Annotated in this window: 53 protein-coding genes, 1 tRNA gene and 2 pseudogenes (1 of these 56 running past the window's edge); 28 read left to right on the plus strand and 28 right to left on the minus strand. The window is 60.5% G+C overall.

The genetic code is table 11. The annotated features are described in order from the left end of the window. On the minus strand, positions 1-138 hold a 138-nt coding region (locus tag Q0X85_RS00885; protein ID WP_297767950.1), incomplete at its 3' end, for a DUF2924 domain-containing protein. Further along, positions 135-338, minus strand: coding sequence for a hypothetical protein (locus tag Q0X85_RS00890; protein WP_297767733.1), 204 nt, complete (start codon positions 336-338; stop codon positions 135-137). The genes Q0X85_RS00890 and Q0X85_RS00885, both read right to left, overlap by 4 nt. 386 nt (positions 339-724) lie before the next feature. On the opposite strand from Q0X85_RS00890, the gene Q0X85_RS00895 reads away from it, so the two are divergent. The 5 genes from Q0X85_RS00895 (at position 725) to Q0X85_RS00915 (ending at position 6,590) form a co-directional block, all read left to right on the plus strand. After that, complete coding sequence (locus tag Q0X85_RS00895) at positions 725-2,659, plus strand: hypothetical protein (RefSeq protein WP_297767735.1); 1,935 nt, start codon at positions 725-727, stop codon at positions 2,657-2,659. Between the two features lie 432 nt (positions 2,660-3,091). After that, positions 3,092-3,793 (plus strand): hypothetical protein, encoded by a 702-nt coding sequence (locus tag Q0X85_RS00900; RefSeq protein WP_297767738.1) that lies wholly within the window; start codon positions 3,092-3,094, stop codon positions 3,791-3,793. Between the two features lie 79 nt (positions 3,794-3,872). Beyond that, positions 3,873-4,064: a hypothetical protein gene (locus Q0X85_RS00905; protein ID WP_297767739.1), complete on the plus strand. Its 192-nt coding sequence runs from the start codon at positions 3,873-3,875 to the stop codon at positions 4,062-4,064. Next, positions 4,057-4,284 carry a helix-turn-helix domain-containing protein gene (locus Q0X85_RS00910; RefSeq protein WP_297767741.1) on the plus strand — a complete coding sequence of 76 codons (228 nt, stop codon included), beginning with the start codon at positions 4,057-4,059 and terminating at the stop codon, positions 4,282-4,284. Before Q0X85_RS00905 ends, Q0X85_RS00910 begins: the two co-directional genes overlap by 8 nt. Further along, positions 4,281-6,590 (plus strand): phage/plasmid primase, P4 family, encoded by a 2,310-nt coding sequence (locus Q0X85_RS00915; RefSeq protein WP_297767744.1) that lies wholly within the window; start codon positions 4,281-4,283, stop codon positions 6,588-6,590. Before Q0X85_RS00910 ends, Q0X85_RS00915 begins: the two co-directional genes overlap by 4 nt. A 413-nt stretch (positions 6,591-7,003) precedes the next feature. On the opposite strand, the gene Q0X85_RS00920 is transcribed toward Q0X85_RS00915, so the two are convergent. From Q0X85_RS00920 to Q0X85_RS00930, 3 genes are read right to left on the minus strand one after another with little or no spacing between them, the layout of a single operon-like run. Further along, positions 7,004-8,281: an aminotransferase class III-fold pyridoxal phosphate-dependent enzyme gene (locus Q0X85_RS00920; RefSeq protein WP_297767747.1), complete on the minus strand. Its 1,278-nt coding sequence runs from the start codon at positions 8,279-8,281 to the stop codon at positions 7,004-7,006. A gap of 4 nt (positions 8,282-8,285) precedes the next feature. After that, entirely contained in the window at positions 8,286-9,434 is a 1,149-nt protein-coding gene (locus Q0X85_RS00925; protein ID WP_297767749.1) for an enolase C-terminal domain-like protein, read from the minus strand. Continuing rightward, on the minus strand, positions 9,431-11,887 hold the full coding sequence (locus Q0X85_RS00930) for an FAD-dependent oxidoreductase (RefSeq protein WP_297767752.1): 2,457 nt from the start codon (positions 11,885-11,887) through the stop codon (positions 9,431-9,433). Before Q0X85_RS00930 ends, Q0X85_RS00925 begins: the two co-directional genes overlap by 4 nt. A 71-nt stretch (positions 11,888-11,958) precedes the next feature. Between Q0X85_RS00930 and Q0X85_RS00935 the strand changes: the two genes are divergently transcribed. The 4 genes from Q0X85_RS00935 to Q0X85_RS00950 are packed head-to-tail and all read left to right on the plus strand — an operon-like array spanning position 11,959 to position 15,763. Beyond that, positions 11,959-12,846 carry a MurR/RpiR family transcriptional regulator gene (locus Q0X85_RS00935; protein WP_297767754.1) on the plus strand — a complete coding sequence of 296 codons (888 nt, stop codon included), beginning with the start codon at positions 11,959-11,961 and terminating at the stop codon, positions 12,844-12,846. After that, on the plus strand, positions 12,843-13,931 hold the full coding sequence (locus Q0X85_RS00940) for an aromatic ring-hydroxylating dioxygenase subunit alpha (RefSeq protein WP_297767756.1): 1,089 nt from the start codon (positions 12,843-12,845) through the stop codon (positions 13,929-13,931). The genes Q0X85_RS00935 and Q0X85_RS00940 overlap by 4 nt, the downstream gene beginning before the upstream one ends. Further along, on the plus strand, positions 13,924-15,378 hold the full coding sequence (locus Q0X85_RS00945) for an aldehyde dehydrogenase family protein (RefSeq protein WP_297767758.1): 1,455 nt from the start codon (positions 13,924-13,926) through the stop codon (positions 15,376-15,378). The genes Q0X85_RS00940 and Q0X85_RS00945 overlap by 8 nt, the downstream gene beginning before the upstream one ends. Positions 15,379-15,382: 4 nt before the next feature. Further along, on the plus strand, positions 15,383-15,763 hold the full coding sequence (locus tag Q0X85_RS00950; protein ID WP_297767761.1) for a carboxymuconolactone decarboxylase family protein: 381 nt from the start codon (positions 15,383-15,385) through the stop codon (positions 15,761-15,763). Positions 15,764-16,267: 504 nt separating this feature from the next. Here the strand turns inward: Q0X85_RS00950 and Q0X85_RS00955 are convergent. Then, complete coding sequence (locus Q0X85_RS00955; RefSeq protein ID WP_297767764.1) at positions 16,268-17,479, minus strand: DUF3095 domain-containing protein; 1,212 nt, start codon at positions 17,477-17,479, stop codon at positions 16,268-16,270. Between the two features lie 235 nt (positions 17,480-17,714). On the opposite strand from Q0X85_RS00955, the gene Q0X85_RS00960 reads away from it, so the two are divergent. The 5 genes from Q0X85_RS00960 (at position 17,715) to Q0X85_RS00980 (ending at position 21,134) form a co-directional block, all read left to right on the plus strand. Next, positions 17,715-18,989 (plus strand): site-specific DNA-methyltransferase, encoded by a 1,275-nt coding sequence (locus tag Q0X85_RS00960; RefSeq protein WP_297767767.1) that lies wholly within the window; start codon positions 17,715-17,717, stop codon positions 18,987-18,989. Beyond that, entirely contained in the window at positions 18,986-19,360 is a 375-nt protein-coding gene (locus Q0X85_RS00965; protein ID WP_297767770.1) for a hypothetical protein, read from the plus strand. The genes Q0X85_RS00960 and Q0X85_RS00965 overlap by 4 nt, the downstream gene beginning before the upstream one ends. Beyond that, positions 19,327-19,809, plus strand: a complete 483-nt coding sequence (locus tag Q0X85_RS00970; protein ID WP_297767773.1) for a phage terminase small subunit P27 family — start codon at positions 19,327-19,329, stop codon at positions 19,807-19,809. The genes Q0X85_RS00965 and Q0X85_RS00970 overlap by 34 nt, the downstream gene beginning before the upstream one ends. Positions 19,810-19,818: 9 nt before the next feature. Further along, on the plus strand, positions 19,819-20,355 hold the full coding sequence (locus Q0X85_RS00975) for a phage terminase small subunit P27 family (RefSeq protein WP_297767776.1): 537 nt from the start codon (positions 19,819-19,821) through the stop codon (positions 20,353-20,355). A gap of 74 nt (positions 20,356-20,429) precedes the next feature. After that, entirely contained in the window at positions 20,430-21,134 is a 705-nt protein-coding gene (locus Q0X85_RS00980; RefSeq protein WP_297767779.1) for a recombinase family protein, read from the plus strand. 258 nt (positions 21,135-21,392) lie between these two features. Here the strand turns inward: Q0X85_RS00980 and Q0X85_RS00985 are convergent, their stop codons facing one another. The 5 genes and pseudogenes from Q0X85_RS00985 to Q0X85_RS01005 all read right to left on the minus strand — a co-directional run bounded on the left by Q0X85_RS00985 (position 21,393) and on the right by Q0X85_RS01005 (position 26,813). Next, positions 21,393-21,935 carry a GAF domain-containing protein gene (locus Q0X85_RS00985; RefSeq protein WP_297767784.1) on the minus strand — a complete coding sequence of 181 codons (543 nt, stop codon included), beginning with the start codon at positions 21,933-21,935 and terminating at the stop codon, positions 21,393-21,395. A 435-nt stretch (positions 21,936-22,370) separates the two neighbouring features. Further along, the gene (gene istB, locus Q0X85_RS00990) at positions 22,371-23,162 is read right to left on the minus strand and encodes an IS21-like element helper ATPase IstB (protein WP_297767787.1); all 792 of its coding nucleotides are present in this window, start codon (positions 23,160-23,162) and stop codon (positions 22,371-22,373) included. Next, positions 23,152-24,381, minus strand: a pseudogene (istA, locus tag Q0X85_RS00995) (IS21 family transposase); the annotation flags it as partial. The gene istB and the pseudogene istA, both read right to left, overlap by 11 nt. A gap of 30 nt (positions 24,382-24,411) precedes the next feature. Continuing rightward, entirely contained in the window at positions 24,412-25,662 is a 1,251-nt protein-coding gene (locus Q0X85_RS01000; protein ID WP_297767791.1) for an IS256 family transposase, read from the minus strand. Continuing rightward, positions 25,569-26,813 (minus strand): hypothetical protein, encoded by a 1,245-nt coding sequence (locus tag Q0X85_RS01005; protein ID WP_297767794.1) that lies wholly within the window; start codon positions 26,811-26,813, stop codon positions 25,569-25,571. Before Q0X85_RS01005 ends, Q0X85_RS01000 begins: the two co-directional genes overlap by 94 nt. A gap of 708 nt (positions 26,814-27,521) precedes the next feature. Between Q0X85_RS01005 and Q0X85_RS01010 the strand changes: the two genes are divergently transcribed. The 3 genes from Q0X85_RS01010 (at position 27,522) to Q0X85_RS01020 (ending at position 29,525) form a co-directional block, all read left to right on the plus strand. Next, positions 27,522-27,890 (plus strand): hypothetical protein, encoded by a 369-nt coding sequence (locus tag Q0X85_RS01010; protein WP_297767796.1) that lies wholly within the window; start codon positions 27,522-27,524, stop codon positions 27,888-27,890. Positions 27,891-28,096: 206 nt separating this feature from the next. Further along, a complete protein-coding gene (locus Q0X85_RS01015) occupies positions 28,097-28,414 on the plus strand; it encodes a hypothetical protein (RefSeq protein ID WP_297767798.1) in 318 nt (105 codons plus the stop codon). Further along, positions 28,407-29,525 (plus strand): tyrosine-type recombinase/integrase, encoded by a 1,119-nt coding sequence (locus Q0X85_RS01020; protein ID WP_297767801.1) that lies wholly within the window; start codon positions 28,407-28,409, stop codon positions 29,523-29,525. Before Q0X85_RS01015 ends, Q0X85_RS01020 begins: the two co-directional genes overlap by 8 nt. A gap of 192 nt (positions 29,526-29,717) precedes the next feature. Here Q0X85_RS01020 and Q0X85_RS01025 read toward each other — a convergent pair whose 3' ends face one another. The 5 genes from Q0X85_RS01025 to Q0X85_RS01045 form a co-directional block, all read right to left on the minus strand. After that, entirely contained in the window at positions 29,718-31,103 is a 1,386-nt protein-coding gene (locus tag Q0X85_RS01025) for an IS1182 family transposase (protein ID WP_297767804.1), read from the minus strand. Between the two features lie 179 nt (positions 31,104-31,282). Then, a complete protein-coding gene (locus Q0X85_RS01030; protein WP_297767807.1) occupies positions 31,283-32,050 on the minus strand; it encodes a hypothetical protein in 768 nt (255 codons plus the stop codon). Next, on the minus strand, positions 32,047-33,027 hold the full coding sequence (locus Q0X85_RS01035) for a hypothetical protein (RefSeq protein ID WP_297767810.1): 981 nt from the start codon (positions 33,025-33,027) through the stop codon (positions 32,047-32,049). The genes Q0X85_RS01030 and Q0X85_RS01035 overlap by 4 nt, the downstream gene beginning before the upstream one ends. Further along, positions 33,002-33,370, minus strand: a complete 369-nt coding sequence (locus Q0X85_RS01040) for a hypothetical protein (protein ID WP_297767812.1) — start codon at positions 33,368-33,370, stop codon at positions 33,002-33,004. The genes Q0X85_RS01035 and Q0X85_RS01040 overlap by 26 nt, the downstream gene beginning before the upstream one ends. Positions 33,371-33,749: 379 nt before the next feature. After that, a tRNA-Cys gene (locus Q0X85_RS01045) sits at positions 33,750-33,823 on the minus strand. Between the two features lie 159 nt (positions 33,824-33,982). Between Q0X85_RS01045 and Q0X85_RS01050 the strand changes: the two genes are divergently transcribed. The 3 genes from Q0X85_RS01050 (at position 33,983) to Q0X85_RS01060 (ending at position 37,023) form a co-directional block, all read left to right on the plus strand. Next, on the plus strand, positions 33,983-34,636 hold the full coding sequence (locus Q0X85_RS01050) for a protein-L-isoaspartate O-methyltransferase (protein ID WP_297767815.1): 654 nt from the start codon (positions 33,983-33,985) through the stop codon (positions 34,634-34,636). Positions 34,637-34,671: 35 nt separating this feature from the next. Then, the gene (locus tag Q0X85_RS01055) at positions 34,672-36,078 is read left to right on the plus strand and encodes a TolC family outer membrane protein (RefSeq protein ID WP_297767817.1); all 1,407 of its coding nucleotides are present in this window, start codon (positions 34,672-34,674) and stop codon (positions 36,076-36,078) included. A gap of 72 nt (positions 36,079-36,150) precedes the next feature. Continuing rightward, entirely contained in the window at positions 36,151-37,023 is an 873-nt protein-coding gene (locus Q0X85_RS01060) for a hypothetical protein (RefSeq protein ID WP_297767820.1), read from the plus strand. Here Q0X85_RS01060 and Q0X85_RS01065 read toward each other — a convergent pair. Together Q0X85_RS01065 and Q0X85_RS01070 are read right to left on the minus strand one after the other, a co-directional pair. Then, the gene (locus Q0X85_RS01065) at positions 37,008-38,474 is read right to left on the minus strand and encodes a cobyric acid synthase (protein WP_297767824.1); all 1,467 of its coding nucleotides are present in this window, start codon (positions 38,472-38,474) and stop codon (positions 37,008-37,010) included. The genes Q0X85_RS01060 and Q0X85_RS01065 overlap by 16 nt on opposite strands. Positions 38,475-38,624: 150 nt before the next feature. Then, positions 38,625-38,945 carry a DUF6280 family protein gene (locus Q0X85_RS01070; protein ID WP_037248548.1) on the minus strand — a complete coding sequence of 107 codons (321 nt, stop codon included), beginning with the start codon at positions 38,943-38,945 and terminating at the stop codon, positions 38,625-38,627. 217 nt (positions 38,946-39,162) lie between these two features. Between Q0X85_RS01070 and efp the strand changes: the two genes are divergently transcribed. After that, a complete protein-coding gene (gene efp, locus Q0X85_RS01075) occupies positions 39,163-39,726 on the plus strand; it encodes an elongation factor P (RefSeq protein WP_297767832.1) in 564 nt (187 codons plus the stop codon). 86 nt (positions 39,727-39,812) lie between these two features. Here the strand turns inward: efp and Q0X85_RS01080 are convergent, their stop codons facing one another. Together Q0X85_RS01080 and Q0X85_RS01085 are read right to left on the minus strand one after the other, a co-directional pair. Then, entirely contained in the window at positions 39,813-41,420 is a 1,608-nt protein-coding gene (locus Q0X85_RS01080) for a peptide chain release factor 3 (protein ID WP_297767834.1), read from the minus strand. Between the two features lie 133 nt (positions 41,421-41,553). Further along, positions 41,554-42,567, minus strand: coding sequence for a Hint domain-containing protein (locus Q0X85_RS01085; protein WP_297767953.1), 1,014 nt, complete (start codon positions 42,565-42,567; stop codon positions 41,554-41,556). A 200-nt stretch (positions 42,568-42,767) separates the two neighbouring features. Here Q0X85_RS01085 and Q0X85_RS01090 point away from each other — a divergent pair, with 200 nt between their 5' ends. The 5 genes and pseudogenes from Q0X85_RS01090 to tig all read left to right on the plus strand — a co-directional run bounded on the left by Q0X85_RS01090 (position 42,768) and on the right by tig (position 48,386). After that, positions 42,768-43,547, plus strand: a complete 780-nt coding sequence (locus Q0X85_RS01090; protein WP_297767837.1) for an SDR family oxidoreductase — start codon at positions 42,768-42,770, stop codon at positions 43,545-43,547. Positions 43,548-43,661: 114 nt separating this feature from the next. Continuing rightward, complete coding sequence (locus tag Q0X85_RS01095; protein WP_297767840.1) at positions 43,662-45,029, plus strand: sodium:proline symporter; 1,368 nt, start codon at positions 43,662-43,664, stop codon at positions 45,027-45,029. 66 nt (positions 45,030-45,095) lie between these two features. Beyond that, a pseudogene (locus tag Q0X85_RS01100) lies at positions 45,096-45,239 on the plus strand (DUF3833 family protein); the annotation flags it as partial. A 156-nt stretch (positions 45,240-45,395) separates the two neighbouring features. Further along, a complete protein-coding gene (guaB, locus tag Q0X85_RS01105) occupies positions 45,396-46,844 on the plus strand; it encodes an IMP dehydrogenase (RefSeq protein ID WP_297767842.1) in 1,449 nt (482 codons plus the stop codon). A gap of 210 nt (positions 46,845-47,054) precedes the next feature. Then, positions 47,055-48,386 carry a trigger factor gene (tig, locus tag Q0X85_RS01110; protein WP_297767845.1) on the plus strand — a complete coding sequence of 444 codons (1,332 nt, stop codon included), beginning with the start codon at positions 47,055-47,057 and terminating at the stop codon, positions 48,384-48,386. 125 nt (positions 48,387-48,511) lie between these two features. Here the strand turns inward: tig and Q0X85_RS01115 are convergent, their stop codons facing one another. From Q0X85_RS01115 to rpsF, 5 genes are all read right to left on the minus strand, one after another. Next, complete coding sequence (locus Q0X85_RS01115; RefSeq protein ID WP_297767848.1) at positions 48,512-49,306, minus strand: acyl-homoserine-lactone synthase; 795 nt, start codon at positions 49,304-49,306, stop codon at positions 48,512-48,514. A gap of 179 nt (positions 49,307-49,485) precedes the next feature. Then, positions 49,486-50,217 (minus strand): autoinducer binding domain-containing protein, encoded by a 732-nt coding sequence (locus Q0X85_RS01120; RefSeq protein WP_297767850.1) that lies wholly within the window; start codon positions 50,215-50,217, stop codon positions 49,486-49,488. Positions 50,218-50,443: 226 nt separating this feature from the next. Continuing rightward, positions 50,444-51,064 (minus strand): 50S ribosomal protein L9, encoded by a 621-nt coding sequence (gene rplI, locus Q0X85_RS01125; RefSeq protein WP_297767852.1) that lies wholly within the window; start codon positions 51,062-51,064, stop codon positions 50,444-50,446. Between the two features lie 11 nt (positions 51,065-51,075). Further along, positions 51,076-51,303: a 30S ribosomal protein S18 gene (gene rpsR, locus Q0X85_RS01130; RefSeq protein WP_085525039.1), complete on the minus strand. Its 228-nt coding sequence runs from the start codon at positions 51,301-51,303 to the stop codon at positions 51,076-51,078. 29 nt (positions 51,304-51,332) lie between these two features. Next, positions 51,333-51,686 (minus strand): 30S ribosomal protein S6, encoded by a 354-nt coding sequence (rpsF, locus tag Q0X85_RS01135; protein WP_297767956.1) that lies wholly within the window; start codon positions 51,684-51,686, stop codon positions 51,333-51,335. A gap of 223 nt (positions 51,687-51,909) precedes the next feature. On the opposite strand from rpsF, the gene Q0X85_RS01140 reads away from it, so the two are divergent. Next, entirely contained in the window at positions 51,910-52,428 is a 519-nt protein-coding gene (locus tag Q0X85_RS01140) for a hypothetical protein (protein ID WP_297767858.1), read from the plus strand. Positions 52,429-52,549: 121 nt separating this feature from the next. Continuing rightward, positions 52,550-53,125, plus strand: a complete 576-nt coding sequence (locus Q0X85_RS01145; RefSeq protein ID WP_297767861.1) for a YceI family protein — start codon at positions 52,550-52,552, stop codon at positions 53,123-53,125. Positions 53,126-53,207: 82 nt separating this feature from the next. Here the strand turns inward: Q0X85_RS01145 and Q0X85_RS01150 are convergent, their stop codons facing one another. The 3 genes from Q0X85_RS01150 to Q0X85_RS01160 all read right to left on the minus strand — a co-directional run. Continuing rightward, positions 53,208-54,416: an aminotransferase class I/II-fold pyridoxal phosphate-dependent enzyme gene (locus Q0X85_RS01150; protein ID WP_297767864.1), complete on the minus strand. Its 1,209-nt coding sequence runs from the start codon at positions 54,414-54,416 to the stop codon at positions 53,208-53,210. Between the two features lie 126 nt (positions 54,417-54,542). Next, positions 54,543-55,847, minus strand: coding sequence for an FAD-binding oxidoreductase (locus Q0X85_RS01155; protein ID WP_297767867.1), 1,305 nt, complete (start codon positions 55,845-55,847; stop codon positions 54,543-54,545). Positions 55,848-55,892: 45 nt separating this feature from the next. Continuing rightward, a protein-coding gene (locus tag Q0X85_RS01160; RefSeq protein ID WP_297767958.1) for a glutamine synthetase family protein crosses the window boundary here: on the minus strand, positions 55,893-56,648 show its 3' portion. The gene runs 603 nt beyond the window's last position; only the last 756 of its 1,359 coding nucleotides appear in the window; its start codon lies beyond the right edge, outside the window; the stop codon is at positions 55,893-55,895.

Consider the following 56,648-nt stretch of genomic DNA (forward strand, 5'->3'; position numbering starts at 1 on the left):
GATGCGGCTTTCGAGATAGCGGCGGTTGAACGGCGGCGGCTCGCTGTCGAACAGGTCCCGCCACTGTTGCTTCAGGTCGGGCGTCGTCGCGGTCTTGAGCGCGGCCAGGCGCGCGGGGATGGGATCGTGGGTCGTCATGCGGTCTCCTTCCGTGTTGAAGTTGCATGACCGCTCTGGTCGGCCGGATTGTGTAGGGGAAAGTCTCCGTCTTCTTCAGAAACCTGACCGGCGTTGCGCATGTGAAGGCGCACCAGGCCGAAGGCGAGCAGGCCGCACAGTTCGGCGCGGCGTTCAGACGGGGTCATCATTTGTGGATTCAGGGCGTTCGGACGTTTCATTCGGCTCTCCTTTTGGGAGAAAAGCCGCCTTTTGGAGCCAATCGGGACAATGGCTTCCAGATTCAAGGAATGACAGATCGCCATACACGCAATACGGTAGCCTGGTAATCTTGGAGACAGTTATGGTTCGTGCTCCGAACAAGACATGTCCAAACCTGTGCCGGCTGTTTGATGAGGCGCCGCCGGAGCTGATCCACGCATTTCTCGAAAGCAAGCCATTCGAAAGGATGAGTTGGCTCACAGCGTACCGGTTCGACCAGAACGACCCGGAGGGCCCGTCAACTGCCAGCAGCATGCTCCGTTAGGAAAAGAAGGACCAGCTTGGTCCGCTGGAGACCCAGGCGGCCCGGATCGTCAACATCGCGAGTGATCGTGGGCAGTATGTCGTGGAAGATCTCGTACGAACCAAGCTTGAGCCTGACCGCGCTAGAGAACTCCTGAATCAGCGCGACCAGCTTGCGCGCAGCCTGTGGACTTTTGCAAATGAGCACGGCCTTTTTGAAGCGGCGGAGAACAGCCTGCACATGCGTCTGTACCGTCGCTACGACAGGCACTATCAAACCTTCATGGCCGAGCCTTCGGTCGTCGGCGGTTCGGAAGCCGGCAGCACAATGCTCGACGAGCTTCTCTCTGACCTTAACGAGCGGCTCGATCGCGGCGACGGTTACAGCATCGACAGATTCGACATCCCCGAACAAGGCGACGAGCCTGCCGCAGAGATGTACCTTCTGTTCCATCCTGATCCACCGACAAGCGTCCGGGAGATTGACGACGAAGGCAATCGGTCGAGCATCTATTTCCGCCCTCCCGGAGAAGCGATGATTGTCTACACACCATCCACCGGCCGGGTCCACGTTCGAGCGAGAAACCGAAAGCTGCGGCACACCATCGCGGAACGCTTCATCGAGACGTCTCTTGATCAAACTTACTCCAACCAACCCGTCGACTTTCAGGCATACGACATCTCGCAGTTTCTGAAAGGGTTCGATCTGGATCTGCCGGACTTCGATGACGTTGTGATCGACCGAGCAAGAGTGATCCGCGCCGACATCAGCATCGGGAAACTTTCCAATCGCCTCTCACTTTCCACCACCATTGATCACGACATTTCCGAGATCGTTGACAGCCAGCCAGGCCTTCCGAGGATCTTCCAGCGAGCGGTCGCAATCCGCTTCGTCGAGATCGCGGTTCGGTATCGACGCGCCGGACGAGACGAGGCGCAAACCCTCGACTTCACGCTTACTGACCGCAACACAAGCAGCCTTTTAAGCCTCGACGATCCTCTCGAACGCGTTCTGGGCCATCGGCTGCTGAGACACTGGAATATACTCAGTGAGGGGCGGGAGCCCGACGACGCAGAGAGTATGGCGGTCATGCCCGCCTTGCTGGCGATCTGGGATATAGGGGCAGACAAGGTCTCCGGCGCATGGCTACAATCTCGTGGTGTCGATCCGGCCCTTCTGACCGAACTGGGTTTTCTCGTGCCTGCCGGGTGGGAAGACGACGATCTGATCGATGATGAAGACGAGGTCGGGCCGATCGCGGCCGAGGTGGTTGTCCGGGTCGAAGAAGGCGATACGGAGAAAGGAAACCAAAAGGTGGCCGACCTCGAGGTCACAGACGGAAATGCCACGCCCGGCAACCCGGATCGTTACAAGAGCTATCGAGTAAGGGACGGCTGGGTCGCGGAACACCTAAAAGCACGACTGGAACAGGCGCTCAATGTGCCCGCTGTGGATAAGCTGACCGACCAGCTTCTCTACCTTGGCACGCTCTCGGTCGATGGCGGAGATGTCCCAGTCTATCTCGCCCGCGGTCTTGATCGCGAGAAGGTCAGGTCGGCCGTTGATACGGAGCTTCGGGCCCGCCACAACTTGGGCATCGGACTGGTCCTGCAGGCCGGCACCACGCCGGGGCCATGTCTGGCGGCCAACGTGCTGACGTCGCTTGCCGAACAGATCGACGGCGACCAGTCTGAAATCGCGTTGGTCGCAGACAAGCTCCGGTCCGTGTTCCGGCGGCACCGGATACTGGCGCGTGGTGGCCAGGCGGTTGAATTTGCCCGTAGCGGGAAAAACATGGCGACTCTGTTCATTCCTGGGAAAGGCAGCATCGACATTCAGGGTGAGAATCGGATCGCGATCATCCAGCAGCTGGTCGATGCTCACAACACGGGGCCCATGCCGGTGAGAACAAAAGACCTTCTCAAGGGTATCGAAGGCCAGTCCTTGGCAAATATCTTTGGTCAGCCTCTCTGGGACAAGCTCAAGGCTGATTTCTTGCAATCGCCCAGAAAGAGCCTTTGGGAAATCTCGATCTGACTTTCAACTCCGCTTCAGCTCCGATTGGGGGGTCTGACTAACTCCGATTCCATGCGCGATGTGAAGGGCTCCAATACGACAGGAGCCCTCAAATGACGAAACCCACTACAAACCACCTACCACACGCTTCGGCAGCGAACGTCCGTAATACACCACCTCGCGACTGGCGCTGTACGCGGTGCTTCAAACTGTTGGGGCACCGGAACGAAGGCGGCGTCCATGTCCGGTTTGCGAGGGGGCATCAATACACGATGAGCACCCCTGTTACTGCGGTTTGCCGTAGCTGCGGAACGCTGAACGAGCTTCGCAGATAACCGCTCGGGCGATCGGTTCACGCCGGCCGCCCATTCAATCTGACAACCTGAGAGGCGCGCGACGCCCTGACCTGGCCACGATGAGGCGCCTGACGCCCGGCCGAAAGGCAGGCGTCTCGTGTCTTCATCCTGGTCCGCGCTTCACGCGCAGCTCTCCCGGTCGGTGCACCGGCATTCCGCATTAGCGACCTTTTCCACCCTCCTTCCGCAGAACGACCGGATCGGCCGTTTCCGCGAGCCGACAAAGCTTCTTGGCTGGCTGCACAGCCGGGGTTCGGACCCCGACAGCAAGAACAAGATGCTGTCGCGCTTGTTGCAGAAGGCCTGCGGTGATCCGTCTGGCAGCGATCTTGCCGTCGAACTCCTCCTCCTGGCACTCTGGCCAGGTCTTTGTACGCTGCGACACCGGTTGCGTGATCTTGCCCCGGTCAGCGCGCTTGATGCCGATCTCGTCAGCCAGCTGACCATCGGTATCCGATCCGCGCGTCCTGAGAGGATCCGGCGCGTGGCGGCCACGTTACTGCGCAACCTGGAGCGCGATCTGCGGCGTGCGTATCTCCATGATGCCAACACGCGTTACAGCACATGCGATTGCGAAGGGCTCGATGCCGTGGATGCAAATGAGCAGATGGACCGCCCCGAGGTGATCGCGGCAGCTGCGGCATCGGCGTTCGGCAAGGACGGTGTTCTGCTGACCACCGTACATATCGCGGGGTTTTCCCAGAAGGAGGCCGCGACGCTTCTGGGCATCAGTCACGACGCGGCCCGCAAGCGCTGTCAGCGCGCAATGCGGCGGCTGACGGAGTTCGATGGTGCGTGATCTGTCCCGATCACGGCTACCGGCCGGCTTTTCCATTGTGAGCGCGCAATCAGGCGCGCCTGACATGGAGAGCAGTTCAATGACCATAAGTATCACGACGCAGGACGACTACGAGCGACTGCCCGGTCTCTATCATGCCTGGGACTTCGCCATGCTTCTGGAAGAGGGATGTAGCTATCTGATCGAGGAAGGCGGCCGTGCCGAGGACGGGCAAGCCCTCTTCCTGGTTTTTCAGCGTCCTCGGAAGCGCGGGGAGGCCGGGAATGACTGAAGACCGGGTCTATCTTACGCAGCGCGAACTGGCCGAACGCTGGCGCCTCAGCGGTCGCACGCTGGAGCGGTGGAGAGCGGAGCCCTTCGGCCCCGCGTGGGTGAATATCGGCGGGTCGATCCGTTATCCGGTGAGGGACATCGAAGAGTTCGAACAGCGCAATCGCAACACGGCGGGTCGGGCGAGCGGTGCCGCTACTTATCGAGGAGGTTCGGAATGAACAGAGTACTGCATATCCCGATGCGCCTCGACGCAGCGATCTCCTACGCCGAACGGGGGTGGTGCGTATTTCCTGTCAAACAAGGCACCAAGGGTCGTGACGCGGACGGCACCTCCACACATCTGCTGAAGAACGGTCATGTCGGGGCATCGAAAGACCCGGGTGTCGTTCGCGATTGGTGGACCCGGTGGCCCGATGCCAACATCGGCGTTCACCTCGCAGCCTCCGGCCTCGTGGCAGTCGATGTAGACTCGTACAAGGCGGATTGCGGCTGGAGCGCATTTCTTCGTGGCCGTGAGGTTCCGCAAACGCTTGTCCAGCGCAGCCCCCGCGGGGGCCGCCACTACATCTTCACAGCGGAAACTGACGATCGGTTCTCAGGCCAGCTTTGCCCGGGCGTGGAAATCAAGCATCGAGGCTACATCCTGCTCGAGCCCTCCGAGTTCGCGGGCGGGCGCTACTGCTTTGAGACGGATTATGAGCCTGCCCCGGTGCCGGCATGGGTTCCCAGGAAAATGCCAGCAGGGATTTCTGCTTTGCAGCGACCCGAGTTGCTTCGGAGTGGTGATTCTGATCGCTTTGAGAAACCCGATTGCAAGGCGCCGGTGGAAGAGGTCGAAGACCTCCTGTCCTGGATCGACCCGGACGCAGGAGGCTACGATGCGTGGCTCGAGGTTCTGCAGGCCCTGCATGATCACTTCGCCGGCAGTACCGCAGGCTTGCGCCTGGCGGAGGACTGGTCATCCCAGGGGGACAAGTTCAAACCGGGAGAGGTCGCGTCCAAATGGCAAGGCTTTCAGGTTGGCGGTGGCGTGACCCTGAGCTCCATCGCTAGGCGCGCGCGCTCGGCCGGTGCGGATCTCTCCGAGATTGCCCGGCGGTATCGAGGGCGCAGCGAACAAAGTTCCTTATCAAAGCAAGGTCCCGAGGACAGCTGCGACCTGTCCCATGACGCCCTTGCGCTGGAACTCGGCCGACGAAGCTGGGATAGCGATGCACGGTACGTCGCCCTCTGGGGAAAATGGCTGTTCTGGACCGGAGCGCACTGGCAGCGCGACGAGACCCTGGTGCACATGTCACGCACACGCAGTTTCCTGCGCGAGCGGGCAGCCGAAGTCCGCGTCTGGGCGGAGAACAAAGCTGCCGATCTGAACGCTGTTGGTGACATGGCCGAAGCACGTAAAATCCATAAGTGGGCCCGCGATCAAGCGCGGTCGCTCGGCAGCAGTGCCACCGTAGCCGCTGTTTCAGGTCTCGCACGGGCCAACCCCGCTTCGGCCGCGACGCATGAAGCGTTCGATGCTGACAGGTTCCTGGTCGGCACACCGGAAGGAACGGTCGATCTGCGAACCGGAAACCTGCGACCGGCGCAGCGAGAAGACATGATCAGCCACCGCCTCGCATGCGCGCCGGCCGATCGCGGGGTTCGCCCCGAACTCTGGCTTCGTTTTCTGGGAGACATCTTCGAGCAGGACGAGGAAACCATCGACTTCCTGCAGCGCGCGGCGGGGTATGCCCTCACGGGTTCTGTGCAGGAACACAAGCTGCTGTTCCTGCATGGGTCCGGTCGCAACGGTAAATCCGTGTTCATGAACACATTGCTGGATATATGGGGCGACTACGGGCGCCGGGTCGCCGCTACGACCTTCCTGAACTCGCAGACCGAACGTCACCCGACAGATATTGCCGGTCTGCACGGCGCGCGGCTGGCCATCGCCTCTGAATTGCCACGCGGCAAGACCTGGGATGAGGCTGTAATCAAGGACCTGACGGGCGGGGACCGGATGACGGCGCGTTTCATGCGCCAGGACTTCTTCGACTTCGATCCGCAGATGACCCTGATGATCGCAGGAAACACGCAGCCGTCCTTCAAGGGCGTTGACGAGGCGATCCGCAGCCGTGTCGTGCTCGTGCCTTTCGCGGTCACCATCCCGCCCGAGCGGCGCGATGGGAGTTTGCCCGACCGGCTCAAATCGGAACACCCGGCAATCCTTCGCTGGTGCATCGACGGCGCGCTGGCCTGGCAGGAACGGGGGCTCGATGTGCCGGCTTCCATCGCCGCGGCTTCCGCTGCCTATTTCGACGAGGAAGATACCGTGGGGCAGTTCCTGCAGGACGAGACCCGGGAGGATCCGTGCGGCTTTGTCGCTTCCGACGACCTGATCGCGCGCTTCAACTTCTGGTGTGACCAGCAAGGACTCGGAGGCTGGACAAAGCGCTCGCTCATCAAGGAAGTGCGGCAACGTGGTTTTGAGGATCAACGCAGCAACCGCCATCGAGGGTTGCGCGGCCTCCGGCTGAAGTGAGCGTGACAAAAGTGACAAAACACAGACTATCGGACGTATGGGAAATTCGACGTCCCTATACGTGGGATAATGGGGAAACTGTCACTTTTGTCACGGCGGCGGCTGCCGCTGGCTGCGACGCGACAGCAACGGGCTGCTTCCTCGCGCATCTGCGTATTGCGGCCGCCTTAAGCGGATCGGCTGAAACGAAGGTCTTGATAGAAACTATCAGATGACGGCAGCCAGCCCGGAGCGGCCCCACAGCCCTTGGCTCGAATTTGCGGTAGCTGTCCTTCACCGCGCGGTTGATGAACCGGTAGTATGCGGACGAAGCCGTCGTTTGAGCGGCGCATGCGAAGTCCGGTCTGATGTGCACCGCGGTCGTTCACTAAAGTCCGAGCAATTCGCGCGAGCTTAGATCACATCGTTCTCGTTCAAAATTCTGACACAGCATTTGCTGCTTGCTTAAACGCTGACCTGGTCGCTTCCAAGTCGTCGGTTCTCAATGCGAGCGATGGATAGAGTTTGCCCGGTGATTTGAAGACGCCATTGGCCCGCAATGCACCATTCCAGGTCTCGTTGAGCCTCGGATCGCCGTGCTTCGCGCTTCGATAGTCGACCGGATCGGCATCGGTGAAGTAGATGTCGAACAGGGTTGGATCTCCGCAGATGCGGTGGGCGATTCCCTGCTCCGTCAGAGCGGAAGCCTGCATCTCCATCAAGGCCTGGCCCAGCTCACGCAGCCGCTCGTACTGCCCCGGACGCCTCAAGACCTCCATCGTCTTGAGCCCCGCAGCAGAGGCCACCGGATTGCCCGAGAGCGTGCCGAGCTGCATCAGCCAATTCTCAGCCCCTACAACGGACTTGTCAAAATGCGCCATGATTTCGGAGCTGGCCCCGAGAGCGGCCAAAGGAAAGCCGCCACCGATGATCTTGCCCAGGGTGCAGATGTCGGGTGTGACACCATAGCGTTCCTGCGCGCCGCCATAGGCAAGACGGAAGCCGGTGACGATCTCATCAAAGATTAGGAGCACACCGTGTTTGTCACACAAATCGCGCAAACCTTGCAGAAAGCCGGGTTGTGCTGGGATGATGCGCTGCAACGGTTCCACGATGATCGCTGCAATGCCTTTATGTTCGCTGAGAAGGGAGGCGACAGCCTCAAGATCGTTGAAGGGCGAGATTAACATCTCATCGGCCACCCCCCGCGGGATGCCCGCGCTGTCGGGCACAGCCGTGGGGAAATTGACGTGGGTCGAAGGCGCAAGGCTCATTTGCGCCTCGGCGGACATGCCGTGATAGCCGCCTTCAAATTTCAGTATCTTTGACTTGCCGGTATAGGCACGGGCAAGGCGAATGGCGTACATGTCGGCCTCGCCGCCCGAGGTGACAAAGCGGACCTGTTCACAACAGGGCACGGCCTCGACGATCGCTTCGGCCAATTCGATACCCTTGGCATTATTGGCGAAAAACGTCATGCCATTTGGCAGTTGTTCCAGCACCGCCTCCATCACCTCTGGGTGGCCATGCCCCAGAAGCATCGGGCCGGAGCCGATCAGGTAGTCCACATATTCGTTGCCGTCCTCGTCCCAAACGCGGCTGCCTTCGCCCCGCGCGATCACGATGGAGGCGTCGAAATTGCCAAACCCGGCGGCGGGAAGAACCTCGCGGGCGCGGGCGATCCAGTCTGCTTGGGCGTGAATGCGGTTCATTTTCTCAATCCAGTATCAGGTCAGGTATACCGAGGCGGCCTTCGTCTATGGTGATGCCAAGACCCAGGCCATTAGGTGGCGCGATACGGCCAGCGCTTCTGCTTGGCGCATCAGATGCAAGGCGCGGGCTGACGTAGCCAGACAGATCGCACACGTTCAGAACGCGGCCCGGCGGGGTCGCCGCGCCGAGATGCAGCGCGGCGGCTGTCACGATATCGCTGCCCCAGGTGCATTCGATGCACATCTTCGCCCCAAGGTGCAGGCACAGGTCGCGCGCCCGGCGCGTGGCCGAAAGCCCGCCAAACTTCGACAGCTTGAGGGCGACCGCGTCCATGATGCCGAGTTGGTGCGCGGCAAGCAACGAGGCCGTATCATGGGCCAATTCGTCCAGCTTCATCGGCAGGCCGGTGGCCGCTTGCACGCGCGCGCAGTCTTCCAGCGTCGCGCAGGGCTGTTCCAGCATCACATCCAGATGCGCGGCTCCGCGCCCGACGCGGATTGCGTCCAGCGTGGTCGCACCGCAGTTCCAGTCGCCATAGACCAGCGGGCGGGGGCCGACAGCCTCGCGTACCTTTGCCAGCCGCTCAACATCGGTTTGCCAGTCGCCGGAGGCACCCAGCTTGGCCTGAAACTGGGTGACCCCCTGCGCCTGTGCATCGCGGGCAATACGAGCCATCTGTTCCGGTTCGACGCAGGTTATGGAGTGGTAAAGCGGCAAGGTGTCTTGCCTCCGTCCCCCCATCAGAGCGTGAACCGGCAGCCCGGCAGCTTGCCCGGTAATGTCCCATAGCGCGATGTCCAGCGCGGATTTCGCGTAGACATGTCCAGGCAAAAATGCATCCGCCTTGGCCATCAGCGCTTCCGCACCGACAGGATCGCCGCCAAGGATGACGGGCGCGAGTTCCTGCAAGGCCGGTGCCACGCCACGCGCATAGGCGGGCAGATAATGCGGGATCGGGCAAACCTCGCCCCACCCTGTCAGCCCGGCATCGGTGTCGAGCGCAATGACAACCGTTTCCACGGTGTCACACGTCTTGCCATCCGCCATGTAATAAGCGGTATGGCTGGTCAACGGCAGGTACCAGAGCCGCAGCCGCGTGATGCGCTGTCCGATCGCGACCGGGGACAGAGAAGGAGCGGCGATCCGGTTCATTCGGCAGGCTCCTGAACGGCATCGGCGCGGGGCAAAAGGCTTTGCGGATCGTAGGCTGGTTCGCCCAGTACGCGTGCGGCGCGGGGTTTGCCGTGGATGATCACCTCCAGCGCGGTGCCGGGGACAGCGGCATTGGGTTTGATGTAAGCGAAGGCGAGGATCTTGCCGACCGTGTGGCCATAGACCACCGACGCGGTCGAGCCGACGACTTTGCCATCCTGCATCACCGCCTCACCGCCATGACCGTCGATTTCTCCATCTGGCTCGATCTCCAGATAGGCGCAGACCCAGGGCAGATCGGTGTTTAGGGTCTTGTTGCGGCCCAGATAGGCCTTGTCCGTCCGGGCAAAGCGCAACACATCGGCCTCCGCCAGGGTGACTTCATTGGTCAATTCGCCCGCACCTTTGAAGCCCTTCTCCATGCGCATCAAGTTCATGGCGAAGCTGCCGTAGTCTGCAATCCCATGGGCCGCGCCCGCCTGCCAAAGTGCTGCATAGACATCCGCCATGGCATCGAATGGTATGTGCAGCTCCCACCCCAGCTCGCCCGCGTAGGACATGCGGAAGGCCCAGACACTGTGCCCCGCGACGGTGATCTCCTGCGCCGAGAGCCAGCGGAAAGACGCATTGTCCAGCCGCGCATCGCTGCAAGCGGCCAACACGTCGCGAGACCTTGGCCCATTCAGGGACAAAGCACCCCATGTGCCGGACAACGCAGTGATTGTCACGTTCTCCTCTGCCTGTTGCGTTGAGAGATGATCCAGCAGGCGCTGTTCGAAGAAGGCCGCGCAGACCAAATAGAACCGGTCCTCGGCCATGCGAACGAGGGTGGTCTCCAGCTCGATCCGACCCCGCCGGTTGAGCATATGCGTCAAGGTGATGGATCCCACCTTTTGCGGCATCCTGTTGGCGGTGAGTCGATCCAGCAACGCATAGGCGTCCGGGCCTTCGACCAGCACCTTGGTAAAGGCCGTTACATCCATGATCCCGACACGTTCGCGCACGGCTTTGACCTCGGCTGCAACCATGTCGTCCACCGGTGTGCGGCGGAAGGAATAGTGATCCTCCTGCGCTACACCATTCTTCGCAAACCAACGCGGGCGCTCGAACCCGTAGACTTCCTCGAAAACCGCGCCCTTGGATTTCAGCGTGTCATAGAGCGGCGAGGGCTTGATCGGACGCCCTGCCAGGCGGTTGAAATGCGGGAACGGGATTTCGTGGCGCAGGCAGTAATCTTCCTTGGCCTTCACCACCTGCCACTCCTTGGTGGCATAGGACCCAAACCGGCGCGGGTCATAGTCGCGCATCGAGATATCCGCCGCGCCATGCACCATCCAGCGTGCCAGTTCGCGCGTGAGCCCCGGCCCCCAGCCGATGCCGATCTGTGTGCCGCAGCAGCACCAGTAATTGCGCACGCCCGGCGCGGGACCGATCAGCGGATTTCCATCAGGGGGATGGGAAATCGCGCCGTGCACGTCGCGTGAAATACCAAGCTCTGCAAAGATCGGCATCCGGTTCAGAGATTCCTCAAGCCACGGCATGACGCGGTCATAATCCGCCGCAAACAGCTCGTTTTCGGCCTCCCAGGGGCAGTGATCCTCCCAAACCGTGTTGGGGTTGGCTTTCTCGTAGATACCGATCAGGCCTTTTTTCTGCTCCATCCGGATGTAGCCCGAGACCTTGCGGTCATCGCGGATGACCGGCAGTTCGCACTCCAGATCGCGGAATTCCGGCACCTCGTCGGTGACGAAATAATGATGCGTCATCGAGGTCATCGGTAGTTGCAGACCCGACCATTCGCCCATCTGTCGCGCATAGGTGCCGCCCGCGTTGACCACATGTTCACAGGTGATCGTGCCCTGCCCGGTCTCAACCAGCCATTCGCCCGTTGCCGCCTGCGTGATATTCGTGGCCCGGCAGCGGCGGATGATCCGCGCGCCCATGGCCCGTGCCCCTGCCGCCATCGCCATGGTCACATTCGTCGGGTCCACATGCCCGTCGTCAGGCGTGTGCAGCGCCCCCAGCACGCCGTCGAGATTATAGAACGGATGCAACTTCGCGACCCGGTCCGGCCCGACCAACTCGATATTGAACCCGAGCGACCGCCCAACCGACAGCGTGTGGCGCAGCCAGTCCATCTCGTCCTCGGTATAGGCCAGCCGGAACGACCCACAGCCATGCCATGTCACCGCCTGCCCCGTCTCGGCCTCCAGCCCGCCGGAATAAAGCCCGATGTTGTAATCCACACATTTGCCCAAACCGAAGCTGCTGGTGGAATGCGTGATCTGCCCCGCCGCGTGCCATGTGCTGCCCGAGGTCAGTTCTGCTTTTTCCAGCAGGACCACCTCCGGCCCCCAGCCCTCATGCGCGAGGTGATAGGCAAGTCCGACCCCCATCACACCACCGCCAACGATGACCACACGGGCGTGGCTGGGAAACTGCTTGTCCGACATGGTCGCTTCCTTTGTTCGGGAGTCGCAAAACTTGTGGACAGGCTAAGTGGACGTGTGTACCAATGTCAATCATGAATGGCACAAATGTATCACATCGCGTTTTAGAGCGCCTTTCCGAAGAGTGGGACGCACTGACGCCCGAAGCGCAGAAAGCCGCGCGCTACGTGTTGGAAAACCCCAATGAAGTGGGGGTTTCCACCGTGCGCGAGATTGCCGAAGCAGCCAACGTCAAACCCAACACCTTCGTGCGCATGGCCCGCCAAGTTGGGTTCGGGGGCTACGAGGATTTCCGCGCGCCGTTCCGCGAGGCGATCCGCAAGGGGGCGGTCAGCTTTCCCGACAGAGCGCGCTGGTTACAGGACATCCGCAAATCGGACGATCTGGGCGGGCTTTATGCCGATATGGTCGAAGGGGCGATCCGCAACCTTGAAGAGACCTTCGCCGGCATCGACGCCGAGGCGCTGAAGAGCGCCGCAGAGGCGATCTGGAACAGCCGGCAGGTCTTCACCTTGGGCGTCGGGGTGAACAACGCGAATGCGCGCAACTTCACCTACCTCGCCTCCACCGGCATGGTGCAATTTCACGCCATTCCCCGCCCCGGATCGACACCCACGGATGATCTGGCCTGGGCAGACAAACGCGATGTGCTGATCGCCATGTCAATGCGACCCTATCGAACCGAGGTTGTCGCCGCCGTCGAGGTGGCCCGAGAGCAGGGCCTGACCATCATCGGCCTGAGCGACAGCCCGGCCAGTCCGATCATCCGCGCGGCGGACCATGGCTTTGTTGTCGCCGTGGACACGCCGCAATTCTTTCCTTCGTCCGTGTCGACCATCGCGCTTCTGGAAACGCTGCTGAGCTTTGTGATCGCGGTTGCCAGCGACGAGATCGTGGAGCGGGTCGAAAAATTCCATGACCGCCGCCATCAGCTTGGCATCTATGTGGAGGAGCCGGAATGAAGGACGAAACACCCCCGATCCGCTCGCTGGACGCGCGCTACTACACCGACCCAGCGGTCTTCGAGGTCGAAAAATCCGGTCTGCTCGCGCGCACCTGGCAATTCGCCTGCCACGCCAGTCAGCTTGAAAATCCCGGCGACTACGTGGCCTTTGATCTGGGCGGTGAAAGCCTGTTCTCGATCAGGGGGCGGGATGGCGAAATCCGCACCTTCTACAACGTCTGCCAACACCGCGCGCATCAACTCGTCAGCGGCGAAGGCTCAACCCGCGTCGTCGTCTGCCCCTATCACGCCTGGACCTATGAGCTGACCGGCAAACTGCGCGCTGCCCCCAATGCCAAATCGGTGCCCGGCTTCGAGGCCTCGAAAATCTGCCTGACCGAAGTGCGCACCGAGATTTTCCTTGGCTTTGTCTTCGTCAACCTCGACCCGGATGCAGCGCCTATGGACGACTGGTTCCCCAACGCGCGCGCTGAGTTGGAAGACTTCGTGCCCAACTGGGCCGATCTGAAGCCGCTGGAATGGGTGGCGATCCCCGAGAATTGCAACTGGAAGGTCTCGGTCGAGAATTACTCGGAGTGCTACCATTGCACCCTGAACCACCCGACCTTTGCCACCGGTGTGATCCGGCCGGAAACCTATGACATCCAGCCGCAGGGGTATTGCCTGCGCCATACCACCGAATGCAACGACCTGAGCCAGATGACCTATGACATCGACAGCGGTTTTGCGAACAATGACAAATATTCGTCATGGTTCCTCTGGCCGATGTTTTCCTTCCAAGTCTATCCCGGCAACCTGCTGAACACCTATCACTGGCGCGCGGTCGACGCCGATCACGTGGTGGTCTGGCGCGGCTGGTATTCGGTCGGGGGCTACGACGACGAAACTGTACGCCGCATGGCTCAACAGGACCGCGCCACTACGGTCGAGGAAGACATTCACCTTGTCGAAAGCGTACAGCGCGGGTTGAAATCGCGCGGTTACGTGCCCGGGCCTCTGGTGGTCGATCCCGCCTGCGGGGTGAATTCGGAACACTCGGTCATGCACCTGCAGCGCTGGATGCGAGAAGCTGTGGATGGCTGATGTGAAGCTCTACTGGCAGAATTACATCGACGGTGCATGGGTCGATGGCGGTGCGGGCCGGATCGAGGTGACCGACCCCGCGACAGGCGAACGAATCGCTGAGCAAGCCCTTGCCGATGCCGCCGATGTGGGCCGCGCCGTAGGGGCCGCACGCCAGGTGCATCTGTCGGGCGCACTGACGGCCATGCGCCCGATCGAACGCGGCCGCATGGTGCAGGCGATGGGGCGGTATCTGCTGGAGCATAAGGACGAGATCGCCAGCATCCTGACGCTCGAACAGGGCAAACCGCTTTGGGAGGCCCATATCGAGGTCGAGGGGGCTGCACTCTATTTCGAGTATTACGGCAATCAGGCAAGCACGGTCGAAGGCCGTTCGATCCCGCTTGGTGCGGGCTACATGGACTGGACGGAATACGAGCCGCTTGGCGTCTCAGCACAGATCATCCCGTGGAATTATCCTGTCGAGATGACCGCGCGATCACTTGCGGCAGCTTTGGCCACGGGCAATGCCTGCGTTATCAAATCGCCCGAAATGACGCCCCTGACCAATGCCTGGCTGGCGAAGGCGGGCGAGGCAGCGGGCTTCCCACCCGGCGCGGTCAACGTGATCTGCGGGCTGGGACGCGACGCGGGCGCGGCGCTGGCAGGCCACCCCGATGTGAACCAGATCGTCTTCACCGGATCGGTGCGCACCGGCATCGCGATTGCGACGGCAGCGGCACAAAACGTGATGCCCTGCGTGCTCGAACTGGGCGGTAAATCGGCGGCCATCGTGCACGCTGACGCCGACCTTGACGCCTTTGAGAATGACATCCGCTGGGGTATCTATTTCAACGCGGGCCAAGTCTGTTCGGCCATGTCCCGCGTGATCGTCCACGAGAGCCGCCACGACGAACTGGTCGAGCGGGCCACGAAGGTTGCCAAATTCCTCTCGGTCGGTCCCGGCATCGAGCGCACCGTGTTTGGCGCGAACATGGGGTCGATGGTCAGCGACGGCCAGCGCGATCGCGCGCTCGGGCTGATCACCCGCGCCGAAGAACAGGGAGCAAGAATCGCTGCCGGCGGGCGCAAGCCCAACCGCCCCGGCGCGTTCCTGGAGCCCACGGTGCTGTCGGACGTGACGCCCGATATGGACATCGCGCAGCAAGAGGTCTTTGGCCCTGTCCTGTCGGTGCTGTCCTTCCGTGACGACGCACAGGCCATCGAGATCGCCAATGGCACCGACTATGGCCTTGTCGCGGGGGTCTTCACCACCGATCTGGACCGCGCCACCCGAGCGGCGCGGCATCTGCGGGCCGGTCAAGTCTTTGTCAACGAGTGGTATGCGGGCGGCGTTGAAACGCCCTTCGGCGGCTACGGCAAATCCGGCTATGGCCGCGAAAAGGGCCGCGAGGCCCTATGGAACTACGTGCAAACCAAGAACATCGCGATCCGGCTGAAAGGATAACACCATGAGCGCATTCGACGAAGACTTGTTCCTGAAAGGGCTGGAACAACGCAAAGCGACGCTGGGCGCCGAGTACGTAGAGAAAAACCTCGCCGCGGCAGATGACTTCACCCGCCCCTTCCAAGAAGCCATGACCGCCTGGTGCTGGGGCTTTGGCTGGGGTGATGATGTGATCGACGCAAAGACCCGGTCGATGATGAACCTGTCGATGATCGGCGCCTTGGGCAAGATGCACGAATGGGAAACCCATTGCCGCGGAGCGCTTAACAACGGCGTCACTCAGGATGAAATCCGAGCGATCATCCACGTGATAGGCATTTACTGTGGAGTGCCGCAGGCGCTGGAGTGTTTCCGCGTGGCTCGGCGGGTTTTGTACGAGGGCTGACCACAGATATTATCTGGGCAAGAGCGCGAAAGCGCGATCGCTCTCTTGTGCAGATCAGGGCAGTCCATTCAGCTACATTCTCCGAACAATGGCCAAACGGTCGTTCTTTCAAGGAACAAGACATATGTCCGCTCCACAGTATCGCTCGAAATGGGCTCAGAGCCCGAATTTTCTGCGCACAGCACAAAGCTCCGGTGTCGGGAGACGGCCAAAATTTTGCAAAGCCCGCTCCCTGCGCACAGCTGCCGCTCAAACAGCCCGGCCCGGTCAGCTTTCCTAGCGGAAGCTGTCAGATGACGGCAGCCAGCCCGAAGCAGTCATGGCGCGAGACCGCGGGGCTTGTCATAGCAGACCTTCGCAGTGCGTATGTCGAGTGACCGATGTGCGGGCCAAAGCTGCTTTTGATATCTTCGGCCCCAAGGGCACAGGATGGCCTGCGCCAGCCATTTGCCTATTCATGCGGGACGGCAGCTTCGGACCAGAAGCCCTCAAGAGCGACTCATTCTACAATTTCACCGGGCCTTTTATCGCTTGAGCGGCTTTCGTGTAGCCGCCCGATGCACCATCGACGAAATGCACGTGATTGTCTGCCAAGACGCTCGGAACGATACAGGTCATCATCGCCTCCGATTGAGCGTGTATCCCGAAGCGAATTATTCCGGCCTCAGAACCCTCTGCCAGCAATGACCGCAGTCTTTTCTCAGTTGCCGGGTCACAATCAAGGGTCATTTTCAGACCGTCTTCAAATTTTCGGAAGTCGGCGTTATTGCCCACGATGCAGCGATACCGGCGCGCGTCAAAGCCACCTATGACCAATCCCGTTTTGATGAGCGCCCACGCCACGAAGCTTTCGAGAAGGGCCTTTCGGCGGGCCGCTCTCAGTGTGCCGCTACCCCGCCGCGCATGAGCCTCCAGCGCAGCGCCAATAGGAGGCCAGCGAACGCCTGGCCCATTTTCCTCAACCGGGTGCCCTTCACCCATGAGATCGCGTGCGAGGCTCAGCACACGACTCGCAAAATCGGAAAACACAGCTATCGAAGTGCCGGTGCATGGCAGAATGATGACAGACAGGATCGTGCCGTACCGGCTTGGTAAATGGCTCCATCTGCATGACAGACCCGTCAGGTCGGGTTTGGTCCCCGCCGGTGCTTCTGGTACTTGACTGGCACCTGCTTTCATCTGTGCTTCTGCCCAGGTCAGACCACCGCCCGAGAACATCGAGTAATCCACGCCGTCAGACACTTGGAACCTTGCGACCATCACCTCAAACCCCGCAGCACGCACGTCCGAGACGCGCACCATCCCAATTCGCAAGCCCATGTCGAACTCTTCACCGGCCCAGAGTTTGACCGCAGCCAATGCTTGACCGGCATCCTCTTTCCATGCGTCAGGCACCGCAAATCCGGCACCGTCCCCGCCAAATATGAAAGGAAAGGACGCGCCGTCATGCGCGTTGACCTGTGCTGATATCACCGCCGCAGCAACCATGTTGACGGTCTTGTAGCGGCCATTTGCAATCGCCTCGGTCGATCCAATGATGTCAGACGTCCCGACCCACCAATCGTCGGGTAGCGGCGTATAGACGCTTGCGTTCGACAAGACGGCAAAGTCTGTTTGTGTTGGAATCGAGCTAAAGAAAGAAGAGCCGGAACTGTCGTTGTGCATGCAGGCAGAACAACACGTTTTCACGCAACCACAAAGCCAATTGCGCAGCATGAAAAAAGGGCCATCAGGCCAAGCAACGAGGGAACGGATTTTCGTTGGTATCAGACCGCCTCTTCACCCGCCAAGACTGCGCATGTGTTCGTTGGAATTCGTCTGTCGGTTTGCACAGGGGTGTCGTCCCTTGTCGATGCCTGTCGTTTAGTGTCATGATTACAATGAGATAGGTCGCGTGCTATATTGTGGATGAGGCAGGCAGAGACGAACGGACAATTCCGGGGCGGGGGTCATGGCGAAGCAGTTAGCAGCGGATTTCGAGGCAGAAACGCAGCCCGGCGCGCGCTCGATCGAGCAGCGCACGGTCGCCGATCTCATCCCCTACGCCAACAACGCGCGCACCCATTCCGAGGCCCAGGTGGCGCAGATTGCCGGCTCGATCCGCGAGTTCGGGTTCAACAACCCGGTGCTGGTGGATGGGGCGAACGGCATCATCGCGGGGCATGGCCGGGTGCTGGCGGCGCGACAACTGGGCCTGCGCACCGTGCCTGTGATCGAGCTGGCGCACCTGAGCGAAGCACAAAAGCGCGCCTATATTCTCGCCGACAACCGCCTGGCCGAGCAGGCGGGCTGGGACCGGGAGCTGCTGTCGCTGGAACTGGGCGAGCTGTCGGAGCTCGGGGTGGACCTTGAGGGGCTGGGCTTCGCGGCCGGCGAACTCGACGAGTTGCTGGCGCTCGGCGCGGCCGACCCGAAGGAAGAAGAAACCCCTGAGCCGCCAGCGCATCCGGTCTCGCGTCCGGGCGATCTGTGGTGCCTCGGTTCGCACAGGCTCTTGTGCGGTGACGCGACCTCTGAGGCCGACGTGGCCCGGCTGCTGGGGGATGTGCGCCCGCACCTGATGGTGACGGATCCGCCTTATGGCGTCGACTACGACCCGGACTGGCGTAACCGGGCCGGGGCGTCGGAGACGAAGCGCACCGGCAAGGTCCTCAACGACGACCGCGCGGACTGGCGGGATGCCTGGGCGCTCTTCCCGGGCGACGTGGTCTATGTCTGGCACGGGGCCCTGCATGCCACGACGGTGGCCGAGAGCCTTGTCGCCTGCGGCTTCGACATCCGCAGCCAGATCATCTGGGCCAAGGACCGGCATGTGCTCTCGCGCGGGCATTATCACTGGCAGCATGAACCGGCGTGGTACGCGGTTCGGGGCAAGGGTCACTGGACGGGGGATCGCAGGCAATCGACGCTGTGGTCGATCCCCAACCGGGATCAGGATGCCGAGACGGTTCACGGCACACAGAAGCCGGTAGAGTGCATGCGGCGCCCGATCCTCAACAACTCCAGCGCGGGGCAAGCGGTCTACGAGCCCTTCTCGGGATCAGGCACCACGCTGATTGCCGCCGAGAGTACGAAGCGGGCCTGTCATGCCATGGAACTCGATCCAGCTTACGTGGATGTGGCCGTGCGGCGCTGGCAGACCTTTGCAGAACAGAGCGCCACGCTCGACGGTGATGGGCGTGGGTTCGACGAGATCGCGGCCAAGCGGTTGGAGAGTGCGGCATGACGCAGGGGCGCGCGACATCGGCTCTCGAGGCTCTCGCCAACCTCGTCCTGGGCTGGATCGTGGCGCTCGCCACGCAGCTTCTGGTCTTTCCCGTCATGGGCCTGTCGGTCACCGTTGCGCAGCATCTCGGGATCGGCGCGGCCTTCACGATCGTGTCTTTCCTGAGAAGCTATTGTCTGCGGCGTATCTTCGAGCGGTTGGCGCGTCGGGGCGCACCCTGGGGCCCGGGGGGAGGGTCAATCTCCACGACCTCTGCCACGGGACCGGCGGGGGCAGGCGATTTCTTTCATGGCCAGAATTCGGACCGGGGGACGGAAAGCGTGAAGGGAGGTGAGGCATGCGTGGACGCAAACCCAAACCGACGAAGCTGAAACTCCTGTCGGGGACGGCCCGCAAACACCGCCTCAACGAACATGAGCCGACGCCGGACCTGGCGCAGCCCGATCCGCCTGAGCACCTGACCGGGGCCGCTCGGCTGGAGTGGGAGCGGGTGATCGAAGAGATCGTGCAGCTTGGCATCATGAGCAATCTGGATCGCGCCCCGCTGGCTGCCTACTGTCAGGCCTACGGCCGGTGGGTCGCTGCGGAGGCGGCGCTCGCGCGCATGGCGGAGAAAGACGGCGTGACCGAGGGGCTCATCGTCCGCACCAAGGCCGGCAACGTGATCCACAACCCGCTGGTCGGTGCGGCGAACAAGGCGATGGCGGACATGGTGCGCTACGCGGCCGAGTTCGGCTTCACGCCGTCTTCACGCTCGCAGGTCTCCGCTGTCGAGGCGCCCGATGAGGACAACCCATTCAGCTGGTTCGACACGGCATAGGAGGTCCCGATGCGCGGCCCCAAACCGAAGCCGAAGGCCGGAACGATGGCCAACACGCCGATGGGCGCGCTGCCGCGTTGCCCGGCGCATCTCAGTGACACGGCGCGCAAGGAGTGGCGACGCCTCGCCACACCGCTCCACGCGGCCGGTATTCTGACACTCGCGGATCGTGCGGCGCTCGCAGCCTATTGCCAGGCCTATGCCAGATGGGTGGAAGCCGAGGAACGGCTCGCCGAGACGCCCACACTGCTCAAGACGCCCAACGGCCATGTCCAGCAGTCGCCCTGGCTGTCGGTGGCCAACAAGCAGCTGGAACTGATGGGGCGGTACATGTCGGAACTTGGTCTGACGCCATCGGCACGGCGGCGGATCGACATGCCGATGGAGGTGGGTCCGGAGCCCGTGGACAAGATCGAGTTCGTCGTGGTTTACGAGGATAAGGACGGAACCCGTATTGAGAAGCCGCTGGATGCGCCGGCCGACGATCGGGATTCGGACGACCAAGGCGATGGCATCATCCGCTACGCACTGGATTCCCGTCTTTAAATCAGTGAGTTGGGTTCCAATCAGGTGCCTTCGGATGTACAGATCTGCGCAACCAACGTTACGCAGGTTTGTACATGGTCAATGGCACTGCCCCATCCTTTCGCCTCGTCGCCTATGAACGGGTCTCCACGGCCCGGCAGGGGCGCTCGGGGCTCGGCCTGGAGGCGCAGCGAAAAGCCATTGACGCGTTCACAGCCTCGAAGGAGGCCCGCGTGCTTGGCCGCTTCACGGAAGTGGAAAGCGGGCGCAAGAACGACCGTCCGGAACTCGAGAAGGCCCTCGATCTCGCGCGTCTGACTGGAGCGACGCTGGTCATCGCCAAGCTGGACCGGCTCTCGCGCAACGCCGCCTTCCTGCTAACCCTGCAGGCCAGCGGTGTGCGCTTCGTGGCCTGCGACATGCCCGAGGCCAACGATCTGACCGTGGGGATCATGGCGCTGGTGGCGCAGCAGGAGCGCGAGGCAATCTCCCGGCGCACGAAGGAAGCGCTGGCGGCGGCAAAGGCCGGGGGCGTGAAGCTCGGTAATCCGAACGGTGCGGCGGCGCTGAGACGCGCGGGGCAAGGCGGTGCGCCGCTCCGACGGACCGTGGTGTGGAATGCCGACGACTTTGCTCGGACCCTCGCACCGGTGATCGAGGGGCTGAGATCGGCGGGGGTGACGTCGCTCCGCGGCATCGCGGAAGCGATGAACGAGCGCGGGATCCAGACACGGCGTGGAGGGCGGTGGCACGTCTCGAACGTCCGGAACCTGCTTGTGCGATTGGAGCAGGAGCGGTGAGCGGCGAACGATGTGGTCTTGCAGCTTGGGCTGGGCAGCATGCTTCAACTCGCGCAGTCCGCTTGCCGGCCGCAGCCGCCTCGACAGAGTGATCGCAGACGCGGACGTCCAGAAGGATCGGATCGAGGCCTAGATATGCGCCCGAGGCCGCGGACTAGTACGCTGACGCAGCAAGCACCGACCTTTGCGTTTTCCTGCTTTTGCGCTGGAAGCCTCCAGGCGGGCGTTGGACACTATCGACCGGAAGCAGTTCGGACCCTAATTGGTATTCGCCAGACGGGCATGACGCAAGGCAATGTAATCGGTGACACAGTCAGCGAGGTCCGTAATTGCACGCTTTTGTCTGTCGCTCCAGTCCCGCGGCACCCGGGCCAGCGCACAAAGTGATCCGAGTGTCTCGCCCGAGGGTCCCGAGATCGGCGCTCCAAGGTATGCGATTACGCCCATTTCATCAATAATGGGATTATTCTTGACCCGCTCGTCGGTCCGCGCGTCGGACACGGCAAGCATTGCGCCGGTTCGGGTCACGATCTTGCAAAAGGAACGATCCAGATCCGTCTGGCTCAATCCATCTGGCAGCCCTTTCGCGGATTTGAAGTACTGGCGATAGGCACTCTCCTCCACGAAGGAGACGAGCGCGATCGGAACCTCGGCCGCATGACACACCAAGCGAGTGAACCGATTGAATTCAGGCTCAGACGGGCTGTCCACGAGCGACAGGTGACGCAGAACATTTGCTATGATGTCATCCGCGCTCTTGCCAGGTTTTCCTGGGTGGTCTGTGATCCGTTGTTCCTGCATCTTCGCTGTCCTTTGTTTGGGGTTGAAGTCATGCTCACGGCACAGGAGCACTCTGACCCGAATTGTTGACGCAAACTTTCACTAAAAAATGGCATCGGGATGGCGTAGCACGGGCGACGGCTAGATCTCGTCGGCAAACACACTGGCCGCTTCCAGGTTGCTGACACGCCTTTTTGGTCTGACCGGTGTTTGTCCACTCAGCTCCAAACCACGTTTCCGCACATTTTTTGAAACGTGTCAGATACCCAGGCCAAAACCAAAGTGCATCAGATGTCCAAAATGGAAAGACACAACGATGAGCATACAGATTTTTGGCCCTCGGTCCGCAGATGGGAGCGTTGTTCGTATCCCCAAGGAGTATCGTTGTTGAATGTCATTGAGAACTGACCCGGTATTGTCACCGAGATTTGACCCGCCTTTATTGTTTATCAGCAGTTAGGTTTTGGTCAATGTTGGCGTCTCCTTTGTAGTTTTCTTTGCGGCCTCTGAACTGGCTTTGAAGCGGTAGCTGTCGTTGCCTGTTTCGAGGATGTGGCAGCGGTGCGTGAGGCGATCGAGGAGCGCTGTTGTCATCTTTGCGTCTCCGAAGACCTGGGCCCATTCACTGAAGCTGAGGTTGGTCGTGATGACGACGCTGGTGCGCTCGTAGAGTTTGCTCAGAAGGTGGAACAGCAGCGCACCGCCGGACGGGCTGAACGGCAGGTAGCCAAGCTCGTCAAGGATGACCAAGTCGATTTTGGTGAGCATCTCAGCCATTTTCCCGGCCTTCCCGAGGGCCTTTTCTTGCTCCAAAGCGTTGACGAGTTCGACGGTGGAGTAGAAGCGCACCTTGCGTCTGTGGTGCTCAATTGCTTGGACGCCGATTGCGGTGGCGACATGGCTTTTGCCGGTGCCGGGTCCACCAATCAGAACGACGTTTTCCGCGTTCTCTATGAACTCGCCGCGATGGAGCTGTCGGACCGTGGCTTCGTTGATGTCGCTCGATGCGAAGTCAAAGCCTGCGAGGTCCTTGTAGGATGGGAAGCGCGCAACTTTGGTATGGTAGGCAATTGATCGCACTTCCCGTTCGGCCATTTCCGCCTTGAGCAGTTGGTACAACATAGGTGTGGCGGCTTCAAACGCGGGCGCACCTTGTGCAACCAAGTCATCGACCGCGTGCGCCATGCCGTGCAGCTTGAGACTGCGCAGCATGATGACGATGGAGGCTCCTGCAGGATCATGACGCATTGCGCTTTCCTCCTGCCTGTCTGAGGTCGTCGTAGCGATCCACATTTGCCTTTGGGGCCGTTTCTAAAGCGAGGGCATCTGGTGGATCGATCTCTGGGTGATCTGTCTGCTTTGGGTCAATCAGCCTGTGCAGCAGGTTCAAGATATGCGTCTTGGTTGGCACCCCGGCTTCCAGTGCCAGTTCAACCGCTCGCAAAACTGCGCTCTCATCATGGTGCAAAACTAAGGACAGGATATCGACCATCTCGCGATCTCCACCTTCCTTACGCAGCATGTGGTTTTGCAATCGACAGGAGATGTCCGGCATCTCTGTAAACGGCGCACCATTGCGCAGGGCACCGGGCTTGCGTTGTATGACAGCCAAATAGTGACGCCAGTCGTAGATGACCTTGCCTGGCTTACGATGAGAACGATCGATAATCCGGTCATGGGTGCAAACAGTCTGACCCTCTGCAACAAGGATAAGCTGTTCTGGATAAACATGCAGGCTCACGCGCCGGTTCGCAAAACTGGCTGGGACGCTGTAGCGGTTGCGCTCGAAGGTGATCAAACAGGTCGGAGACACGCGCTTGCTGTGCTCAACAAAGCCATCGAAGGCTGGCGGCAGAGTCATCAACGTTGGCTTCTATGCGGCCCAAGCATCAGCGACTGTGCCGGGTAACGCGCGATGCGCGGTCTCGGACCAAAGGGCTATACAACGGTCTTCAAGCCACTGGTTCAGTTCCTCCAGATCCTTGAAGACAGGCATGACCTGCCACAGCCGGTTCCGGGCATCGCGGACGTTCTTCTCAACTTGGCCCTTCTCCCAGCCCGCCGCCGGATTGCAGAACTCAGGTTCAAAGACGTAATGGCTGGCCATCGCTTTGAAGCGCGCATTGATGTCGCGCTGTTTCCCGCGACCGACACGATCTACGGCCGTCTTCATATTGTCATAGATGCCTCGTCCCGGAACGCCGCCGAACACGCGGAATGCATGCCAGTGGGCATCGAACAGCATCTCATGTGTCTGTAAAGGATAGGCCCGAACAATAAAGGCGCGGCTGTGTGAGAGCTTGGTGTGTGCCACCTGCAACTTGACGCGTTCGCCGCCGATCGTGGCCTAGTCTTCGCTCCAGTCGAACTGGAACGCCTCACCCGGTTGGAACACCAAAGGCACAAATGTCCCGCGCCCGGTCGTTTGTTCTGCGCGATGCCGATCAGCCCGCCATGCACGCGCAAAGAGATATGGGCAAAAGTTGGTGACGCCTGATCAGGCGGCGGCTTGAACGTGGCGGAGCCCGTCGCGGAACTCAACCCCTTGGATGATCTCGGGCAGGCGATTTTGGCCGTCGAGTTTGCGCCATTTATTCTGCGCCGACATCATCAGCTTGAAGGCCATGGCCAGACCGGTCTTGCGGCTGAGGCATCCCTTGGTGCGTTTTGTGCGATGCCGGACGGTGGCGAATGTGCTTTCGATTGGGTTTGACGTCCGAATGTGTTTCCAGTGTTCCGCCGGATAGTCATAGAAGGTCAGCAGCGCGTCCCTGTCCTTGACCAGCTTGGCGACCGCCTTATCCCATTTCACGCCGTAGGTTTCGACGAAGAAGTCGAAGGCGGCGTTCGCCTTGGCTTTTGTCTCAGCCTGCCAAATGTCGTGCAGATGGCCTTTGGCCTTGGCCTGGATGGATTTCGGGAGCGCGTTCAGCACGTTCATGGTTTTGTGGACCCAGCAACGCTGCTCCCGCGTCGTAGCGAACACCTCGCGCAAGGCCGTCCAAAACCCCAGAGCGCCGTCGCCTATGGCCAGCTTGGGGTCCTGTTTCAGGCCGCGCCGCTTGAGATCGAGCAGCACCTCACGCCAGCTTTGCGTGCTCTCGCGGAAACCGTCGGTCATCGCCAGCAGCTCCTTACGGCCATATTCATCCGCCCCGACGATCACCAGAACACATTGTTTTTCTTCAACCATCCGCGGTTTGAAGTAGACCCCGTCGGCCCAGATGTAGAGAAACCGCCGACTGCCAAGGTCGCGTTTCTGCCAGGCCTCATAGTCTTGCCACCAGTCGGCCTTCAGTCGCGTGACGGTCTTTGCGGACAGGCCCGTGGCATTCGGGCCCAGCAGCGCCTCCAAGGCCTCGGTGAAATCGCCCGTGGACACACCCTTGAGGTAAAGCCACGGCAGCAGTTCTTCGACCGATTTCGCTTTGCGAAGATAGCGCGGCAGGATGCTGGGCGTGAAGGTGATCTTGTCTTCGCCAACGCCCCGATCCCGCACGCGCGGCACTTTCACCGGCACTGGACCAATGCCGGTCATCACCTCGCGTTCGGGTAAGTGTCCATGGCGCACCAGGCGCGCACGACCATCTTCGAGCTTTTCTTTGGAAAAGGCGTTCATCAGCGCGGCCAGCTCGGCATGGATCGCCTGTTCGATCAGCTTGCGCGCGCCATCGCGTAGAACGTCCGTGAATGGGTCGGATGAAAAACCCGATGGATCGGGCAGTTGGGTGATGGTAGTCTTTGACATGTGGCATATCCTTTTCTCACCAGAGAATTGACGGCGTCTGAACACCGCCATGATATGCCGCCCCTCAGGGCATCACCAACTTTCGCGCGTTTCCCTGCGATCTTGGTGCGCTCTTTCTTCGAAGACGGCGCGTTCGGCCCGAAGGCCAACCCCTCAGGTTTCTCCTTCTTCTTCGGACGGTAGACAATCTCTTGCGAGAGGACAGAGGCAGTCCCGAATTCGAGGGCCTCGACTCGCTCAGTGGCGGTGGCTCGCATGGTTCTCCCGCGCTCGATCTCCTCGGCTGCCGCCTCCTTCATCTCTTCAGCAGAAGCCATCGCGCTTTCGATTTCTGAGCGCCATTCTTCATCCGCAGCGCGCATCATCGCGGACTCTTTCGCACGCCGGTACTCTGCACGCGTAAGCCGCCCCCTGCGCGGACCGTAGCGAAGCAGGCCCGCCTTCTGGAATACGGCAGAATGGAAATCGTCCTGCCACGCCCGCATCGCGTCGCAGTAGGCCCTGTTGCCGAGTTTGTTGACCTCTTTCTTGGAGAGCTTGCGATCTTTACCTTCCTGGATGAGATCGTCTTTCGCGGCATGCCCGGGATGCAGATGCTTGACACGCCCCCGCACTGGATCCAGCGCGATGATATGGGCATGAAGATGTTCTTCGTCCCAGTGGATGACGCCCATCATAAAACGTCCGCCGGCCTTCTCGATACGCTTCTTCTCGTGCTCTATCGACTTGTTCAGAAGCGCGACGCTCTGTGCCCTGAGCTCGTCGTCCGCCAGGGCATGTTCCGTCCGCACCGGCAACGACACGACGCTTGCATAGATCGATGGGGCATCCGCGCGGAGTTTGCGTTGACGGGTCGCCTTGCTTCCATCTTTCTTGGTGTACGGAAAGCTCTCCTTGATCGACGCGGCCGCGATTTGGGCGGCGCGAAGATCCGGGAAATTGTCAACGTCGCCTGGTATGATCTCGGGTGCTGGTCTGCCCCGGATTACGTGTCGCGATGCGTGTTCCAGGCGCTCGAGTTCGTCGATGATCTCTTGCGCGGTCCAGGCGCGCTGACCATTCTTGCGCTTGGCATGATGGTCTTCCGGTCCGGCAGCAGATTTTCCTTTTGCCGAGTACAGTTCCATATGTGCGAATTGATAGCCTGACATGATCCACCTTCCGACTGGGTTTGAGGTGGAGCGGAATTAGGGACATGTGGCGGGATTCGAAAAAGCGGGGCGCGTCCAGGAATTGCACCCGCGATAAACATAGAGACCGACTATGCGTATTGTCCGGACCTAAAGGCCACTTCCAATACGCAAGACGGCTCTCCGAGGGCCCCTCGCCGGGGAGGCGTCCTTCGCGGACAGCGGCAGGGTCATCGTTCGCCACTCCCCCTGCACCCCCTGGCGTCTCCGACGGGAAGGGGGAGCGTCGTTCCGCACTCCTCCCCCTTCACCCCCACCTGCTCGCGCTCCCAGCGCCAGCGATGGAGGCGGCCCCTCCCTCGACCCTCCCGGTGTTTCAGCCCTTCGATTGGAACACCCAAGAAAGTGTCATGGTACAAGCCGTCATAATTAACGGACCAAATTAGGAAAAGAGTGGCGCCATCATCCTATGGAGCCGCGTCTTTTTGGTGAGACGCGGCTCCATAGGATGACTGCGTCCAAAACCGGAGAAGGTCAAAAACCTGACCGAAAGCTTCGAGAGCGCTGGATATCGCGGATGCTGCTCCCGCGTAGGCTCTCGGATCTGGGGCGTTATGCAGTTCCGCATGGCGATCCCGCACCGCCGTGGCCTCTCCACGCGGCGGTGTCTGACCGCGCCAGTTGAGCAACTGCGGCACACGCTGCAGACTGGACGCGCGAGGTTCCGTCATGAACCAATTTACGATTATACCCAGCACCGCTGCGCTTCAGAGCGCCGTTCTTGCGCGGCTCGAGGATTATCTCGACAACCACGGAGCCAGTCTCGAGAGCCTCATTCGTCAGGCCAGGGCGGACCCCGATGTCGACGAGACGTCCGCTTTACGAGATCTCGCTGAAGCGGTCATGGCAACCTGCGACGCGCGCAATCTCGTCTTGCGTTTGCGCACTATCACGGAAGAACTCTTTTGCCTTATTGGCGAACCTCTTGCCGAGATCGCAGGTGCGTATTCCGAACCCGAGATCGACCGAGCAATCTGCTGGCACGCCGCACGTCTCACCGACCTCGAGCGAGACATCAAGTTCGCATTCCGCATCTGAGACCGGCTCGAACGGCAACGCCAGGAGTAAGTCTCTGCTGGCGTTGGCCACTCCGAGAACACCCAGAACATAACTGCAAAATTATCAACGAATGAAAATATCATGTTAAATCATGTAGTTAAATTCACCATGTGGATATTTCTTTGCTGTCTGATTTCTGTATCCAAGCGATCGAACGCCCTTCCGGAGCATCGGAAAATAACAGGATGACTGAGATGCCGTCTTCAAGACAAAACCTCGAAGCAAACCGGCAACCATTGATGGTTGATGGAGCTCCTTTGGCGCTGATGACCGGTGAGGAACTGGCTCGGGCCATGGATTACAAAGGTGTGACGTCAGGATTTCGGGCGTGGTGCCGGAAACTCAACATTACACCAGTGCCAGGTCGTGCAAACGTCTACGACCCAAAACTCGTACGTATCCGTCTCGATGCATCCCAGGGCATCGAGAAAGGACCGTCTGAGGAAGCCTATGTGGAGCAGGCGGAAAGCCTCGTCGAGAAGAGGAGAAAGAGGCGTGGGTAAGAGCAATATCAAAGGTGTGCATCGCGTCACTAAGAAATTGAGCGGCGGCCAAAAGAAGACATACCATTATGCGTTCCGAGGTGGCCCGCAATTTTGGACCTCAGACGCCGGTTTCGCCGTCGAAGATCCTCAGTATTCTGCGGCGTTGACCGACGCGCTACGAGGGGTCTCGCCCGCGGTTATCCGTCAAAACTCCGGCTTGACTGCGCACTTTCTGAGGAAGTTTAGACAGTCTGCACAGTACCAGAAATTGTCTCCCCGGACGAAGGCCGACTATGAAAAATACCTGTCTCCTTTCGAGACGGAGTTCGGAGAAGATCCAATCGCGATGTTTCAGGAGAAAGCAGTCCTTGAAGAAATTCGGGACTGGAAATCTGCTTGGGCGCACTCTCCGAAGCAGTACGATTATGCTGGCACCGTTGTGACACTTTTTCTCAACTGGGTGGTAGGAGAAACGAAAGCCATCTCGAGCCATCCGCATAGCGGGATGAAAAAGCTCTATAAGGCAAACCGGGCGGATCTGATCTGGCTGCCCGAAGAGGTTGATGCGGCGCGAGCTGTTGCCGAGCCTTGGGAAGATAGGATCCTCGTTGCGTTTTGTGAGGGGGCGACACCGCAGGATATCGGACTTTGGGTTCGCTCGAACATTCAACGGACGCCAATGGGCCGTCGTATTTATTTTCGGCGTCAGAAGAACGGCAATCCGGTGAGTTTGCCGGTTACTCCAAACCTGGAACGCGTGATCGCTGAGACCCCGGCGGAACAGGATTTCCTGATCGTATCGAAGACCGGGCGAGAGTTGACGCCGCATCGCGCATCGCAGGTAGTCCGTGCCCTCAAACTTCGAGCCAACCAGGCCGCCACCGTTGACAGTTCAAAAGTGGGGATCCGCGATGAGCTTCGGCCCTACGATCTGCGAGGCACTGCGGCGACAAACCTGTTGCGCGCCGGGTGCAGCCTGAACGAGATCGCGGTTACCATGGGGTGGAAGCTGCGCCACGCCGCGAATATTATCGAGCGGTATGCCGCTTTGGTTCCAGATGTTGCCGATGAGGTTCTCGCGAAGCTCATCGAGGCGCAGAAGAAGGCTGAAGGGAACAACAGGCTTTGAGGCGTATTGCCTTGTGCTCCGATAAATCCGTCTCATTTCCAGACTTCGGCCCTTGATCTCGAAAGGGTCGGGCGTTTTGCTGACCTTCACTGCAGCTGCAGCCAATGGCGACTCCGCGCAGATTCTGTGGAAAAACTAAAGTTTGCGAGCGCAGAAATAGCCGATCCAAATCGGGCGCGCGCGCCTTTCCTGTCAGGCTTTGCGCATTTGCTGCGGTGCGGGAAAGACCTTGGCCAATTTCCGGAGGTTCTGGGCGGTGGCGGCGAGGAGGAATTCGTCGTTTGCGCCGCATGGCCCACGTAATCGGAGCCGTCCCAGCCCAAGGATGCGCTTGAGGTGGGCGAAGAGCATCTCGACCTTCTTTCGCAACTTCATCGAGATGTCGTACTGGCGGGTCTTGGCGATGTCGCGGGCGACTTGGCGGGCGTCTTCGTGTTCTTCGCGGGTGATCTTGCGCGCCTCGGCATTGGGGCAGCATTTGACCTTGGATGGACAGACCTGGCAGACCTCTTTCAGAGCACGGTATCGTGCAGTCCCTTTTCCGGTCGGTCCTCTGTTTGGGTCGGAATAATTGCGACGGAACTGCTTGAGTTCCTGCCCCTCGGGGCAAATGTATTGATCGTTCTCGGCATCCCATTCGAAGTCCGCCCGTGTCCATGTTCCGTCGTTGCGTCCTGACTTATCGAAGACAGGGATGTGCGGCGCGATCTTGCGGTCGACCAGCCAGCCCAGCATCGGTCCAGTGCCATAGGCCGTGTCCGCGATCAGGCGCTCGGGATGCAGGTCGAACTTCTTCTTTACCCTATCCAGCATGGTCTTGGTCGATCCGACCTCCGCCTGCCGGATCGAGCGGGTCGCCTCAACGTCGACAATGACACCATGATCCGTGTCGATCAGGTAATTGTCGGAATAGCTGAAGAATGCCGGTCCCTTGCGGGCTGCAGTCCACTGACTGGCCGGGTCTGAATGCGAGGTGAACTTTGGCTGCACCTCGCTGGCGGCCCCGAAGGCGGCTTCATCCAGCGTGTCGAGATACTCGCGAACCGCACGGGGCGCATCGGCCGGGTCGATCCGCGCCGCGTCCCAGTCGTCCTTCGGCGTAGAGTTCTGCTTGTTGGCATCCGCCTCGATCAGGCTGGCATCGATCGCCATGCGTTGTCCACTGACCAGCCCTTCGGCGATGCAACGCGCGACGGTCGTCTCGAACAGGTGGCGCAGAAGTTCGCTCTCGCGGAAGCGCCCGTGCCGGTTCTTGGAAAACGTCGAATGATCCGGGACCCGGTCGCTCAGATCGAGGCGGCAAAACCAGCGATACGCGAGGTTCAGATGCACCTCTTCGCACAGCCGCCGTTCCGACCGGATGCCGAAGCAATAGCCAACGAGCAGCATCCGGATCAGCAGTTCGGGATCGACCGACGGGCGGCCTGTGTGGCTGTAGAAACCGGCAAGATGGGTGCGGATGCTGCTCAGATCGACAAACCGGTCGATGGATCGAAGCAGGTGATCCATAGGGACGTGATCCTCAAGCGAGAACTCGTAGAATAGTGCTGCCTGAGCTTCCTGTCTCGGTCCCAACATTGCTCAATTCTCCCGCTGGCCAGAAGAATTGAATCAGCAACTTACGCTTCGATCAAGCACGAGTTTTTCAACAAAATACGCAAGAAACGGACGCTCGCTCTTTGACGGCGGTGAGGCTGTTGTCTGCGCAGACACGGCTTCAGGCTGATAGACTCAAAGACCTTGTGACGGGCAGTAGGTCATTCAGCCACTCCCGCTCCAATCGATAGCGGTAAGCAAGACCGGGTACTGCTGACGTCTGGAATGCGATATCTGAGGACACTATCGCCACTTAGCTGCGGCAGGCCAACCTCGGAGCAAACACCCTCTGCTAAGATACCGCTCGGTTGATGCCTTTCCTTGAAGATCACGGCAGCCACATTAGCCCCCCAATCCGCAGCGACGATCAGCATGATAGCGAGAAAAGCGCGAAAGATATGCGCCTGCGTCAAGCGAACATAAGTAATTTTCTTATTGTTGAGCGGGTAGTTCAGCCTTGTAGCGTCAATCAACTTAATGGCTGTCGCGGCTCGGGTATCTTTATTACTGAATACGTCTGATAAATCGGCTTCGCTGATCGAATGAACCACGCTCGGTGCAGTTGCGCGCGCGGCGTACCACCCAGCCATTAGAACGTAGACCAGAACGATGGCAAAGAGCACAACATCGATGGCCAGCACAGGGTTGTGGAAACTGTCAGATATGGTGGGGCTTAAAGTTCCAATCACGGGAATCACTGCTGCGAGGAAAGCCAGATACAGCGCGGCCTTGGTATCCGCGCTCTGGCGTCGCCGAACTTCCGCGTCATGCAGGCTGATTGCCATCTCCATTGCCAACTCGGCATCGTTCGCGAGCAACTCTGTTGTAGCGACCCTCTCCGGTGGCTCGGCTACGGCCCCTGATGCATAAGGGAAGAGCATATTCAAGATGGCGCCGATTACCTTTCTAAGCTTATGGGTCTCGCTCATTTAACCAACGCGTCAACGAGTGCCGATGCGATCGACACGCCTTCAACTTGCTCCAACCAAGCCCATTGCCCGTTCGGGTTGGCCTCAAGAAACCAAAACTTCCCGTCGCGATCTTCGATCAGGTCTACAGCTGCGAAGCGCAGATCGAGACTCCGAACCACCGCCACGCAAGCGTTCGCGACTGCGGTTGGGAGAGTGACACTTTCGTAGAGAAGGTCCGTCCGCGCGCCGCGACGCCAATCGACCCGAGTCTCTTCGTGCTCTTGAGAGTGAATTGCGACCGCAATTGCAATTTGATCTACGATTGTCACGCGGAGATCGCGACGCTTGGGAATCAGCGATTGAACGATCACCGGAACGGCCTCAAATGCCGCACGGTCACCTGCGCTTAGATTGGCCAACTCCGATGTGAAGATAACCTGCCCAGGTCCGTTAGCTGCGTCAACCAAGGCGCGGCGCAGTGGTTTGATCACGCAATGATGCCTTTCCAAAAGGCCGCGCGCGGCGTCAAAGTCATTTCCGATGATCGTGGGCGGAATCGGAAGGCCGCACGCACGGGCTACAGAAAGCTGGCGAGGCTTGTCCTCCGCACGAAGTATGGCGAAAGGAGAGTTTAACCAGCGCCCCTCCAACGCGTTCCACAGACTACGCGTCGTGGCGCTCCATTCTTGTACAGCGTAAGCGCGCGCCTCGCCGCTTTCGACCGTTTTTGGCTCAGGCAGTTCCGGGCGTCGGTAGTAAGCAGATGTAAAACCAGCGAGTGGGTAAGCGACACCCCCGATTGAGATCGTTCCAGTCAGCGTCGCGTCCTCCGCGAAGGTAACGATCGTTTGGGGCAAGTCCTCGGTGTTTACACGAAGAAAGGGCACGCCACGATTGCGCATCTCGCGCACGAGGTAGTCGGTAGTAATGTCCTGCTTGTTCGTCGCGAGCAGGATGCCGCCAGAATGCTCAGACAAGCATTTCAGCCGTGTCATCGGCTTCCCGTCCCGCATCCGTTTTTGTTTGAAGTGACGCAATCAATGCACCCAAAGCTTGGTCTTCCCGCTCCAGCTCGGCCTCAGTCTTGGTCTGAAGCAAGTTGGTCGTGGAGAACGACTCATCGTCCTGCTCGGTATGCGTAAGCGTCTTCGTAACCAGTGAAAGCTGGGAGTTGGGCATATCTATCGCGTGGCATTCACCCGCGTGCGTCGGGACCATCCACATTTCATGCTCGTTGCAGTAGCGGCCTGGCATGGATGGTTCGTTACGACGCGGGGTCCCGTATCGCAGCAATATCGGCACGATCTTCTCGTTGTTACGATTTTTTGTAGAAAGCATTTTCAATCGCGCCTCGCAATCAATGACACACTGACACCTTTGGGTATGCCGACCAACTGTCATCATAAATGCAGTGAAAGTCCACCTTTCGTCGTCTGCTGTTTTGCTGCCTACCCACACGTACAAGGGCAGGTGACTGACTGCTTCAGTTTGGTACCGGACCTTAGCTCAGGCGAATACGAATGTCAGCAGTGGGCCCGTTTTCACAATTTGACCGGCTCATGCGTAAACGCGGCTCCCCATTTCGGCATTATCCATTGACCTGATTGAAGCGCCTCAAGGCCACAATCTGGGCTTATCTAAGAGAATGATTGTAAACCGGTCTGTAAACCGATGGGGGCTTCACAGGACTCAACGAGCCTAAGTAGTTGAAAAGTAATGGAGGCGAGTACCGGAATCGAACCGGTGTACACGGATTTGCAATCCGCTGCGTCACCACTCCGCCAACTCGCCGCTCCAAGTGGTTGCGTTGGATTATCTGATCGGGCGGCAGGGTGCAAGTGGGCAAAGTTCGGTTTCACCTGTGCAGTTTGGCGTCGCGTAGGCGTTGCTGCGAAGCGGGTTATGTGCCAGAAAACAAAACATAGGATTCCGAACGCAAGAGTTTAGATCATGACAGACTATGCCGCGCGGCGCACGACGATGGTGGACACTCAGGTTCGTCCATCTGATGTGACCAAATTTCCCATAATCGATGCAATGCTCGCGGTTCCGCGGGAAGCGTTTGTGCCGACGTCGCTGCGCGAGGCCGCGTATCTGGGGGAGAATCTCGATATTGGAGACGGGCGTGTCATGCTGGATCCGCGCACCCTCGCCAAGATGCTGGATGCGCTTGATATCGAAGGCGATGACCTGGTGCTCGATATCGGGCCGACCTTTGGGTATTCTTCTGCCGTCATCGCCCGGATGGCCGAAGCGGTCGTCGGGGTCGAGGACAGTGCTGCGATGGTCGAAGAGGCACAAAGGACCCTGGCGGAGCAGGGCGCGGACAATGTCGTCATGCACGAGGCGCCGCTTGTGGACGGGGCGCCGGATCATGGCCCTTACGACGTTATAACCTTGCAGGGCGCGGTGGCGCATCTGCCCGAAACAGTGACCGATCAGCTCAAGGAAGGCGGGCGGATCGCATGTCTGTTTATGGAGGGTGCGCTTGGGGTGGCGCGGATCGGCTACAAGATAGACGGGCGGATGAACTGGCGCTACGCCTTCAACGCGGCCGCTCCGATCATGCCCGGTTTCGAACGGCACGCGGCCTTCACCCTTTGAGAGGGTCATTTCCGCCAATTTGGGAGAGCACCGGCATGTGGACTGGAAGATTTCGGGCGATTGCGAGCGCGATAGGCGTGGTGGCCCTGACTGCGGCACCCTATGCTGTGAAGGCGGAGACGCTGGCAGACGCGCTCAAGAGCGCGTATTTGAATAGCGGTCTTCTCGACCAGAACCGCGCCTTGTTGCGTTCGGCGGATGAGGATGTCGCGCAGGCGGTGGCCAGTCTGCGGCCGATCATCGACTGGACAACGGACATTAGCCGCGATTTCAGCCGCACGAGATCGCTGAACCGCACGCGTAACAGCGGATCGACCAACCTCAATCTCGGGATCACCGGGAGTCTGCTTCTCTATGACTTCGGGCGCAGCGATTTTCTGACTGAGGCCGCGAAGGAAACGGTTCTTGCGACGCGTCAGACCCTGATCAGCGTCGAGCAGGTGGTTCTGCTGACCGGTGTACAGGCCTACATGAACGTGATCCGAAACCAGGAGTTTGTGGCTCTGCGGCAAAACAACCTGCGCCTGTTGCGGCAGGAGTTGCGCGCCGCGCGGGACCGCTTCGAGGTGGGTGAAGTGACGCGCACGGATGTGGCGCAGGCGGAGTCAGCGGTTGCATTGGCGCAAAGCGGATTGGCTGCGGCGCAGGGCGATCTTTCGCGCGCGATCGAAGAATTCCGCGAGGCGGTGGGACGCGACCCCGGGGCGCTCAACACGCCCGGAGACCTGCCGCAACTGGATGGAAATGTCCAAGAGGCCAAGAGCGTCGCGTTGCGGCGGCACCCGGATCTGTTGCAGGCACAGCACAATGTGACTGCGGCCGAGCTCAACATTCGCGCGGCAGAGGCTGCCAAGCGGCCCTCGCTGAATTTGACAGCGCGCCTCGGGGCGACCGAAGATCTTGCGGAATCCGACTTTGCGCGTTCGGGGAGCGTTGGCATCGAATTGCGCGGTCCCATTTACCGTGGCGGTGCCCTTACATCCGCCAAGCGGCAATCCATGGCGCAACGCGATGCACAATTGGCGGAGCTGCATCTTGTGGGGCTGCAGATCAAGCAGGACGTCGGCAATGCCTATGCAAACCTGCGCGCCGCGCGCGCGAGCCGCACAGCCAGCCGCGAGGCCGTTCGCGCCGCGCAAGTGGCGTTTGAGGGGACGCGCGAAGAGGCCAAGCTGGGCGCCCGGACCACACTTGATGTGCTTGACGCGGAACAGGACTTGCTTGATGCGCAAGCCAACCTGATTTCAGCCAATGCTGATGTTGTTATCGCCGCATACTCGGTGCTGGCCGCGATCGGTGAGTTGACAGCGCGCGATCTCAATCTTGGGGTTCAGACGTATGACCCGAGCGCCTATTACGATCTGGTCAAGGATGCTCCGATCAGCAGCAGCACGCAGGGTCAAAAACTCGATCGAGTCTTGCGAGCGCTTGGAAAAAACTGAAAAGTTTTTGAATCGGTTGTGTGAAAGCGCCCCCGGGGGTAAACTTTCCGTAGGCAAGAGTGGTAGCAGAACATGTCCGACCCCGTGACCAATGTGGAAATTGAGGATGTCCTGTCCTCCATTCGGCGGCTTGTGTCCAATGGACAGGTCGAGCGAGACGGGGAGGCGTCGACAGATGATCCGTCGGCAGGTGCCGACCGTCTGGTTCTGACGCCCTCGCTGAGGGTGGATGGAACGCGCGTTGCCGGGATCAATGCGGGTGATGTGAAAGAGCCCCCCTTGCAGCCGGGCCCCGAGATCGATGCTGATGCAGAGGATCAAGACCCAAGTCAGCCTCAGCCCGAGGCCAGATCCGAGGAAACAGGGCCCCGGTCGCCGGATCGTCCAGAGAGTGTCGGCGAAGCTGACCCCTTTGATCAGACGATGGATGAGCTGACCGGAAACGAGGAACACGAGCCAGAGGTCAGCTCCGAGCCCGAGCCGCACGGTGGCCTTCATACGCAAGCTGCGGAATTCGAGACCGCGATTGCCGGGCGTGACGACCAGTGGGAGCCTGATGGAGAGTCAGAGGACGACTATGCCGGTGGCCCGGTCAATACGCTCAATTGGCAGGACCACAACGAAGAGCCCGAGGAAGAGGAGCTGTCCTCTGATCCTGATTGGACAGAGGCGGATGAGGCCGTATCGGAGCGTCATGCACAAGCGTGGCAACACGAGGAAACACACGACTCTGAAAGGCAGCATGTCTCCGATGATACGGGCGATTCTTCGGACGCCATGGTGTTCGACGACGCGATAATGGACGAGGATACACTGCGCGATATGGTGTCGGAAATCGTGCGTCAGGAATTGCAGGGTGCTCTTGGGGAGCGGATCACACGGAACGTGCGCAAACTGGTTCGTCGTGAGATTCACCGTGCGCTCACCAGTCAGGAATTTGACTGAACGCCGGTTTGCGCGCTGAGCGACAACATCAGATCCAGGTCCATGTGACGCTCCAAGTGATCCGCAAGCCTGTCGAGCGTGGCCTCGACATCTGCGCCGTAACTCAAATCAGAACGTGACCCAAGCCCCGCCAGAAATGCGGCGCGAAAGGGGTCAGACGCGAAGAGGCCGTGCAGATAAGCCCCGCGTACATTGCCATCCGAAGAGGCCGCGCCCTCGGGACGGTCACCGACGCGCAACCAGGCGCGCACGCAATCGGGCCCGGATGTTTCGCCCAGGTGGATTTCGTAACCTTCAACGGTATCGCCGGTTTCAAGATAGGTCGCCTGAGTGAGCGCAAGGTGTTTCTCGGGTTTCATGACCGTAACCACGTCCAGATGGCCCAGACCGGCGACCGAGGCGGGAGGGCCCTCTATGCCGTCTGGATCGTCGATCCTGCTGCCCAGCATTTGATAGCCGCCACAGACGCCCAGCACATGCCCGCCGCGCCGGATATGAGCCGTGAGGTCGATGTCCCACCCGTTGCTGCGAAAGCGTGCAAGGTCGGCAATGGTGGATTTGCTGCCGGGGATCAGCACAAGGTCGGCGTCGCCGGGCAGGGGACGGCCCGGTTCAATGATCTCGACCGTCACACCGGGCTCGCTGCTAAGTGGATCGAGATCATCGAAATTGGCGATGCGCCCCAATCTGGGCACCGCGACCTTGAATGCACCGCCCTGTGTCGATGCGATATCCATCACGTCCTCGGCCGGCAAACGCCATGCCTCTGCAAACCACGGCACGACACCAAGCGAGGGCCAGCCGGTGCGCGTGACAATTTCCTGCAACCCGTCGTCAAACAGGCTGACATCGCCGCGAAACTTGTTGACCGCAAAGCCCTTTATGCGGGCGGCGTCGGCACGCGACAGCACCGCTTGCGTGCCGACAACCTGTGCGATCACGCCGCCGCGGTCGATATCGCCGACAAGGATCACCGGCACGCCAGCCACCTCGGCAAAACCCATATTTGCAATGTCGCCGTCGCGCAGGTTGATCTCCGCCGGGCTTCCGGCCCCTTCTATCAAAACAAGGTCGGCCGTGCCGGACAGACGGTGAAAGCTTTCCAGCACGGAGGCCAGCAGTTGCGGCTTGGCCCGTGCATATTCGCGCGCGCGCAACGTGCTGTGTCGCCTGCCCTGAACGATTACCTGCGCGCCAATATCGGTCTCGGGCTTGAGGAGCACCGGATTCATGTCGGTATGGGGCGCACGTCGCGCGGCGATCGCCTGAAGCGCCTGCGCACGGCCTATCTCGCCGCCATCGACCGTTACGGCCGCGTTGTTCGACATGTTCTGCGGTTTGAAGGGTGCGACGTCCAGCCCGCGTCGCACATAGGCGCGGGCCAGCCCCGCCACCAGCATTGACTTTCCGACATTCGAGCCGGCCCCCTGAATCATGATCGCGCGTGTCATCGGTTTACCCGGCTGTATTTTCTCCGCCGTGATACAAACTGCATCGCCGCGATGAAAGCGGTGATCGCCGGGTGATCGGTATTAACCGTGCCAAACGCAAAAGCCCCACCACATGGGCGGGGCCTTTGCATGATCGGCAGCAGAAACGTATCAGGCGGCTTCGGCCTGTGCAGCGGCATTGCGGCGCTCGCTCTCTTCTCGCGACAGCGCGACCGAGGTGCGCACGCCTTTCGAGACAAAATCCATCAGGCCGGATACCACACGCTCATTCGGGTCGATCCCGGCGCAGGACAGGACCTCGCGACCATCACGAGAGCGCGCCCAGCGAGCGATCTGCTCGGGGCCGTTGCCATATTTCTTGTCGTCGGAAATGGCATCATCCAGCGCTGCCAATACGACGGCTGCAAACAGTTTACGAGCACGGTTGCCCTGTTCGGCGTTGAAAGCCGTGCCGTCAACGAAATCTTTCATCATTCGTCCTTGTTCTTATTGCTCTTGCGTTTTGGGCGTGACGGTTGTTATGGCGAAGTTTTTTTGATTCGGATAGAGCGCATTTGCATAACTTCTATGCAAATTATGCATACCTGAGCAGTCGGCACATCGATATTTCGTTGTCTTGCCACCCATCATCACGCCAGATATAGGTGCCTCAGATACCTTATCAACCTTTTGTCATGGTTCGAACACAATGCCCAAGATCAATGGAAACGAAATTCGGCCCGGCAACGTGCTGGAGCATAATGGCGGCCTATGGGCCGCGGTCAAAGTCGATCACGTGAAGCCCGGCAAGGGGGGCGCATTCGCTCAGGTCGAGATGCGCAACCTGCGCAACGGCTCCAAGCTCAACGAACGCTTTCGGAGCGCCGACAAGGTGGAACGGGTGCGCCTTGAGCAAAAAGACCAGCAATTTCTGTATCAAGAGGGCGAGAACCTCGTGTTCATGGATACCGAAACCTACGAGCAGATCGAATTGCCCGCCGACATTCTGGGCGAGCGACGCCCGTTTCTTCAGGACGGCATGACGATCACGGTGGAATTTCACGACAGTGAGGCGCTCAATGCCGCGCTGCCGCAAAAGGTGACCTGCAAGGTCGTCGAGACCGAACCGGTTGTGAAGGGCCAGACCGCCGCCAACAGCTTCAAGCCTGCCATCCTCGACAATGGTGTCAAAGTCATGGTGCCGCCCTTTGTCGGTCAGGACGAGGATATCATCGTGAATACCGAAACGATGGAGTACGCAGAACGCGCCTGACATGACGCTACGTCATGGTAACAGGCTGCGTTTGCGCGCACCAAGCGCACCGTCGCGCCCCGCAACACTAGTGCGACGGGCGCGGATCAGATCATCATTTCCTTGGTCGCGGTCAGGCGGATATCGGGGTAATCGCGCTCGACGCGGTCAATGTCCCATTGCATCCGCGTGAGATAGACCACATCGCCATCGTGATCGTGGGCGATATGCTGCTTGTTGGCGGCGGCAAACTTGTCGACCGCCTGCTTGTCGCCGATGATCCAGCGGGCCGACGTGAATTGCGATCCCTCGAACCGCACGGGCAGGCCGTATTCAAGCTCGATGCGGCTGCCCAGAACCTCGAATTGCAGTGCGCCGACGACGCCCACGATGAAACCCGAGCCAAAGGCTGGTTTGAACACCTTGGCCGCGCCTTCCTCGGCGAATTGCATGAGCGCCTTTTCCAGATGCTTGGCCTTCATCGGATCGCCCGCGCGGGCCTGCTGCAACAGCTCGGGTGCGAACGAGGGGATGCCCGTAACGCGCAGCGCCTCGCCTTCGGTCAGAGTGTCGCCGATCCGCAACTGCCCGTGGTTGGGGATGCCGATGATGTCACCGGCCCATGCTTCTTCGGCCAATTCGCGATCAGACGCGAGGAACAGCACCGGTGCGGCAATGGTCATCGGCTTTTTCGAGCGCACATGCGTGAGCTTCATGCCACGTTTGAAATGGCCTGACGCAAGCCGGACAAAGGCGACGCGGTCGCGGTGCTTGGGGTCCATGTTGGCCTGCACCTTGAAGACGAACCCGGCGACCTTGCTCTCTTCGGGTGCGATCTCGCGCGGACTGGCCTTTTGCACCTGCGGCTCGGGACCATAAGTGCCGATCCCGTCCATCAATTCCTTGACGCCGAATGAGTTGATCGCGGAGCCGAACCAGATCGGTGTCATATGACCCTCCAGCACGGATTGCGGATCGAGCGGGGGCAAGAGCTCGCGCGCCATCTCGACCTCGTCACGGAGCTTATCCACCAGATTGGCGGGCACATGCGCGTTGAGTTTCGGATCGTCGAGGCCGTCGATACGGATCGACTCGGCCACCTTGTTGCGGTCCGCGCGGTCCATCAGTTCGAGACGGTTGTTCAGCATGTCGTAGCAACCGACGAAGTCGCGGCCCATGCCGATCGGCCAACTGGCAGGTGTTACGTCGATGGCGAGGTTTTCCTGTATCTCGTCGATGATGTCGAACGTATCACGCGCCTCGCGATCCATCTTGTTGCAGAAGGTCAGGATCGGCAGATCGCGCAGCCGGCAAACCTCGAAGAGCTTGCGGGTCTGGCTCTCGACGCCTTTGGCACCGTCGATCACCATAACAGCGGCGTCGACTGCGGTGAGCGTGCGATAGGTGTCCTCGGAGAAATCCGAGTGCCCGGGCGTGTCCACCAGATTGAAGCGGAAGTCTTTGAAATCAAAGGACATCGCGGAGGCCGAGACGGAGATGCCCCGGTCCTTCTCCATCTGCATATAATCCGAGCGCGTGCGCCGCGCCTCGCCCTTGGCACGGACCTGACCGGCCATCTGGATGGCCCCGCCGTAAAGCAGGAACTTTTCCGTCAGCGTCGTCTTGCCGGCATCGGGGTGGGAGATGATGGCGAAGGTGCGCCGCCGGGCAATCTCGGCGGGCAGATCGGGGCGGTTTGTGCTCGTGTCCAACATGGCTCGCCATATAGAGGGGGGAGGTGTGGGGCGCAAGCGAGGGGTGGATTAGGGCGGTCTGTATCGCGTCGGTATTCTGTCGGTATCGCGTCGGTGGGCCGGATCGCGGATTTTGGCGGGCCTGCGCCGTGCCCTACCGCGTTGAGGCCCGTTTCAGGATGTCAGCGGCGTTGGGGTGGTTGAGCAGCGCCCGCCCGACCTCGTATTGCAGGTGGCTCGGCGCGTCATGTCCCGCGATCTGGCGTGTCAGCGCCTCTTCCACCTCGGGGGGCAGGGCGGCACGCGTGCGCGGATCCACGAGCAATGTCTCGGCGGCGATTCCCTCGGCGTAAATGATCTGGTGGCGGTCAAACAGCAGTTGGACATAATCCACGAAGCCGCCGGTCTCGCGGCGCACGCTATCACCGTTTACGAGGTGACGTGCGCGTACCAACACTTCGTGGCGCCCGGCCCCGAGCGCATCGGACCGCTGGTAAATGAACAATCGGTGATCCGGGCTGACCAGCAGATCGTTTTCGTTGTTCAGCGCGCCTGCACTGATCCGAACGGGTGCAAAATCACCCACGGCGCGCAGGGTCGACTGGCCTATCCAGCGGACCGGCTGCACGCCGTCGTCACGGGTCAGAACCATTTCGCCCGGCTGCAAGGTCTCGATCGCGCGCTGTTCGCCCGAGGCCATCGTAATATGAGTGCCGCGCGTGAACGAGACACAGGCAACCTGGGCGAATTTCTCAAGCACCGTCTTTGTATCTATCCCCACAAGAGCATAGCCTGTCTTTGGCCGCATGGCGGCAAGCGGCATGGCATAGATCGCAGCCACATCTCCGGAGTTGTCTACCTCAACCAGAACCAGCACTTCCGTGGTGCGCCCGTTACCCGTCATCAGGGTGAGGCAACTGTCCAGATGGATCTGCGCGCCGGGTTGACCGATCTCCGAGCCTTCTGAGATTGAAAACGGACCAGCCCCCTCGACATTCAGGGAAAGCTCATACTGGCGTGCCTGCCTGCGCAGTTCGTAGACGTCATCCAGGTCCAGCTCTGCCGCGAAGGAGAGCGGGTCACCCGCATTGGCGCCGTTGACCACGAACAGATCGAGTGCCTGATACACAGGCACGGGATGAGCAGGGGGTGTTGGCTCGGTGGACATCAGGGCGCTCTTCTCGGACATTCCGGTTGCATCGAAAGCGGTTCCGGACACGTAGCCTAGGATTGTGGCAGGATATCGTCAATCTGCTGAAAAATACGGGTCATTCAAGCCCGATCATCGCGCGGACATCCTGGCGGCGGTCTCTGGTCATTTTAATCATGGCGGTGTTAATTCGGATTTGAGCAACAACGGAGGGTGACATGGATCTTGGCATCAAGGGCAAGCGCGCGCTGGTTTGCGCGTCATCAAAAGGGCTGGGGCTGGGCTGTGCGCGGGCGCTGGCCGGGGCGGGCGTCGATCTGGTGATGAACGCGCGCGGGGCCGAGGCGCTGGAGGCGTCGGCGGCCGCGATTCGCGAGGACTTTGGCGTCGAGGTCGTGACCGTGGCCGCCGATATCACCGATGACGCGGGCCGCGCGGCGGTGCTGGATGTGGCGGGCGCGGTGGATATCCTCGTCAACAACGCGGGCGGGCCGCCGCCGGGGATGTGGACCGACTGGGAGCGCGAAGATTTCATCGCGGCGCTCGATGCCAATATGCTGACGCCGATTGCGCTGATCAAGGCGCTGGTGCCGGGGATGATGGAGCTCGGCTGGGGCCGGGTGGTCAACATCACCTCGCAATCGGTGAAGGCGCCGATCCCGGTGCTGGGCCTGTCGAATTCGGCGCGCGCGGGCCTCACGGGCTATGTCGCGGGCACCTCGCGACAGGTGGCGGGCAGCGGGGTGAACATCAACAACCTGTTGCCGGGCATTCATGCCACCGACCGGGCCAATGCGCTCGACAAGGGGGTGTCCGAGGCGCAGGGGATCAGCATGGACGAGGCCAAGGCGCGGCGCTGTGCCGGTATTCCGGCGGGGCGCTATGGCACGGCCGATGAGTTCGGCGCGGCCTGCGCGTTTCTGTGCAGCCAGCATGCCGGGTTCATCGTGGGCCAGAATATCCTGCTCGATGGCGGTGGGGTGAATGCCACGCTGTGACGCCGGATCGGGGTGCCGTGATCACGTTTGCGTCACAAGCTGCGCCGGGGTGTGGCGGTCGCCTCAGCGGCTTGGTAGCGGTTGGCGGAACGGACACATCAGGGAACTCTCACAATGCAAGCAGTGGCGATCCTTGGCCTTTTCGGGCTGATCATTCTCGGCAGCCTGCTGGTTGCGCCACGGCGCGCCACGATCGGCGGCTTTTTCAGCGGCGCGGGTGTGGACGGGCGCGCGCCGGGCCTGTGGGTGCTGGTGCTGAGCCAGGTCACGACGTGGATTTTCGCGCGGTCGCTGATGAACTCGGCGATCCTGGGGTATTTCTACGGCATCTGGGGCACGCTGGCCTATGCCGCCTATTACGGATCGTTCCTGACCGGGGGCTATATCGTGGGCCGGTTGCGCGCGGGTGGTGCCGGGTCGGTGCAGGACTGGCTGGGCGCGCGGTTCGGGGCCACGGGCACTGCCTGCTATAATCTGGTGATCGGGTTGCGCCTGCTGTCGGAGGTGTTCGCCAACCTGCTGGTGGTCGGGCTGATCTTTGCCGCCGTGCTGCCCGAGATCGGTGTGGCGCGCGAGGCGGCGATCGTGATCGTGGCCGCGCTCGGGCTGGCCTATAGCGCCTGGGGCGGCTTGAGTGCCGCGCTGCGCACGGATGTGTTGCAGATGGTGGTGTTTCTGGGCGTCTTTGCCGCCGCCTTTGTCGCGCTGGTGCTGAGCCCCGGATTCCAGATCGGCGCGGTGCTGACGGCACCGGGCACGGCGGGGGCGTGGAACGGGCAGGTGTTGCTGGTGGTGGCGCTGTTGCAGGTGTTCTCATACCCCGCGCATGATCCGGTGATGATGGATCGCGGGTTTCTCGCCGATCCGGCGACGACGCGGAAATCGTTTCTGCACGCGTTCTGGATCTCGACCTTGTGCATCATCGGGTTCGGGTTTTTCGGCATTCAGGCGGGGCTGGTCGGGGCGGACTACGAGGGCGAGCTGATCGGCACATGGGCGGGGATGTTCCCGGCGTGGCTGTTTATCGCGCTGTTGGTGTCGCTGTTGATTTCGGCGCTGAGCACGCTGGATTCCGCGCTGGCCAGTGCCGCGCGGCTGGTGGTGGATGAATTGAAGATCGGCACCCGGTCGCTGATGGCGGGGCGGGGCGCGATGGTGGTGTTCATGGCGCTGGGCACGTTGCTGACGCTGTGGGGCAATCAGACGCTGTTTGATGCCGTGGCGGTCAGCGGCACGGCGAGCATGTTCCTGACGCCGGTTCTGGTGGTGGGGCTGGTGATGGGGCGGCAAATCGCGCTCTGGTCCTATCTGGTGGCGTTCGGCGCCGCGATTGCGGGGGCGGTGACCTATTTCGCGCGCAGTGCGGACTGGGCCGTGGCGCTCCTGCCCGAGGGCCACAAATACGAGCAGTTGCTGGTGATCTGCGTCGCGGTTCTGGCGGTGGGGTTCGCCGCCGTGCTGAGTGGCGCGCGCCGGGCCTGAACCTTGCCGCGCGGCGGTTTCGCGATAGGTCCCCGGGGCGTTTTTCATGCGTGCTGTTCTTCTCATCCTTTGCCCGATGGCACGCTGCGCGTCAGTTTCGACGACTGGATGTGGCAGGTGAGCGAGGACCGCGTGCTGAACCGCGCCTATATGGACAAGTACGGCGTCGAGGTGGGCGAGGTGATCATCTGCTTCGAGAAGCGACACTGACAGATCGCCAAGACTACGGGCAAGGGCAGGGCGGGTGACGGATCGAGCGATTGCATATCAGGCAACCAGACGCGCCCGGTGTGAGAATCGGCCTTTCACCTCACGTCCATCCATGTAATAGGGACGTGCCAAACGATATATCCATGGAGAACCGGAATGGAGATTCGCGAGGCCCTCACCTTTGATGATGTTCTGTTGGTGCCTGCGGCATCGAGCGTGCTGCCCAACACGGCGGATACGCGCACCCGGGTGACGCGGACCATCGATCTCAACATCCCGCTGCTGAGTTCGGCCATGGACACCGTGACCGAGGCGCGCATGGCTATCAGCATGGCACAGTTCGGCGGCATCGGCGTGATCCACCGCAACCTGACGGTCGAAGAGCAGGCCCGCGAGGTCCGCCGCGTCAAGCGGTTCGAGTCCGGGATCGTCTACAACCCTGTCACGTTACGCCCGGACCAGACGCTTGGCGATGCCAAGGCGCTGATAGAGCGCTATAATTTCACAGGCTTTCCTGTGGTGGATGAAAATGGCCGGGTTGTGGGCATCGTGACAAATCGGGACATGCGCTTTGCGTCGAATGACGAGACGCCGGTGCATGTGATGATGACAAGCGAAAATCTCGCCATCCTCCAGGAACCCGCCGATCGGGACGAGGCCAAGAGCCTGATGCGCGCCCGCCGGATCGAAAAGCTGTTGGTCACGGACAAGACTGGCAAGCTCACCGGCCTACTGACGCTCAAGGATACCGAGCAGGCGGTGCTCAATCCGACGGCCTGCAAGGATGAGTTGGGCCGGTTGCGGGTCGCCGCGGCCTCGACCGTGGGCGATGCGGGGTTCGAGCGCACGCAGGCCCTTGTGGATGCGGGCGTGGACATGATCGTGATCGACACTGCGCATGGTCATTCCGAAGGTGTCGCGCGCGCCGTGGAGCGTGCCAAGGCCATCTCCAACGAAGTGCAGGTCGTGGCGGGCAATGTCGCCACCGCAGAGGCGACGCGCGCGCTGATCGGTGCCGGGGCGGATGCGATCAAGGTCGGGATCGGGCCGGGCAGCATCTGCACCACGCGCATGGTCGCCGGTGTTGGCGTGCCGCAACTGACCGCGATCATGGATTGCGTGGCGGCGGCCGGCGACGTGCCGATCATCGCAGACGGCGGCATCAAGTTCTCGGGTGATTTTGCCAAGGCGATTGCGGCGGGGGCCTCTTGTGCCATGGTCGGCTCGATGCTGGCCGGTACGGATGAAAGCCCGGGCGAGGTTATCCTCTATCAGGGCCGCACCTTCAAGGCGTATCGCGGCATGGGCAGCATGGGTGCGATGGCGCGCGGCTCTGCCGATCGGTATTTCCAAAAGGATGCCGCCACTGACAAGCTTGTGCCCGAGGGCATCGAGGGGCAGGTGCCCTACAAGGGAACGTCGGGCACGGTCGTCCATCAACTTGTCGGCGGTCTGCGGGCCGCGATGGGCTATACCGGCTGCGCCACGGTCGAAGAGATGCGCCGCGATTGCAATTTCGTGCGGATTACCGGGGCAGGTCTCAAGGAGAGCCACGTGCATGATGTCCAGATTACGCGGGAATCGCCCAACTACCGTATTGGATAACAGGTGCGCGCTTGGGCCGCTCAGGCTGACTTGCTCAGCCGAATCGGGTGAGCCCATCTTGGCACATCGCATGTGCCGCTCCGTCCGTAGATCTGCAACCGGCCATACTGGCCGGTTTTCCCTTGCACGTGCGCAGGTGCCTCAATAGAAGACGCGTGATTTTGACCGCCGCGGACGCCTCCGCGGCCCGATGCATATGAGAGGACGAACATGCAGGTCACCGAGACCCTCAACGAGGGGCTGAAACGCGGCTACAAGATGATCCTGCCAGCCACCGAGCTGGATGACAAGGTCAATGCCAAGCTGAAAGAGGCCCAGCCCGATATCGAGCTCAAGGGCTTTCGCAAAGGCAAAGTGCCGCTGCCCCTCCTGAAAAAGCAATTTGGCCAGCGTGTGCTGGGCGAGGCCATGCAGGAAAGCGTCGATGACGCGATGAAGGCGCATTTTGAGGAAAAGGGCGAGCGCCCGGCGTTTGAGCCTGACGTCAAGATGGCCAATGAGGAATGGAAAGAGGGCGACGACGTCGAGATCGAACTGAGCTACGAAGCTCTGCCCGATATCCCGGAAGTTGACCTGAAATCGCTCAAGCTGGAGCGTCTTGTCGCCAAGGCCGATGACGCGTCGGTGGATGAGGCTCTGAACAATCTCGCCGAGAGCGCACAGGATTTCAAGGATCGCAAGGAGACCGTGAAATCCAAGGATGGCGATCAGGTCGTGATCGACTTTGTCGGCAAGGTCGATGGCGAAGCCTTTGACGGTGGCACCGCTGAGGACTATCCGCTCGTACTTGGCTCCAGCAGCTTCATTCCCGGCTTCGAGGAGCAGCTTGTGGGCGTCAAGACCGGGGAGGAAAAGGCCGTGACCGTTACCTTCCCGGAAGAGTATCAGGCAGAGCATCTGGCGGGCAAGGAAGCGGTCTTTGACTGCACGATCAAGGCCGTGCGCAAGCCCGTTGCTGCCGCGCTCAACGATGAGCTGGCCCAGAAATACGGAGCCGAGGATCTGAATGCGCTCAAGGAGCAGATCAGGGACCGGCTGGAGCAGGAATACTCAGGCGCTGCGCGCGCCATCCTCAAGCGTCACGTTCTCGATCAGCTTGACGAGAAAGTGAGCTTTGATCTGCCACCCAGCATGGTCGAGACCGAAGCCAAGCAGATCGCACATCAGCTCTGGCACGAGGAAAACCCCGAGGTCGAAGGGCACGATCACCCCGAGATCGAGGTGAGCGAAGAGCACACCAAGCTGGCCGAGCGCCGCGTGCGCCTCGGGCTGTTGCTGGCCGAGCTTGGACAAAAGGCAGAGGTCGAGGTGTCTGACGCCGAGATGACTCAGGCGGTGATGAACCAGGCGCGTCAGTATCCCGGACATGAGCGCGAGTTCTTCGAGTTCGTGCAAAAGAACCCGCAGATGCGTCAGCAGCTCCGTGCGCCGATCTTCGAGGACAAGGTCATCGACTATGTGGTCGAGCTGGCCGATGTCACCGACAAGGACGTGTCCAAGGAAGAGTTGGAAAAGAGCATCGAGGAGATGAACGACGAGTGATCGTCGCGATCGTCACGTGAAGAATCAAGGGCCGCCCCGGGGAGAAGTGGGGCGGCCCTTTTCGTTCTAGCGCAACTGTTGGACGACAGTGCCAATCGCCCAACGGGTTGACGCACCTCTGGGGGTCAGGCGCGCTGATCCATGCGCGAACGAATCTTGTCCTCAAGCACTTCTTTCAGTCGAAGTGCGGCGAGTTTTTCCTGTTTGGTGGTCGCAGCTGAAATCTGTTCCTCGCAGTATTTCTCAAGGTCGGATTTCGGCTTTGTCCGGGCCGCGATAGCGGGCAGGGCAAGGGCCTGCTCATCGGAGATGAAAACCTCGCCCTCGATCCCTCCGTGGGCTCGGATACGGTCCATGCGCTCGTCTGTGCAATCGAGAAGCGCCGCAAGCGCCGGAACCTTACCCATGTCCGCAACTTTGCCAACATAGTCATAAGGCGCATTGTCAGACCGCTTGAGCACCCGGTCCATAACCGGGTCGATGACCGTGATGATGTCGGTGATGCCGGATTGCTGCGCATACTCGAGAGAGCCCAGCATCAGTTCGCATGTGGCGTAGGATAGTGAGTTTGGCCCCTTGCCGCGCCCAAGCCGCTTGGTATCGACACAAAAGCGCGTGGATTCCCAGATCGTCGCGCTCCGGATCGGCGGCTCGCCATCGAGAATCTCGGAAAATACATCCGACAGCATGTGAGGTCCGGTCGTCTGGAGGGCACGGACGCAGGACACAACATGTCCCTCGTCATCAAGGCCGATCACATAAGCCGGGTCGAGATCGTCGAAATGGTCGCGCTCCCGTCCCTTATCCACCGAGACATCCCACCCCAATCTACCACCGAAGACTCGCCCTCGGAGCAAGAACATCTCGTCCAGGAGTTTCGGAAATTTATGTTTGTTCAGTGCGTCGATGACCAAGATCATTGGAGTTCCCCATGTCTGCGTGAGTGATGTGTTGTAGAGTGAGTGCTCTCTACCTACCGACTCTAGACAAACGCCGCACGGGCGCTATTGGGGAAAACCCGTAGTTGAATTTCTTGTTACATTTTCGTGATCTTGGTGGTGGCCTTACAGTCAGCCAAGACGACCAGATGGGCCACAGATTATCCGGGATAAATCAATCCCATGGAGATGGCCCGACCCACCGCCTGCGCCGTGGTGAGCGCATAGAGCTTGTGTCTTGCCGACCTCAAATGCACCTCTACGGTGCGGTTTGAGATACTCAGAATATCGGCAATATCTTGCTGGGATTTACCGGCCGAGGTCCATTGCAAGGCCTCAAGCTCTCTGTGAGACAGGGTTGGCGTGCGCAGCAGATTCGACAGGTTATCGGACCGGATGACCATGTCATGAACATGCACGGCAACCGATTGCAGACCGACCAGAACCTCGCCCTTGAGCTTGTTCCACTCTTTCTGCGACAGGCTGCTGGTGACGCTCAGGCCACCGACATCGCCATAAGGGCCCCGCACGGGTATTGTCAGCCCCTGATCCCGAATTCCAAAATCGCGGGCGTCGTCAAACACCATCAGAAAGTTGCTGTCCCGGTCAAGTCTTGCCCAATCTACCGGCGCAATGCTGCGACGCGCCTTGTGAAGCGTCGGGTCAATCTTGTGATACCCTTGGCTGGCATAATGTGCTTTCCAGTCGTCATTATACGTGACATGGCCAAAAATCGAGCCATTGACCGGGTTCATCCCGGCATAGGCGATATCATCGACCCCAAATCTATCACGCACGTTGAACAGGAAGCGCGAGAAATCATCCGACGCTTCGGGCAGATCCTCGAGGTCGAATAGATCGTGCTGGCCGAAGATGCTTGGGAGGTTATCCATATCGCGGGCAGATCCGAGTGCTAGGTTTGGGTGACTGGAGACTGACCCCTCACGGAACAAAAATAAACCGAACAGACGCTATACTGATTAAACTGACACCCGTTATCAATGGTATCACTATACATATATCGTTTAACATCGACAGAGATGATCTGTCGACCACATTGACAAAAGAGAATGCCGCACAGCAAGCTGTGCGGCATTTTTCGCGATACAATTGGCCGATTCAGGCTTTATTGTCGCCATCGTCGATTGCATCCGAACCGCCAGGCAGGTCGTCATCGTCCGACGCGGCGGCGCCAATATCGTCAAAGAGCTCGGCGATCTCGAAGTCAGCAGCCTGTTCGGCCTCAGCCGCGGCGTCCTGAATGCTCTTGCCGGAGGCTTGGATCGCTGCTTCTTCGTTGGACCGTGCCACGTTGAGCTGGATCGTTGCCTCAACCTCAGGGTGCAGCGTCACGATCACGTCATGCAGGCCAAGGTCCTTGATCGGACGGGTCAGGGCGACCTGTTTGCGATCAAGCGTAAAGCCATTCTCGGTGGCCGCGTCGGACGCGTCGCGGGTGCTGACCGAGCCATAGAGAGCCCCGCTGTCAGAGGCTTGGCGAATCACGATGAACTGCTGTCCGTTGAGGCTGTCTGCCATCGCTTCGGCTTCTTTGCGGGTCTCGAGGTTCTGTGCTTCCAGCTGCGCCTTGCGCGCCTCGAAATCGGCAATGTTCTTTTCCGAGGCCGACAGCGCCTTGCCCTGCGGCAAAAGATAGTTGCGCGCGAAGCCGGCTTTTACGTCGACAACTTCGCCCATCTGGCCAAGTTTGGACACGCGCTCAAGAAGGATAACTTGCATCTCAATTCTCCTTATTTCACGGCGTAGGGCAGCAGGGCGAGAAAGCGGGCGCGTTTGATGGCGCGCGACAACTCACGCTGCTTCTTGGCGGATACGGCGGTGATGCGCGAGGGCACGATCTTGCCGCGTTCGGAAATGTAGCGTTGCAGCAGACGCGTGTCCTTGTAGTCGATCTTGGGTGCGTTATCACCCGAGAAGGGGCAGACCTTGCGGCGACGGAAAAACGGTTTTGTAGCCATGGTTTATGTTCCTTTCTTCAGGTGATGGTTCAGCGACGCTCGCGGCGCTCGCCGCGTTCTTCACGCTTCTGCATCTGAACAGAGGGACCCTCTGCGTGCTCGTCGACCTTGATGGTCAACACGCGCATCACGTCGTCATGCAGTCGCATCAGACGCTCCATCTCCTGGACCGCGCTCGACGGCGCGTCGGTCTTGAGAAAGGCATAGTGGCCTTTACGGTTCTTGTTGATCTTGTAGGCCATTGTCTTGACGCCCCAGTACTCGTGTTCCACGAGTTTGCCGCCGTTGTCCGACAGCACGGTGCCAAAATGTTCGATTAGGCCCTCGGCTTGCGCGTTGGACAGGTCCTGACGCGCGATCATCACATGCTCATAAAGCGGCATGTCTGCTCCACTTCTATCAAGGCGCATTTCATAGGAGGGCATATATTCTTTCGCGGCCCATCCACGAGAGTCTGCGCGGTTCATAACGATTGCGAAAGATTGGGCGCGTATACCTCTCGTCGCCGGTTGACGCAAGGCGATTTGAACCGGCCCGCAGAATGCCTCGAGCCTGCCTCATTCCCGGCGTTTTCGAGTGAAAGATTGTATCGAGTAACCGGAAGGGATGAGACAGATGGTGGCCTTGCCTGACTTTGAGCGTGAATTCACTCATGCGCCTTACGATTTCCATGATACGTCGATGCAGCCAGAGGTGGATCCTCGGGGGTTTGATATCGGTCGGGCCATTCTCGTACTCTGTGGCAGTGCTCTGGTCTTTTCCTCTGCCGGTCTCTGGCTGGTCTCGGCTGATGGTACGGACGCGCCGATGATGATGATAAAGCTCCTTTTCTCGGTCACTTTTCTGTTCAGTGGCCTCCTTTGCCTGAGCCGGGTGCGGACCGAAGAGCAAGAGCCGGAAATTCGGGTCGATGTCCTGAACCGGAAGCTGCATGTGATCGAGCCTGCCTGTGGTGCGCGGACGGCGCGCGCTGTTGTGCATGACATCGATTCGCTCTCCGAGCTGGCGATGCGGGATCGGGTATTGACGGCGCGCGATGCGTCCGGGCGTCAGGTCGTCGCCATGAAGGTCGAGGATCGCGCCACGGCGCGCGCGCTGTGCCGTGCCCTCGCGTTCCCCAGGTAGAACGCGGTTGGCAGCTGTTCGCCAATCCACAGAGGTTGTTTGAAACTGCAGGATTGCACTTTGGAGCCGACGGACCATTTTTAGCGCAGACAGTCGCTTTTCAATCATCCGGAGGTTCCAAATGAAAAAGACATTGCTCGCATCGGCGCTTGCCCTTGCCGCGACCGGCGCAGTTGCCGCACCCGAGACATACGAGCTTGATCCAAGTCACAGTCAGGTTCTGTTTTCCTACAACCACCTCGGATTTTCGACCACCCACGGCATGTTTTCTGGTTTCGAGGGTGAAATCATGTTCGATGCCGAAGATCCTGCCAATTCTTCGGTCGACGTGTCGATGCCGGTGATGTCGATGTTCACAGGCTGGGAAAAGCGCGAAGAGCATTTCATGTCGGATGACTTTTTTGGGGCAAGCGAAGGCGACATGGTCAGCTTCACATCAACGGCCATCGAGGTGACGGGCGACAATACCGCATTGATCACTGGGGACCTGAGCATGAATGGCGTAACGAAATCGGTCGTTTTGGACACCACGCTCAATCAAAAGGCCGAGGCGCATCCTATGAATAATCGGCCTTGGCTGGGCTTTGACGCAACGACAACGCTCTTGCGGTCGGATTTCGGTGTCGACAAGTTTGCGCCATATGTCAGCGACGAGGTTGAGGTGCAGATTTCGATCGAGGCTGGTCAGCCTGAATAAATCCAAGCCTGAATAAACCGCCGATTCTCACGGGAATAGGCCGTTCGCAAAGTCTGCGGACGGCCTTTCTTTTGTGACGGCTTCAGGTGCCGTAGGCGCGCTGAGGTCCCATGACATCGTCGGCCGCCAGTAACAGGGCGTCGGCGATCGCATCGAGATCGGGGCGTGTCAGACGGGCGGGCAGGCGGGCATCGCAGGCGCGCATCAGCATGGCGCGGGTCTGCGGCAGATCAGGTGTGTCGCCCGGCAGGAATTGCCAGTTCCAGAAGGCGCGGGCATTGTCGGCGCTGAGGCCAAAGACCTGCACCTTGATGCCACGCGCCGCTGCCGCCGCGGCAAAAGCGCGGGTGTCCTCGTCGCTCAGCCCCACAAGGTTGAACTGAATGGAATCCGGCGCGCGCTCTTCCGGCCCGAGCTTTTCAGGCACCGACAGCCACGGCGAGGTATTGAGCTGCGCCGCAACGTAATCGTGATTGGCCCGCCCGTCGCGCACCCGGCGCGCCACCTCGGGCAGTTGCGGGCGGATGATCGCCGCCGAGAGGTTGTTCAGGCGCAGATTGTAGAGTGGCAGGCGGTTCTGCCAACGGGCGAACGCGGCCTCGATCTCGGGGTCGGGCGCACTCAGGTGTTTGGCCCAGTTGTGCTCGTACGCGCCTGACATGATGACCGCCCGGGCAATGAGATCGGCATCGTCGCTGACCATGATCCCGCCTTCGCCCGCATTCACCAGTTTGTAGGATTGAAAGCTGAAACAGCCGACGCGCCCGATGGTGCCGATGTTGCGGCCGCCCCACGTGGTGCCGAGCGAATGCGCCGCATCCTCGATCACCGGCACGCCGCGCGCGTCGCACAGCGTCATGATCCGGTCCATGTCGGAGGTGTGGCCGCGCATGTGGCTGATGATGACGGCCTGCACATCGTCCAGCCGCGCCTCGAAATCGGCCATGTCGATGCGGTAATTCTCGCCCACCTCGCAGAGCACCGGCACGCAATCGGCATGCACCACCGAAGAGGGCACGGCTGCGAAGGTAAAGCCGGGGATCAGCACGCGCGCGTCGCGCGGCAGGTCGAGCGCCTTGAGCGAGAGAAACAGTGCCGCCGAGCAGGACGAGACCGCGAGCGCGTATTTCGACCCCAGAAGCTCTGCAAACTCCCGTTCCAGGAGCGTCACCGGCGCGTTTTCCGGTGCGGTGTAGCGAAACAGATCGCCCGATTGCAGCATCCGGTCGATTTCCGCACGGGCGGCTTCGGGGATGGGTTCCGCGTCATAGACATTGGGTGCGCGTGTCATGTTTTCGGATTTCCTGAATATAGCCTTCGGTTTTCCGGAACATATAGGCCCGAATTGTGACAGTTTGTCAAAGAAAACCCCGCCCGATTGGGGCAGGGTGCGTTTTTTAGCCGAAGCGATGGCGGATCAGAAGCCGAGCCGGTCGCGCATGGAAAACCATGTCATCGCCAAGGCCAGAAGCGGGGTGCGCAGGGCACTGCCGCCGGGAAAGGCCGGGGCAGGCACGCGCGACAGGGTCTCGAACCCCGCCGCCTCGCCGCGCACCGCATCGGCCATGAGCTTGCCCGCATGGGTCGCGGTGCCCACGCCATGCCCCGAATAGCCCGAGGCCGAGAGCATGTTGGGCGCAAGCCGCGCGAGATAGGGCATGCGTTTCATGGTGATCGCCAGCGTGCCGCCCCAGGCATAGTCAATGCGCGCGTCGCGCAGGTGGGGAAAGATCTCCAGCATCGGCTTGCGCACAAGCGCCGCGATATCGCGTGGAAAGCGGTAGCCATAGCTCTCGCCGCCGCCGAACAGCAGGCGCTTGTCATGGCTGAGGCGAAAGTAATTCACCACGAACTTGCTATCGGCCACGGCCACGTCACGGGCCAGCACGCGGGCGGCCGCGTCGCCCAGGGGCTCGGTTGCGGCGATGAAATTGTTGATCGGCATGACGCGGGCGGCGACCTTGCGGTCAAGCCCGCCGAGATAGCCGTTGCAGGCGAGGATCACGTGATCGGCGCGGGCGGCGCCGGCATCGGTGGCCACGCGGGCCGGGGTGCCGCGCGTGATGTGATGCACCGCCGACCCCTCAAAGATCCGCACGCCCGCCGCCTGCGCCGCGCGGGCAAGACCGAGCGCATAGGCCAGTGGGTGCAGATGGCCCGCGCCCATATCGAGCGTGCCGCCGCTGTAGGCAGGCGAGGGGCAGAGCGTCTGCATCGCATCAGCATCGAGTTTCTCAAGCTGATCATAGCCATAGCGCGCGGCCAAATGATCGGCATAGGCATGCTCTGCCGCCGTCTCGCGGGTCGAGAAACAGGCATGCGCCACGCCGGGTTTCAGGTGACAGTCGATACCGTGCCGCGCCACCAGCGACTTGACCAGCGTCTTGGCCTCCTCGGCCAGATCCCACAGCTTCGACGCATCCTCCGGCCCCACCAGCCGCTCCAGCGCGGTCTGCTCCATCCGCTGCCCGCTGCCCAGTTGCCCGCCATTGCGCCCCGAGGCGCCAAAGCCCACGCGCTGCGCCTCGAGCAGGACCACGTCGAGCCCCGCTTCGGCCAGATGTAGCGCCGCCGAGAGGCCGGTATAGCCCGCCCCCACCACGCAGACATCCGCCCGCACCTCGCCGCGCAGGGGCGCGAAGGGGCCGAGCGGTGCCGTTGTCGCGGCATACCAGCTGGGTGGATATTCACCGCGCCGGTCATTGGCATAGAGCAGGTTCATGGTTTCTTCTTGGTCAAGATACCCAGATCGGACGGCCGCAGCCGATCAGACATTCATCAGGAGGTGCTCGCGTTCCCACGGGCTGATGACTTGCAGGAATTCCTCGTACTCGGTGCGCTTGACGATCCCGTAAACCCGGCAGAACTCCGAGCCGAGGATATCGTGAAGCGGCGTCGCCCCTTCGAAGAGGTCGAGCGCATTGCCCATGACATTGGGGATATCCGGCTCTCCGGCATAGGCGTCGCCCTTGAACTGCTTGTCGGGCCATTCTTCGTTGATCATGCCCAGAAGGCCGCAGGCGAGGCTTGCGGCGATGCCGAGATAGGGGTTGCAGTCCATGCCCGCCATGCGGTTTTCGATGCGGCGTGAATCCGGCCCGGAGAGCGGCACGCGAATGCCGGTGGTGCGGTTGTCACGGCCCCAGGCAAGGTTGATCGGCGCGGCGTGATCCTTGACGTAGCGGCGATAGGAATTGACGTAAGGCGCCAGCACCGCGATGGCCGAGGGCAGGTGTTTCTGCAAGCCGCCGATGAAGTGGAAAAACGCATCCGTCTCGCCGCCCTGTGGGCCCGAAAACATGTTACGCCCGGTTTCGATGTCGAGGATCGAGTGGTGGATATGCATGGCGCTGCCCGGCTCGTCCTCGATCGGCTTGGCCATGAAGGTGGCGAAACAATCGTGGCGCAGCGCCGCCTCGCGGATCAGGCGCTTGAAATAAAACACCTCATCGGCGAGCTTGATCGGATCGCCGTGGCGCAGGTTGATTTCCAGCTGCCCGGCGCCGCCCTCTTGCGTGATGCC

Source organism: uncultured Roseovarius sp., from assembly GCF_947259555.1.
Classification (GTDB): Bacteria; Pseudomonadota; Alphaproteobacteria; order Rhodobacterales; family Rhodobacteraceae; genus Roseovarius.

Coding starts and splice junctions, on each gene's coding strand:
- Q0X85_RS00890 (WP_297767733.1), bottom strand. CDS start 338: ATGAAACGTCCGAACGCCCTGAATCCACAAATGATGACCCCGTCTGAA.
- Q0X85_RS00905 (WP_297767739.1), top strand. CDS start 3,873: ATGACCATAAGTATCACGACGCAGGACGACTACGAGCGACTGCCCGGT.
- Q0X85_RS00910 (WP_297767741.1), top strand. CDS start 4,057: ATGACTGAAGACCGGGTCTATCTTACGCAGCGCGAACTGGCCGAACGC.
- Q0X85_RS00915 (WP_297767744.1), top strand. CDS start 4,281: ATGAACAGAGTACTGCATATCCCGATGCGCCTCGACGCAGCGATCTCC.
- Q0X85_RS00920 (WP_297767747.1), bottom strand. CDS start 8,281: ATGAACCGCATTCACGCCCAAGCAGACTGGATCGCCCGCGCCCGCGAG.
- Q0X85_RS00925 (WP_297767749.1), bottom strand. CDS start 9,434: ATGAACCGGATCGCCGCTCCTTCTCTGTCCCCGGTCGCGATCGGACAG.
- Q0X85_RS00930 (WP_297767752.1), bottom strand. CDS start 11,887: ATGTCGGACAAGCAGTTTCCCAGCCACGCCCGTGTGGTCATCGTTGGC.
- Q0X85_RS00935 (WP_297767754.1), top strand. CDS start 11,959: ATGAATGGCACAAATGTATCACATCGCGTTTTAGAGCGCCTTTCCGAA.
- Q0X85_RS00940 (WP_297767756.1), top strand. CDS start 12,843: ATGAAGGACGAAACACCCCCGATCCGCTCGCTGGACGCGCGCTACTAC.
- Q0X85_RS00945 (WP_297767758.1), top strand. CDS start 13,924: ATGGCTGATGTGAAGCTCTACTGGCAGAATTACATCGACGGTGCATGG.
- Q0X85_RS00950 (WP_297767761.1), top strand. CDS start 15,383: ATGAGCGCATTCGACGAAGACTTGTTCCTGAAAGGGCTGGAACAACGC.
- Q0X85_RS00955 (WP_297767764.1), bottom strand. CDS start 17,479: ATGCTGCGCAATTGGCTTTGTGGTTGCGTGAAAACGTGTTGTTCTGCC.
- Q0X85_RS00960 (WP_297767767.1), top strand. CDS start 17,715: ATGGCGAAGCAGTTAGCAGCGGATTTCGAGGCAGAAACGCAGCCCGGC.
- Q0X85_RS00965 (WP_297767770.1), top strand. CDS start 18,986: ATGACGCAGGGGCGCGCGACATCGGCTCTCGAGGCTCTCGCCAACCTC.
- Q0X85_RS00970 (WP_297767773.1), top strand. CDS start 19,327: ATGCGTGGACGCAAACCCAAACCGACGAAGCTGAAACTCCTGTCGGGG.
- Q0X85_RS00975 (WP_297767776.1), top strand. CDS start 19,819: ATGCGCGGCCCCAAACCGAAGCCGAAGGCCGGAACGATGGCCAACACG.
- Q0X85_RS00980 (WP_297767779.1), top strand. CDS start 20,430: ATGGTCAATGGCACTGCCCCATCCTTTCGCCTCGTCGCCTATGAACGG.
- Q0X85_RS00985 (WP_297767784.1), bottom strand. CDS start 21,935: ATGCAGGAACAACGGATCACAGACCACCCAGGAAAACCTGGCAAGAGC.
- istB (WP_297767787.1), bottom strand. CDS start 23,162: ATGCGTCATGATCCTGCAGGAGCCTCCATCGTCATCATGCTGCGCAGT.
- Q0X85_RS01000 (WP_297767791.1), bottom strand. CDS start 25,662: ATGTCAAAGACTACCATCACCCAACTGCCCGATCCATCGGGTTTTTCA.
- Q0X85_RS01005 (WP_297767794.1), bottom strand. CDS start 26,813: ATGTCAGGCTATCAATTCGCACATATGGAACTGTACTCGGCAAAAGGA.
- Q0X85_RS01010 (WP_297767796.1), top strand. CDS start 27,522: ATGAACCAATTTACGATTATACCCAGCACCGCTGCGCTTCAGAGCGCC.
- Q0X85_RS01015 (WP_297767798.1), top strand. CDS start 28,097: ATGACTGAGATGCCGTCTTCAAGACAAAACCTCGAAGCAAACCGGCAA.
- Q0X85_RS01025 (WP_297767804.1), bottom strand. CDS start 31,103: ATGTTGGGACCGAGACAGGAAGCTCAGGCAGCACTATTCTACGAGTTC.
- Q0X85_RS01030 (WP_297767807.1), bottom strand. CDS start 32,050: ATGAGCGAGACCCATAAGCTTAGAAAGGTAATCGGCGCCATCTTGAAT.
- Q0X85_RS01035 (WP_297767810.1), bottom strand. CDS start 33,027: ATGACACGGCTGAAATGCTTGTCTGAGCATTCTGGCGGCATCCTGCTC.
- Q0X85_RS01040 (WP_297767812.1), bottom strand. CDS start 33,370: ATGCTTTCTACAAAAAATCGTAACAACGAGAAGATCGTGCCGATATTG.
- Q0X85_RS01050 (WP_297767815.1), top strand. CDS start 33,983: ATGACAGACTATGCCGCGCGGCGCACGACGATGGTGGACACTCAGGTT.
- Q0X85_RS01055 (WP_297767817.1), top strand. CDS start 34,672: ATGTGGACTGGAAGATTTCGGGCGATTGCGAGCGCGATAGGCGTGGTG.
- Q0X85_RS01060 (WP_297767820.1), top strand. CDS start 36,151: ATGTCCGACCCCGTGACCAATGTGGAAATTGAGGATGTCCTGTCCTCC.
- Q0X85_RS01065 (WP_297767824.1), bottom strand. CDS start 38,474: ATGACACGCGCGATCATGATTCAGGGGGCCGGCTCGAATGTCGGAAAG.
- Q0X85_RS01070 (WP_037248548.1), bottom strand. CDS start 38,945: ATGAAAGATTTCGTTGACGGCACGGCTTTCAACGCCGAACAGGGCAAC.
- efp (WP_297767832.1), top strand. CDS start 39,163: ATGCCCAAGATCAATGGAAACGAAATTCGGCCCGGCAACGTGCTGGAG.
- Q0X85_RS01080 (WP_297767834.1), bottom strand. CDS start 41,420: ATGTTGGACACGAGCACAAACCGCCCCGATCTGCCCGCCGAGATTGCC.
- Q0X85_RS01085 (WP_297767953.1), bottom strand. CDS start 42,567: ATGTCCACCGAGCCAACACCCCCTGCTCATCCCGTGCCTGTGTATCAG.
- Q0X85_RS01090 (WP_297767837.1), top strand. CDS start 42,768: ATGGATCTTGGCATCAAGGGCAAGCGCGCGCTGGTTTGCGCGTCATCA.
- Q0X85_RS01095 (WP_297767840.1), top strand. CDS start 43,662: ATGCAAGCAGTGGCGATCCTTGGCCTTTTCGGGCTGATCATTCTCGGC.
- guaB (WP_297767842.1), top strand. CDS start 45,396: ATGGAGATTCGCGAGGCCCTCACCTTTGATGATGTTCTGTTGGTGCCT.
- tig (WP_297767845.1), top strand. CDS start 47,055: ATGCAGGTCACCGAGACCCTCAACGAGGGGCTGAAACGCGGCTACAAG.
- Q0X85_RS01115 (WP_297767848.1), bottom strand. CDS start 49,306: ATGATCTTGGTCATCGACGCACTGAACAAACATAAATTTCCGAAACTC.
- Q0X85_RS01120 (WP_297767850.1), bottom strand. CDS start 50,217: ATGGATAACCTCCCAAGCATCTTCGGCCAGCACGATCTATTCGACCTC.
- rplI (WP_297767852.1), bottom strand. CDS start 51,064: ATGCAAGTTATCCTTCTTGAGCGCGTGTCCAAACTTGGCCAGATGGGC.
- rpsR (WP_085525039.1), bottom strand. CDS start 51,303: ATGGCTACAAAACCGTTTTTCCGTCGCCGCAAGGTCTGCCCCTTCTCG.
- rpsF (WP_297767956.1), bottom strand. CDS start 51,686: ATGCCGCTTTATGAGCATGTGATGATCGCGCGTCAGGACCTGTCCAAC.
- Q0X85_RS01140 (WP_297767858.1), top strand. CDS start 51,910: ATGAGACAGATGGTGGCCTTGCCTGACTTTGAGCGTGAATTCACTCAT.
- Q0X85_RS01145 (WP_297767861.1), top strand. CDS start 52,550: ATGAAAAAGACATTGCTCGCATCGGCGCTTGCCCTTGCCGCGACCGGC.
- Q0X85_RS01150 (WP_297767864.1), bottom strand. CDS start 54,416: ATGACACGCGCACCCAATGTCTATGACGCGGAACCCATCCCCGAAGCC.
- Q0X85_RS01155 (WP_297767867.1), bottom strand. CDS start 55,847: ATGAACCTGCTCTATGCCAATGACCGGCGCGGTGAATATCCACCCAGC.